The organism is Pseudoalteromonas sp. SCSIO 43201 (genome assembly GCF_023716725.1).
GTDB classification, from domain to species: domain Bacteria; phylum Pseudomonadota; class Gammaproteobacteria; order Enterobacterales; family Alteromonadaceae; genus Pseudoalteromonas; species Pseudoalteromonas peptidolytica.
The window spans coordinates 3650172-3707842 of the sequence record NZ_CP072683.1; the positions used below are offsets into that span (position 1 = coordinate 3650172).

Consider the following 57671-nt stretch of genomic DNA (forward strand, 5'->3'; position numbering starts at 1 on the left):
TCTCGTGCAGAGCCAACATGATAAGTCACATCTACATGCACTAATGGATCAGAGTGGTCTTCATGTAGAATAACGGTTAGGCCATTTTCTAATTCAAACTTTTCATATGCGATACCAATATCACCGCGTTCAATATGCTTTTGCTCAACAAATTCTGCACCTGCATATTTTTCGCTTTCAGACGATTGAAACTGACTACAGCCATTTAATGTTGCAGCCATAATTACTGCCATTGCTACTTTGTTTAAAAGCATAAGAAAATCCTTACATCAACTTTATTATTTTATCTGTTTAGAGGAGCTCGCAGGCTGTCCCCTGCTGTTGACGACAAGATTAACTATCTCTGCTCGGTGAGTCGCTTATGAAGTTATCATGAATTCATTTTTATTTTATTAGCAATATAATCAATAGTTTAAAATTATTATAGAAATATTCCACACGGGCTTTCGTTATTTCGAGGCTTTTTACAAGCAGTATCTGGGTGTAATGTTAGCGCAAGTGGCTAAGTAGTCTTTAGCAATCAGTGTCGATTAGTAATGCGTGAAGTGTGGGCAGTTACGATAGCTTACTTATACCAATTATCTTTATTAAGTGGTCTATGTTGAAGCGAGCAAATTTTGTCAATAACACCGCTTCGCGTCCCGCTCACACCGAGGTATCTACCTTCAGTAGGCAAGACAAAAATTTGTTTTGTCTAATCGAACAAGCATTAAGGCAAATTGGCATAAACCTGAGCCGAATATATATAAGGCCATAAAAAAGCCTGACTTCAATACAGTATCAAAGTCAGGCTTTTATTAGATTCTTTGTTGTCTACAGCTTCAGCGGTTGCTCCAAAAATGCCAGCACTTTTTGGTAGTACTTCAAGCGATGTTCTGGTTTGTAAAACCCATGACCCTCATCTTCCAGCAAGTAATATTGATGCGGTACTTTCGCTTCTTTTAAAGCATCAATGATAGACTCAGCCTGCTCGATAGGTGCCCGTTGGTCTTCACCACCATGAACAATAAGCACGGGAACTTTTAGCTTATCTGCGTTGTAACTTGGCGAAAACGCCTTTAGCTGTTTTTCATCAGTCCCGAGTACACGCTCTAAATATGCGACCCCTGAGCTGCGCTGAGCTACGTCACCTTCTTCAAACATCAGTGGTAAATCGTATACACCAACAACACCGACTGCGCATTGGAATAAGCCAGGTTCTAATATTGCGCTTTGCAATGCAGAATAACCGCCAAAACTTGCCCCCATAATACAGATCCGTTTGTCGTCTACGATGCCCTTTGCGATTAGATCTTTGGTTCCATCAATGATGTCGTATTGAATTTCTTTACCCCACTTCTGATAACCTAGTCTCTCAAATGCTTCGCCATAACCACCCGAGCCTCTAAAATTCACCTGCAACACTGCGATACCGCGACTTGCCAACATTTGCACTTCAGGATCAAATTGCCAGAAGTCCCTTGGGCCATGAGGGCCACCATGCGGCATAACTATCAGAGGCAAGTTCTTTTTCTCTTTTCCAAGTGGTGTAGTCAGATAACCATTAATGGTCAGTCCGTCACGGCTGGTAAATGCGATGGCTTCCATGTTGGACATTTTTGCAGGTGCTATCCATTGCCTAGCAGATGCCAGATAACGCATCTTATTCTCTTTGCTATTATATAAATAATAATCTCCAGGATTGGTATCGCTACTTGCAAATACCACGACTTGCTCGCCATCTCTGGTACTACTAACAATACGAATTTGATTACCTGGGATCGATGCCACCAATGATTTCAAACGCTGACTCCAGTTAGCATTATCATCAATAAATGCGTACGTCGGATAGCCTGGATCTAGTTCTATCGCAAAAGGAGATTTATCAAGCGGGTCAACCCACACCTTAGTTGGGTCAACTTCTTTATCTTGGAAAATATGTGTTAGCGCTTTACTTTCTAAGTTTAACTGATAAAACGCTTTCGGCTCACCATTTTTAGATGCTGATAGATAAACAGATTTACCCGTTTTATCAAACCCATGCATCCAAAAATCGTCTAACTCATCAGCAAGTTTTAGCTCAACCCAATCTGACTGTTTTGCTGTGCGAGTGTACACTGATGAGTACCCATCATCATCTTGTGTCACGACAGCACGAACTTCGCCATGATGATCTGTTAAGAAACTCCCCATTTTTCTTGGTGAGGCCGTAACTTTGCGTCTAACACCGGTATGAACATTCACTTCATACACTCGTGTTACCGGCTCTTTGGAACCACTCCAGGGGTAAGTCACAATCAACATCTTATCTTCGTCATTAACCAATGGGTCAAGAATATAAGATGTCCCGTAAAGGGGGGTTGCTTTACGCAGTCGCGACCCTGTTTGGCCTTCTCCTTGATACCCAACCAAGTATTTACCACGGCTGCCGTCTGCATTCACGCCAAATAATTCACCATGATATTCTGGGTGATCTTTCCAGCCACGGATGTACTGTTTTTCAAGCACCACTCTATTGTCATTAACCCACTCATATCGACCTATTTGCGCGTTGTCGTCAAACCGAACAGCATGGAGCAGCTTAAATTTATCTAGCTGCAAAAAGCCAAGTGTGTTTTTCCCCTCCCGCTTTGTAATGAAGCTCAGATATTCGCCATTGGGCGATATTTGTACATCAGAAAATTCACTGCCTTTACTAAAGTGTTCAAGTGGGACTACTGATTTTGCGAGCGCCTGTGTCGCGAGTAAACCAACAGCCAGTATCAGAAACTTTTTCATCCTAATTCACTACCTCCATTCAAAATTAAACGGGTACAGTGTAGCAATAGAGTGACCTGAGTAACAAACACTTACAAGCGTTAACCTAGTGAAAAGACCCCACTTTCAACATCACTAGCAGAATACAGCCCGGTATCTAACACCCAACCGGTAATTAAGCTTGCCGGAGTAACATCAAATGCCGGGTTGTATACCTCAGCATTATCCGGCGCCCATTGGCAGTGACCAAAACTGCCACTTACTCCCGTCACCTCTGCTCTTTCTCGTTGTTCAATTGGGATCTGTCCGCCACTTAAGCATCGGCTGTCTACCGTGGTAACTGGTGCCACAACATAAAAAGGGATCTGATGAAAATGTGCTAATACCGCGAGGTTATATGTACCTACTTTATTAGCAACATCACCATTAGCTGCGATGCGATCCGCACCAACGAAAATCTTATCTACTTTACCCGCAGCCATTAAACTCGCCGCCATATTGTCACAAATGAGTGTATATGGAATTTGCCATGCTTGTAACTCAAATGCCGTTAGCCTACCGCCTTGGAGTAAAGGTCTTGTTTCATCAACCCAGACGTGAATATTGCGATGTTGTTTTGCCGCATGGTGTATCACACCCAGCGCTGTTCCAACACCTGCGGTAGCCAATGCCCCAGTATTGCAATGCGTTAAAATATTATCACCAGCATTCACCAAAGTAGCGCCTATCGTTGCCATCCGATCGCACAGTGCTGCATCCTCTTCAAACAGCTGCTCTGCTGTTGTCACCAATTGTGTTTGCCAGTCAGGTTTATCCAGTACGCTACGTAATTTAGCCATTGCGTGCATTAAATTTACTGCTGTTGGGCGCGTTGCCTCTAGTGTATTAATGGCATGGGCGATCGTAACTTTATCTTCACCTTGCTCACTAAGATATGCAACTAATAGACTTGCCGCTAAGCCTATGAGCGGCGCACCACGAACCTTGAGTGTCAGGATCAAATCGCTCATGGTCGCGACATCTCGACACTCATGCCATACCTGCTGGTGTGGCAGTAAATATTGATCTAGTACTTTTACAACCCCGGCTTCAAATTTAAGGCTGCGTGCAATTAAAGTTTTCATAACATTGCGCTCTGTTAACACTACCCGAACATTTTACATCAAGATCTAAAGAAGTATAGACATCTAAACATTTAAAAATATAGAATGCTATAAACAAATATTATCAAGGTTCAAAAACATGTCAGGTTATGTTGCGTTTGATGCTGAAAAAGTGATTGATTATGTCACTCACTTGGGACACTTTTTTGCAGAAGGTGAAACCTTATCTTGCTATGAATTTGGTGATGGTAATTTAAATTTGGTATTTCGCGTCCAAGACACTCAGCGCAATAGCATCATTGTTAAACAAGCCTTACCATATGCTCGCTGTGTAGGAGAAAGCTGGCCATTAACATTGGACAGAGCAAGGATAGAAGCTAGCGTGCTACGACGCCACGGTGAGATTTGCCCAACTACCACTGCCAAAGTCTTACACCACAATTCAGAGTTGGCCGTAACCATATTAGAAGACTTGGGTCAGTTACACATTTTACGTGGTGAGCTAAATCAAGCGCATACTTTCCCACAGCTTAGCCAAGACATCGCAACATACTTGGCGAAAACCAGCTTCTACTTTTCTAGTTTTTACCTTGAACCTAGCGAGAAAAAAGCCTTAGTCACTGAGTTTACCAACCCAGAGTTATGTGCCATTACTGAAGATTTATTTTTTGATGACCCATACCGTGATACCGAGCGGAACCATTTTCCCAGCGCTTTACAAGCCTCAGTCAACACGCTGCGTCATAACAAAGCACTACTTATAGAAATTGCCAAACTCAAAGCACAATTCTTAAACGCCCCAGAAACCTTGCTTCATGGAGATGTTCATACCGGAAGTATCTTTGTAAGTGCTGAGCAAACTAAGCTTATCGATCCAGAATTTGGCTTTTTCGGCCCAATCGGATTTGATTTAGGCTCATTTATTGGCAACCTATTACTGAATTATTGCGCTCAACATGCACGGATTGAAGCACTGCCAAAGCGTCGCAATATGCAGGTATACTTACTGGATTGTATTGCCAGTACCTTGTCTGGCTTTTATGCAACTTGGCTAAAGCTGGCAAAAACGCAAACTCGTGATTTATCATTGCAAGCTGAAGGATATGCTGAGTATTTTCTAACAAAAGTTCTGCAAGATGCGGTTGGGTATTGTGGCTGTGAGTTGATCCGCCGCACTATCGGCCTTGCTCATGTCACAGATATAGATGACATTGAAGACGATACTGCGCGCCTTGAAGTACAAAAGCGAGCGCTACAGCTAGGCGAACAACTGATATTAAACGCCAATAAGTGTCACACCACTGAAGATGTTTATCAATTAATCATTAGCTTTGTGAATTAATCAAAAATCAGGCAGGGTCTAGCGCAAATGGCAGCCCAAAGCGTCTACTTTGGGCTGCTAAACATTTACTGCGCTTGACCCATAGTCGTTTCAATATATTTACCTATTTGCTCTTCTAAAACAAATAACGGAACGGATCCATGACGTAAGATTTGATGGTGAAATTCTCGAATATCGAATTGATCACCCAGTGCTTTTTCCGCCTTTCGGCGTAAACGTTTAATGGTTAGCTCACCTATTTTGTATGACAATGCCTGCCCTGGCCAAGAGATATAACGGTCTGTCTCTGTTTTAACATTATGTAATGATAGTGCCGTGTTGTCTTTCATAAAGTTTATCGCTTTTTCACGACTCCAGCCAAACATGTGCATACCAGTATCAACTACCAAGCGTGCGGCGCGCCACATTTCGTAAGTTAAACGGCCAAAGTCACTGTATGGGTCTTGATAAAAACCGGCTTCAATTCCCAAAAATTCAGCATATAGTCCCCACCCTTCACCAAATGCAGAAATATATTCGTTGCGGCGATATTCAGGAAGATAGTCTAATTCTGCATTTAATGCGATCTGAAGGTGATGCCCCGGCACAGCTTCATGCAGTGTCAGTGCCTCTAGCACATACAAAGGACGCTTATCCAAAGCATAGGTATTTACCCAGTAATAACCCGCATCAGTATCGCTGCGCGCACCTGAGTAACGCCCTGTTGTGTATTTTGGCGCAATACTCGCAGGAACTGGCGCTACGCCATATGGCTTACGCGGCAATGTATGAAAGAGCTTAGGTAACTGAGCATCCATCTTTTTTGCAATATACGCCGCTTCTTTTAATAACGCTTCTGGCGTTTTTGCATAAAATTGCGGATCTGTTCTTAAAAATTGAACAAAATCAGCAAAGCTACCTTTAAAGTCAACCCTGTTGATGATTTTTTCCATTTCAGCACGGATCCGGGCAACTTCTTTTAACCCCAACTCATGTATTTGCTGCGGTGACATATCTGTGGTTGTGTAGTATTTGGCTCGATTGGCATACAAGGCTTCACCATTTGGAGTGGCTGAAATACCTATTGTTGTTCTAGCAGCAGGCCGATATTCTCTAACAAAAAAGTCAAGGTAGTCTTGATAAGCACTTATCACATCTGCTTTGATGATATGCTTTGCGCGTTGCTGTAACGCACTAAATTCAGAGTCAGACAACCCTGCTTGATTGTGTTTAAAAGGCGCATAGAATTCAGATTTAGTCACTTCATCTACGATATATGCTTCAATAGAGCTTTCATAGCCTTCTAGCACCGCCTTTGGTTGTGTCAGACCAATTGCCATGCCCTGTTTCATCCAATGGATATTTTGCTGAAAATAGCGAGGAACTTGCTGCAAACGAGCAAGATATAGCTCATAACCGGAACGTTTTTTAACATTATGATTTGAAATCATAAAAGACAGCCCAGAATGGAAACCATATTCAGAAGTTAGTGGCATATAGTGACTGTTAAAATGATATTCATCGACACTATTTTGTATTTGATTACGCAATATGGTGATGTTTATCTGGTTTTCTTCACTGAGTTGCGTTTTATCAATATCATCTAATTGAGCGAGAAAATCGAGTCGTTGTTGATACTGTGTACTAAGCTGTTGCGCGCTTAAGTTTGGCAGCAAAAACTCAGCGTTGACGTCACCACGTCCATAGGCGTTGTTATCACTTCTAAACTTCATCACATCGCCTGCTAACTGAGTAAAATCAGCATTCTTATCAATACCTGTAATGGCACAACCAGACAAAGTAACAGACAGACATATGGCAATGCTTGAACGCTTAGCCCACAGTTTTATTTTTGGTGATAACACGCTAACTTCCTCGATACTTGTTATGTCTCAATACTTGCACTTTCGCTGCTAAAAAACTGCTGTTTTGAGTATTTGTTATGGTAGAACGAACTTATGAGCGTTCAAATTAGGAGAGTCAGGCCACAGATGCAACTTAATTCGACAAAACCACGAAGAACTAAGATCGGATACAAATCACTCAACCTAATAAAAATTGCTGATAAAATCAGCAAATCAACAAAAAAATGTAAATTTTCTATTTCGTAGACAAACTTTTTGCTTTTCAATTCGAACGATACAGATTAATGTAGCTCTAGTGCAATTAGGACAAGAGTGATACCGATGGAGTTGGTGGTTGTTCATTAACGTTTGATAATAAATTGTTGTGGTAAATGAAATGATGTTCCATGATCCCATGGCTGTTGCCCAAGAAAAAATGACACAGGTGTGCCTATTTTTAGAGCAGCATCATTTGCCGCCTACTCCTCTGAATTATCAGGTTGCATATACTTATATCAGTGCTACCAATAAGCCTCTTAATGAAACCCTAGCTAAAACCATCAAAAGCAATACTAAGATTGACTGTGTACTAATCGAGCAACTTTACTATCAATTTTTAGACCCTGGCCAAAAAGTGCAGTCTGAATTACTTGAAGGCGTAGATTCATTAGTTACTGAGCTCCATGAAAATACCGAGAGCTCACAGAAGCATATTATTCGCTTTGCACAGCAGGTGAGCCAATGTATTCATAATTTAGATGAACACAACATTCAAAAAAGTAAGCGTGCACTTTCTACACTTACTAAGCAAACCGAGCTATTGCTAAAACAACACAAGCTCTTTAAACAAGCGTTAATAAAAGCGCGCCAAGATTACGAACGAAACCAACAATTACTTTTAGACTTGCGCAAACACCACCTATTAGACCCACAAACAGGGCTATATAAACGCCATTATCTTCATCAAAAAGTGGCGCTGTGGCAATCACAGCAAAAGTCTGTGTGCGCGTTATCAATACAAGTTGATAATCTTGATGCGTTTTCTACTCGTTTTGGCGATGTAGTCAGCGAAGTTGTGCTTAATCGGGTTGCGAATAATATTAAGCGTTATGTGGTAGAAAGCGGCCTACCGGGGCGCACTGGAAAAAAAGAATTTACTATCATTCTCGCTGATGTTGACTTAGACACAGCCAGTGTAATCGCGGAAAAAGTACGCAAAGGCGTGGAGCGCCTAAAGTTTGTCAGCACCAAAGGCAAAATGCCACTGCCTAACCTCTCTTTGGCACTGGGAATTGCACAACTTGCACCTGAACATGACTTCAATATCTTGGCTAAACGTGCCAGTTTTGCCGCGCAAAAAGCTCAATCTCTAGGTCAGCACTGTTATATAAGCCACTAATACGACGCAAAGCGTGGATAGCAATGCCAAACTCTCGGTTTTTCCGTGATTTTAAAATACTTCCGTATTGAAGCTACAAACCTAGCAAACTCAACACAGGGAGCGCTAATCCTAGTTGCTAGCAAAACATTAATTATCCAAAGCCCAGGTCAAAGTACACTTATCTTTGTTTTTGTGAACATTATCAGCCTGACAAGGTAGATAAGAAATTGCACCTACAGCTACCTATCAAGTACACTAATGACACAGTTACCGTGTATTGATGGAATCCGCATGAAAGAATCACAAGACAACACCACCCACTTTGGATATAAAACAGTAGAAGCAGACAAAAAAGCTTCTATGGTTGCAGACGTGTTTCATTCTGTCGCAGCAAAATATGACATCATGAACGACCTGATGTCTTTTGGTATTCATCGCTTGTGGAAACGTCAAACCATCGCTTGTTCAGGTGTTCGGGCTGGCCACAAAGTCCTAGACTTAGCTGGCGGAACAGGCGACTTAACTGCCAAGTTTAGTGAGTTAGTTGGTGACAAGGGGCAAGTCATCTTAGGTGACATCAATGACTCGATGCTGAAAGTTGGCCGTGAAAAGCTGCGCGATCTCGGGTTGGTCAGTAACATAGAATACGTGCAAATGAATGCCGAAATGCTTCCTTTTGACGACAACACCTTTGATGTCATCACCATCGCATTTGGCTTACGTAATGTCACTGATAAAGATAAAGCGCTACGCTCTATGTATCGCATACTCAAACCAGGTGGCCGCTTACTGGTATTAGAGTTTTCCAAAACCGATAACGAAGCGCTGGCAAAACTCTATGATATGTACTCATTCACTCTACTGCCTGCGATGGGTAAGTTAGTAGCAAATGACAGCGAATCATATCGCTACCTTGCAGAGTCTATCCGTATGCACCCAGATCAAGACACGTTAAAGGCTATGATGGATGACGCTGGGTTTGAACAAACTGATTATCAAAACATGACCGGCGGTATTGTCGCACTTCATCGTGGTTTTAAATTTTAGGAGTCTCCGTGCTTGCATCGCTACTTGGCGCCGTAATTGAAGCGGCGCTAAATAAAGCCCTAACACTCTCATCTGAGTTGCAAGGTGCATTAAGTAAAGGACGTCACAAAATACTGAGTGTTGAGGTTCGCGATTTGCATCTGCATTTAGCTATCACCAATACCGGTGAGCACATTCATGTATTATGCCCTTTTGATGGCAACGCTGATTGCACCATTAGCGCAGACTGCGCTACGCTGCTTGAACTCACAGATCCAAGTAAGCTAACCGCACTAATACGTCAAGATAAACTCGATCTAGATGGCGATCTCGCTTTAGCACAATTGTATAGTAACGCTCTTGCGGCTCTGGATATTGATTGGGCGGAGCACCTTGCTCAGTATCTTGGTGATGCCCCCGCACAAATCATTGTGGATAGTATAAACACTATCCGCAAGCGAGCTCAGCAAGATGCACAAGTTGCTAAAGTGACGCTCAGTGAGCTGCTTCAGGATGAGCTCAAGGTATCTCCTCATCCACTCGAATTTGAACAGTTTAAGCAGCAAGTGCGTTCCGTGAATAGCCAGTTAGAGAGCGTCGCACAACGTATCAATACTTTACTTCAAAACTCCAAAGGAAATTAGCTTGTCTCTCCTTCGCTTGCATCAGATCACAAAAACGTTTTTAGATTATGGCCTAGACGAATTAATTCCTGCACACAAACAGCCTTGGTACGGCAAAGCTGCGCGAGCTAGCTTATTCTGGATGCGTAACAAGCACAAAGACAAACCTATTGGGACACGCCTTCGCCTTGCCTTACAGACACTTGGGCCGGTGTGGATCAAGTTTGGTCAAATGCTGTCAACTCGCCGCGACTTATTGCCGCCTGAAATAGCCCAAGAGCTGGCATTCCTTCAAGACCAAGTACAGCCTTTTGATCCGAAGCTTGCACAACAGCTAATTGAAGACGCTTTGGAGATCAGCGATATACACGAGCACTTTGTAGAGTTCGAAGCACAACCTCTCGCTTCTGCATCAATTGCACAAGTGCATGCAGCCAAGCTACATCACCAAGATGACGTCAAAGATGTCGTGATTAAGGTTATTCGTCCCGACATTGAGAAACAGATTCACGCTGATTTATCCCTGATGGAGCGCTTTGCCAAAGTGGTCGTCAATTTACTTAGTGAAGGAAAGCGACTTCGCCCAGTAGAGGTGGTACGAGAATATAAAAAAACCTTATTGGACGAGTTAGACTTAATGCGTGAGGGCGCCAACGCCATTCAGCTTAGACGTAACTTCGAAGATTCTGATTCTTTATACATTCCAGAAGTTTACAGCGATTACTCAAGACAAAATATCCTCGTAATGGAACGTATCTATGGCATTGCGGTTTCAGATACCGAAGCGCTTCTTGCCCAAGGTACAAACATGAAGCTGCTCGCAGAGCGTGGTGTCGAGGTCTTTTTCACTCAAGTATTCCGAGACAGTTTTTTTCACGCAGACATGCACCCTGGGAACATATTTGTCTCTCGCGAAAACCCACACAATCCAAAATATATTGGCATTGATTGCGGGATTGTTGGTACGTTAAATCGTGAAGATAAGCGTTATTTAGCCGAAAACTTTATCGCTTTTTTTAACCGTGATTACCGCCAAGTTGCACAGCTCCATGTAGATTCAGGCTGGGTACCCGCAGACACCTGTGTGGAAGAGTTTGAATTTGCCATTCGCACTGTTTGCGAGCCTATCTTTAATAAGCCACTTGCGGAGATCTCCTTTGGTCATGTACTGGTGAACTTATTTAATACTGCTAGACGCTTTAATATGGAAGTACAACCACAGCTAGTATTACTACAAAAAACGTTGCTTTACGTCGAAGGCCTTGGACGTCAACTTTACCCCCAGCTTGACTTATGGAAGACTGCTAAACCCTTCTTAGAAAACTGGGTTCAGGAACAGGTTGGTCCATTAGCAGTAGCGAAGAAACTCTACGCCAATCTGCCGTTTTGGGCAGAAAAAATGCCAGAACTACCTGATTTAATTTATCAAAGTCTCAAGCGCAGGCCACCTCAAGTTGTCACAAAAACAGCTGATACTGCAACTAAACCGCTATTATTAGGTTTAGTGGCAAGTAGCCTAACAGTGGTATCAGGACTGAGTTATATATCCGATAAGTATTTAGCAAGTGCTATTGTGGCAATAATCGCCTTGTTAGTATTTGTTACCGCTTGGCGTAAAACAGGGTGATTTTTTGCTCGCTAGGCGTATAATCATTATTCTTAAGCTGTAAGTATCAATGGAGTTAGTATGGGATTCGGTGGGATTAGTATTTGGCAATTACTTATTATTTTAGCCATCATTGTTTTGTTATTTGGAACTAAAAAGCTGCGTGGTATCGGCAGTGATTTAGGCGGCGCAATAAAGGGGTTTAAAAAGGCCGTCTCTGATGAAGATTCAGCGACAGAGTCTAAGCCAGAGGCTGAACCCGAAAAACTAAATAACACAACAACTCAACAAGCACAGCCTGCCTCAGAGAAAGAAAAGAATAAGGTGTAATTGAAATGGGTATGTGGGAGTTAGTGGTTGTACTTATCGTTGGTCTGATAGTACTTGGCCCTGAACGTCTTCCTGTCGCAATCCGCACTGTAGCTAGGTGGATCAAAACTGTGAAATCTTTCACCAACTCAGTAAAAGCTGAGGTGAGCGAAGAGCTTAGAGTGCACGAGCTACATAATAATTTAAAAAAAGCGGAACAAATGGGAATGCAAGACTTAGCCCCCGAGCTCAAACAGTCCGTTCAAGAGTTACGAGATGCTGCTGAATCAGTTAAGCACTCTTTTAAGCCAACTGACAACAACAATAAAAACTAATTCAATCTTACTATTGAGTAGTTGAGTCATTGCAAAGCTTGGGCTACCGCGGCCCAAGTTTCGTCCATCAGCTAGTCTAATTTGCATTTTACTTCTTACGAGTCAAGCTACATGACAGAATCAGCCCAAAGTGGATTTATCGCCCATTTAGTTGAGCTACGAAACCGCTTAATGAAAGCGCTAATGAGCGTTTTTATTATTTTTGTCGCATTGGTGTACTTTGCCAATGACATTTATGCCTTTGTTGCAGCTCCACTGGTGGAGAGTTTACCAAGCAACACCACCATGATTGCCACCGATGTAACTGCACCTTTCTTTGCGCCATTCAAGCTAACATTATTTGTTTCTTTATTTGCTGCAGTGCCATTTATTTTGCACCAAATATGGGGGTTTATTGCACCGGGCTTGTACCAGCACGAAAAGCGTATGCTGATCCCTATTTTGCTATCTAGCGTGCTACTTTTTTATGGTGGTATCGCATTTTGCTACTTCGTCGTTATGCCTATCATTCTAGGCTTTTTTACTAGCGTAGGCCCTGAAATGATGACGCTATCACCGGATATTAGCAGCTATTTGGGGTTTATTCTTAAGCTATTTTTTGCTTTTGGGATCGCCTTTGAAATTCCAGTAGCCATAATGCTTATTTGCTGGAGTGGTATGACAACAACCACGAGCCTAAAAGCAAAGCGACCCTATGTGGTCGTGGGCGCCTTCGTTATCGCCATGTTTTTAACCCCCCCAGATGTTCTATCTCAAACTTTGTTAGCATTACCCATGTTACTATTGTTTGAGGTCGGATTGATTTTAGCTAGATTTTACAGCACCAAACCACAACAACAGGAGTCAGAAGAATGAAAAAAACCATGATGCTGTTTGCAATGGGATTTTCTTCATTGTGTGCCGCTGAAACAATAAATACTCAAGCACTAAAAGCGTGTACCTTAATTGAAAATGATTTCAACCGCCTGATGTGTTACGACAACGTGATCGCGAATAAGCCCATTAGCAAGCCACAAGTTGCTAAAACATCGGCGCAGCCTACTGTGCAAGAGCAAGTTGAGTCTCTGGCTAATACAGCACCTACACCACAATCAGTAGAGGAAGGTTTTGGCTTAGAGCGCCGCGTCAAAGCCGCCAGCGAGGACATTGAAGAGATCACAGCCAAAGTCACTGAAATTACCGAAAAAGCGAGAAATAGAATGGTATTCACATTAGACAATGGCCAAGTGTGGAAACAAGTAAAATCAGAAACTTTCTTTGTCGATGCTGGTGACACAGTAATCATTGAGCGCGCATCTTTTGGTTCTTTCTTAATGAAAAAAGCGGGGCTTAATCGCACTACGCGCGTCAAACGAGTTAATTAATGAGCACCATGATTGATGCTGGAGTTAATTTAACCAGCTCACAATTTTCGGCCGATCTACCGTCCGTGATCGCCAGAGCTAAAAGTGCTGGGGTAAGTTCTATGCTGGCTATTGGTTGCGACCTGCAAAGTAGTAAAGAAAGTATAGAACTTGCCGAAAAACACCAATTGTTTTGTTCGGTGGGCGTACACCCTCATGATGCCAAAAATGCACCAGATAGCCTCTACGATGATCTGAGTGCGTTATTGACCAGTAGTAATCATGTTGTGGCCGTTGGTGAGTGTGGTCTTGATTTTAATCGCGACTTTTCACCCAGACCAATCCAGCAGTCAGTATGCTTAACACAACTGCACCTTGCACAGGCGGCCAACTTTCCCGTTTATCTGCATGAAAGAGAGGCCCACTCAGCGTTGATGCCATTGCTCAACGAAGTTAAGGTTGAAGGTGTACTACACTGTTTTACCGGTGATAAAACCGCGCTGAAAAACTATCTAGATTATGGACTAATGATTGGTATTACAGGCTGGATCTGTGATGAAAGAAGAGGCCAAGACCTGCAACAGTTACTACAATATATTCCTCTAGATCGGCTATTGATAGAAACGGATGCTCCCTATTTACTTCCGAGAACCATTACACCAAAGCCCAAGTCGCGGCGTAATGAGCCGATGTTTCTATCCTATGTGGCTGACCAAATCGCACATCTTAAACAGTGTTCAGCGCAAACCATCATGCAGGCCACGACTCAAAACTTTAAACAACTGTTTGTGAGGTAAAACCATTGCTACGCCTGATGCTGTCTTTACTCTTATTGTTATCAAGTTTTATTGCGTGCTCTGCGGTGACGATATCTGAATCGTTTGATGCCGCACATCGAGTCAAACTAGATTATACGCTGAGTAAATACGCATCATTAAATGAGCTGCTCTCAGAGCCAGTAGAGTGGCACCGAAGCGCCCGCCTGCCAACAGGACTTAGACCTAATAAAAAGTACCTTTGGCTTAAGATAGAGCTGCATAATGCAAGCAGCGCTGTGAAGCCAATACTGGTGAGCATTAACAATAATCTATTAGATGCTGTAACCGCTTATCACGTCAGGCCAAACCACCCTATTTTAACTGTAGACAGTGGCGATGCGCTGCCCTTAATAAAGCGCCCCTTAAAATACGAGGCATTGATTGTACCACTAGAATTACAGCCGCAAACACAGAGTCAATTATATCTACAGCTCAGTGATGAAGGGGTGATAAATGCGCCAATCACAATTTGGGAGCCCAACGCGTATCTCAAACACAAAAGTAAATTTAATTTAATTTTTGGTATTCTAGCAGGGTTCATCCTAGCACTAGCATTAACCAATGTTACTTTGTATAACGTGACCAGAAAGCGTTACTTCTTATACGCCACTGTATTTACTTCGCTGGTATGGCTGCTTAATGCCCACCTTTATGGGTTTGGATATCGATATTTTTATTCTTCTTGGCAATGGTTCCAACAATACGGTCAAGGCATAATGACTCTGTCACTAAGCCTATTACTATTACCTCAACTGCATTTCTGTTCGGGAAAACAGCTGCTATCTCATCCAACGCTTTCAGATAGCTGGGTGAAGCTTGTGGTTGTATTGTTGTTTATCGGCATAATTACGCTACCTGTTTCATTTTCAATTCTGCTGGCGTTGAGTGTCAGCTTAATAATCACAATCCTACTTACTTATAGTGTTGCGCGCCTTACTCATCCACGCAGAAATGCGCTACTTGCAGTGCTCTTGTGCCACTTTATTTTGGTTAGCTACCCACTCACGGTGGAAGTTGGCATTCAGTCAGGCAGTTTCTTACATCATGTTGGCTATTTCGGTATTTTTACCCTTGAAACAACACTACTTTGCTACCTTGTGGTTCATCTATACATTCATCAAAGAGATGAAAAACTCGCCAGCCAGCAGCGCCGCCTCGCACACACGCAAGCTGAAGATGCACTACTAAAAGAAAAACTAAAACTACAAGAGCAAGCACAATATGATTTGGAGTCCAGTATTGAATCACGCACTTTTGAGCTTCAGGTCACGTTACGCGAACTCGAAGATAAAAATCGCGAACTTGAGCGTATGAACATGGAAGATCCCTTAACTAAAGTAAAAAATCGCGGCTATTTTGATAAGCGCCTTCAAATGGAAGCGCGCCGTTCTAGACGAGAACAAACAGTACTGAGTCTGATCATTTTTGATATAGACCACTTTAAAAAAATTAACGACCAATATGGTCATTTAGCAGGTGATCAAGCCATTTGCGAATTCGCTAACTTGATTAAATCACATTTACGCCGACCACATGATGAAGTATTCCGTTATGGTGGAGAAGAGTTTATTTTGCTCCTACCCAACACATCAGAAGCGGGTGCCTGCGAAGTTGCAGAACGTGTAAGAATGGCAACCGCTGAGCTTGTTATTGAAATTGGTGAGCATCAGCTAACAATGACAACAAGTGCTGGTGTTTATAGTGCTATTGTTTCAGATCCACATAACCCACAACTTTATACTGATAATGCGGACAAAGCCTTATATCAAGCTAAACAGCAAGGCCGAAATCGTGTTATTACTTTTCAAACCAATCAGGAGAATTAACGTGGCTCAATCAGGACTTGATCTTTTCCCCCTTACTCGCATGCGCAGAATGCGTCGCGATGACTTTTCAAGACGTCTAATGAGCGAAAACACGCTGACAGTCAATGACTTGATTTATCCAGTTTTCGTATTGGATGGAGAATCAAAGCGCGAAGCTATTCCCTCTATGCCAGGTATCGAACGTTTATCAATTGACTTACTTGTTGAAGAAGCTAAACAACTCGTGGCGCTTGGTGTACCTGCCATTGCACTATTTCCTGTGACGCCAGCTGAACATAAATCTCTGCTTGCAGAGGAAGCTTATAACCCTGAAGGGATAGCGCAACGGGCAGTAAGAGCTATAAAGGCTGAATGTCCAGAGCTTGGTGTGATTACCGATGTTGCACTAGATCCGTTCACCGTCCACGGTCAAGATGGCATTTTAGATGACGATGGCTATGTAATGAACGAGGAGACCATTGAAGTACTGGTCAAACAGGCCTTATCCCATGCTGAAGCCGGCGCAGATGTGGTTGCCCCCTCCGATATGATGGATGGCCGAATTGGTGCTGTAAGAGAGGCGCTTGAGGAATGTGGTTTTATCCATACGCGTATTATGGCTTATTCAGCTAAATATGCTTCAAGTTATTACGGCCCCTTCCGCGATGCGATTGGATCAGCTGGTAATCTTAAAGGTGCCGACAAGAAAACCTATCAAATGGATCCTGCAAATTCAGACGAAGCACTCAGGGAGGTTGCCCTTGACCTACAAGAAGGTGCGGACATGGTTATGGTCAAACCAGGCATGCCATATCTTGATGTTGTTAGACGCGTAAAAGATGAGTTTGGAGTACCTACATTTGCTTACCAAGTCAGTGGCGAATATGCAATGCACAAAGCTGCAATTGATAACGGCTGGCTGGCAGAAAAACCAGTGGTGCTTGAGTCCCTTTTAGCATTTAAACGTGCAGGCGCAGATGGCATTTTAACTTACTTCGCAAAGCAAGCAGCTATTTGGTTAAACGAAAAATAATCTGCAATAAATAGGTGAGCACGTATCCCAACTAGCTTGGATAAGTGCTCATTTTGAACTTTGGAGTTTTATCAAGCATATCGCTGCCGCCAAAGTACCTATGTCCATATAGATAAGGCAAAGATTTGGTTACTTAGCTAACCTGAACTTCGGATAATGAATGCCGTTCTGAGTAGCCAATTGTAGCACCTGATTTACTCTCTAGATGAGCAAGAATTACGCTGAAGTGGTGTTACCTAGCGTAATTTTATATGTTGAGAATAGCAACACTCTTTGTAGATTATCAGTGTAATATTGTATCTGCTTTATTCAGCTCTTCGCGGGTCATCTTCCAGCTTAAAAAGCGTTTAACAGTACCGTTATCTAGGTAAACTTCAGGGATGCTCAACACTCCAAAAGAGCGTAATTTAATAGACTTGATATGCTCAGCATGGATATAGTGTGTTTTACCAAAGCAGCTATAACTAACACCTACTTTGTCAATATGTAAAAAGCGCTTTCCCGTTAGTGAGAAGGCAAGTGTTGTTAGCACAGACAGTAATAGTAACATGGTAACAATTTGAAGCATTGATGCAGGAATGCTAAATGTTGAAAAGACTACGTGACCTAGCCATATCAGTGATAATGAAATTACGTAAAAAAGCCAGTTAATTTCCAAATCTATGGTTCTCATTGAGTATCTCCTTTATTTACCCAACCAAACATTCCCACAGACAATGTCAATGCCATTATGGGGCTATGTTTATTCGACAAACCGTAATGATAAAGTGGCAATGTTCCTAAAGCAAGAACTTTAGAATTAATAAAATATGAATTAAAAGTGACGAGTTGTAGAGGGAATATTCCTAGTTTAACCTATTGAATTTAATAAATAAAAAAGGCCGCAGAAGGCGGCCTTTTCTGACAGAATAAGTAATTTATTACTTAGCTGCTTTTTTCTCTTTCTCAGCTGCGATTACCGCTTCAGCAACATTTGCTGGACACGGAGCGTAGTGTGAGAATTCCATAGAGAACTGACCACGACCAGACGTGATAGTACGTAGGTGACCGATATATCCGAACATTTCAGATAGTGGTACTTCACCCTTGATACGAACGCCCATTGCGCCAGCTTCTTGGTCTTTGATCATACCGCGACGACGGTTAAGGTCACCAATTACGTCACCTACGTTGTCTTCTGGCGTGAATACATCAACTTTCATGATTGGCTCAAGAAGTTGTGCACCCGCTTTAGGGATAGACTGACGGAATGCGCCTTTAGCAGCGATTTCGAATGCGATAGCTGATGAGTCAACTGCGTGGAAACCACCGTCGAATAGCTCGACTTCAACGTCTAGTACTGGGAAGCCAGCTAGAACACCTTCTTCCATCATTGACTTGAAGCCTTTTTCAACTGCTGGCCAGAATTCCTTAGGAACGTTACCACCAACAACTGAAGAAGAGAACGTGAAGCCTGAACCAACTTCACCTGGCTTGATACGGTAGTCGATTTTACCAAACTGACCAGAACCACCTGACTGCTTCTTGTGCGTGTAGCTATCTTCAACTTCTTGTGTGATAGTTTCACGGTAAGCAACCTGAGGCTGACCAACAATTAGCTCAACGCCGTAAGTACGCTTAAGGATGTCTACCTTGATGTCTAGGTGAAGCTCACCCATGCCTTTAAGGATAGTTTCACCTGAATCTTCGTCAGTCTCAACTTGGAATGACGGATCTTCTGCAACCATCTTACCGATAGCGATACCCATCTTCTCGTTACCACCTTTATCTTTAGGTGCAACAGCGATAGAGATTACTGGATCAGGGAAGATCATCGCTTCTAGAGTACATTCGTGCTTAGGATCACATAGCGTGTGACCAGTTTGAACGTTCTTCATACCTACAACAGCGATGATGTCACCCGCTTGTGCTTCAGTAAGTTCGTTACGCTCGTCTGCTTGCATCTCAACCATACGGCCGATACGCTCTGTTTTACCAGTTGCAGAGTTAAGGATCGTGTCACCTTTCTTCATGCGACCAGCGTAGATACGGATGAACGTAAGTGCACCGAAACGGTCGTCCATGATTTTGAACGCAAGCGCTTTAAGTGGCTCTTCTGCGTCAACTGTCGCAACGTCACCAGTAGGCTCACCTGTTTCAGGATCAGTTAGAGGCTGTGGATCAACTTCAGTTGGAGAAGGTAGGTAATCAACAACTGCGTCTAGTACTAGCTGCATACCTTTGTTCTTAAACGCAGAACCACAGTATGTAGGGAAGAATGCAAGATCGCGAGTACCTTTACGGATACATGCTTTGATTTGCTCAAGAGAAGGCATTTCACCTTCCATGTACGCTTCCATTAGGTCGTCATCTTGCTCAACAGCAGACTCAACTAGCATCTCATGGTACTCTTCAACTTTGTCTACCATGTCTGCTGGAACGTCTTGTACTTCGTAGTTCTCAGGAAGACCAGTTTCATCCCAAACGTATGCTTTCTTCTCAAGTACATCAACAACACCAGTAAATTGGTCTTCAATACCAATTGGTAGCGTCATTACTAGAGGGTTAGCGCCAAGTACTTTTTCAACCTGACCAACTACACGGTAAAAGTCTGCACCCATACGGTCTAGTTTGTTTACGAAGATTACACGTGCAACTTCTGATTCGTTCGCATAACGCCAGTTAGTTTCTGATTGCGGCTCAACACCACCAGAACCACAGAATACACCGATACCACCGTCAAGTACTTTAAGTGAACGGTATACTTCTACTGTGAAGTCAACGTGTCCAGGAGTATCGATAACGTTTAAACGGTGGCCTTTCCACTCACATGTTACCGCTGCTGATTGGATAGTAATACCACGCTCAGCTTCCTGCTCCATGAAGTCGGTAGTAGACTCACCGTCGTGTACTTCACCAGTTTTGTGGATTTTACCAGTAAGCTTTAGAATACGCTCAGTGGTGGTAGTTTTACCCGCATCAACGTGCGCGAAAATACCAATGTTTCTGTATTTCGATAAATCTGCCATTGTTTTACTCTATTTAAAGTAGAAAAATTATTCGGCGGGAGTATATCACCTCTTGTAGCGAACATCATCCTTGAAGTCGTTTAAAATGCAATCAATTCGCGAAAAAGTTTCTAATGCGAAATTTTCGAGGATGATTTACCTGTACTCACTTCTTAGAGCAGCATTTTTGGCGATGACATGACATATTGACACCTATGTTTTACATCGCTTAGCTTGAGGATCAGAGAAAGAATAAGCTAGTTTATACCAATTAGGCTTAATCCTTGCTCAATGTGAAGGCGTAAATCTGACGCTAACTGCGTTGATTTAGAACAGCTAAATAGCAAAATTTTTGCCTTGCCTAAATGGATGTAGGTACCTTAGCGGTAGCGGAGTTATCGACAAGATTTTCTTGCCTCAAAATAAACCACTTAATTAAGAAAATTGGTATTATCGTTTTATCAATTATTGCCTTATTAAACCAGAATGCTTTGAAAGTAGCTCAACTCTCATATCCGGCTAATTTGTATCCGATAGGTTACGTGAATTTACACATAAACTTATTGGCTGTTGGAAGTGATTCCGACGCTGTTAGCACGAAACACTAAAAAGACATTGGTTATTCAAAGCCTAAGTTAACTTGCCAGTCTGAAAATATAACCACTCTCCACTTTATATCCGCACGCTAATGACAACTAATAATAGCCATAAAAGAATGCAGGAGTTGAACAGAAATACAACGATATCTAGCAGCATGTGGTTTGTTTTTGAGTCTCGTATAGGAGAGCAAAAGTAAACATCAGGAAAAAAGAACAACCAAATCGGCACAATAAAAAAACATACACCTCTAAAAGTTTATATTTGATTGATTTACATACACTTAGATCTAAATAAGAATTATTTTCAAAAAGAGTGTTGACAGCAACCTAGATCTAATTGATAATCAATATCAACAAGAAGGGAGTGACGGCTCAACTTGTTAATACACTAGTTTCTTGACCCGAAACATGGCTGGTAACCATAACTACCTAGGATGTTAGCAGGCACTTGCATTGCTCCTCGTATTTAGACGCTAACTCCACTTTTTACTTGCTACATTGCTCATATCGGTGACGGTAGATATGAAATCAAAAAGCCCTTTTCAGGGCTTTTTTTATTTTAAGGCTATTTAAATGTAAGCTAATACTAATTATCTTTATTAAGTAGCCTATGTTGAGGCGAGAAAATCTTGTCGATAACCCGCTGCCGCCTCCAATTCTCGCCAAGGTACCTCCCCGCCATGTAGGCAAGGCAAAAATTTTGCTATTTAGCTGTTCTAAATCGAAATTCTTAACGCGGTTAGCGTCAGATTTACGCCTTCAAATTGAGCAAGGATTAAGTCTAATTGGTATAACAACCTGTCATGACATAAAAGACCGCCTAAAACAGCGACGACATCTGTAGTAGACCCCCAACAGTATTAAATGCACACTCTACACATCACAAAGATATTAATGAGAATTATTTTCAAAAAACTATTGACTCACCACCAAATCTAACTGATAATCAATATCAACAAGACGGAAGCGTGTTGTTTAGCCAACTTAGTTAGATGTGTTGATGGTATCAATTAACCATCCACCCGATGTACTCCTAATTTGGCAATAGTACTCTAGTTTGTTTCTCGACCCTGAAACACGGATTGCCAACGTTAATGGCTTGAATGAACTTAACTCGGTCGCCCCTAAAGCTGACTAAGTCCATTCTCACAATTTACTTGCTACATTGCTCATATCGGTGACGGTAGATATGAACTTAAAAAGCCCTGCTCAGGGCTTTTTTTATGCCCTAAATCCAAGATATTATAACCCTTCACTCTAGCTAACCTAATCCGCAGATAATTAATACCTGTATAGCAGCGCTAGCTGGGTTAAGTTCACTTTTAAGCAAGGCAAAAATTTTGCTATTTAGTTGTCATAAATAAAAAACTTTTAGCACAGTTAGCGTCAGATTTACGTCTTCAAAATGAGCAAATATCAAGACTGATTAATATAAGAGGATGCCTTATCCGAACCTCAGGTTTGTCACTCACTCCCCCAAAAAATCGATAATGAGAATTATTTGCAAAAAGATATTGACGTTTGAGTAAATCTAATTGATAATCAATCTCAAAAAGAGCTCATACTCTTGCTGATTCGACCCTGAATCGTGTTGTCGGTGATGCGCTACAACGCCCCTTGATGTGTGTCACTGGCAACCATTACTCGCTACATTGCTCATATCGGTGACGGTAGATATGAACTTAAAAAGCCCTGCTCAGGGCTTTTTTATTTCTCACTCACGCTTAATCCCTCGACTTCAAATTAAGCTGTAATAGCGTGTAATCGCTTTCTGTTAGCCAAACTCGTATCATGCTACTTTTCCAAAAATAACAATAATATGAACGCGAGACGCTATCGTTACAATATGTTGTTAAGTTTGCTACTGTTGGTAGGCTTCATCTTTACAAGCTGGATCAGTATTGAGCATGCAAAACAGTCTCTTTATCACGGGATTAGCGATGACGCTCTACCACTTACCAGTCACCTCGTCGATTTAGATTTACAAAAACGTTTGCAAGCACCAATCATTGTATCTCAGCAAATGGCGAACAATGTATTTATTAGACAGTGGCTGCAATCTGAGCGACGTAACTCAGATCTCATCTTCACTTACCTTGCTGACACCCGCGCACTGCACCAAGCCAGAACCAGTTTTTTAGTCGATGATAAACGCCTTACTTACTATCATGCGAATGGCTCAACAGAGCAATTAGATATTCGTGAAAAACAAAATGACTGGTACCGCGAGAGTCTTCACAGTGACTCCCCCTATTCTCTCAATGTAGACATTGACCCAAGGGATAATAGTGAAGCTATCGTCTACGTTAATCACAAAATAGAACTTGACGATGAGGTGCTAGGTATTGTCGGAGTGGGTGTGTTGTTGGCTGATTTACATCACTTAATCACGCAGTATGAAAATACTTATGAGCGTAAGTTCAACTTTATCGATCATAAAGGTAGAGTACTATTTTTTAATGATACTGTGTTGTCTGGCACCACCATTCATGACCATTTCCCATCACAAGCAACAACATTACTTAAACAATCTGAATATCAATTTATCATTGAGTCGCAAAGCCATACAAAATTTGTCCATTCGCGTTACTTGGATTCTATTGGATGGCATTTAATTGTTGAGCAGAAAGTTGATAAGTCCAACGGTATAGATGACATTCTTACTACGAATTTATGGGTCGGTAGTTTTGTTACGATATTTATACTGGTCGTTGCACACTTAACATTTAACCATTACCAAAAGCGCTTAGAGAAAATGGCTAAATACGACAAACTCACAGACACCTTTAATCGCCAAGCTTTCGAGCCACAGCTACAGCATCACCTTGCGAAATCCAGAAACCAATCAACCCCCGTTGTTATGCTGATGATGGATATTGACCATTTTAAGCAAGTTAACGACCAGCATGGTCATGTTGTCGGTGATAGAGTACTGCAATGTTTCGCAACAGCGTGTAAACGCCAAATAGAAAACAACGGCTTATTGTGTCGCTGGGGTGGTGAAGAGTTTATGGTTTTGCTGCCAAAAACGACGTTAGATGAAGGAATTGCGGTAGCTGAGAAAATTCATATCGCTCTGGAGAGAGCTGAGTGTGAGGTAAAAGTCACTGTCAGTATTGGCGTTGCACAATATCACATTGATGAATCGGAAGATGGTTTTATAAAGCGCGCTGATGCCGCGCTTTATCAAGCTAAACAAGGTCGAAATCAAACCAAATTCGCCGCTTAGCGGCGATTTTTTCGAGCCCTCGCGCGGCGCTGACGCTTCTCTTCTTCGCGAGCAGCCTTTTTGGCCTCTGCTTGAGCTCTCAATTCAGCGACCATTTGTTCTTCTGACTCACGCATTTCTGGTGTTTCCATGGTGATCCTGCCGATAACGGCATCGCGCAACTCATTAATGAGGATCTCTGACATTTTGTGAGTATCTACCTGATTTCCGCCCTTAACACAGCCTCGCTTACGACCCGCCATCTCGATAAATGTCCAATCACAATCAGGCAATTCATCTAGTTTGTAGCGCAGCTTCAATAGCTCAGGGTATGCAGTTAATAAGTACTCAGCAGTGTAACTTGCCACCTCTTCATAATTAATCGCGGTATCACGAATAGCGCCTGTCGCTGCCAGACGATAGCCTGAATTTTCATTTTCCACTTTTGGCCATAGCATCCCAGGCGTATCGTACAGCATAATACCGTCTTCAAGTTTAATTCGCTGTTGCGCTTTGGTTACTGCAGGTTCATTACCCGTTTTTGCAACAATTCGACCGGCAAGGGTATTGATAAGCGTTGACTTACCCACATTTGGAATACCCATTATCATCGCTTTTAGCTGCTTGTCTTGACCGACTTTATGGGGCGCAAGCTTTTTGCAAAGCGCATTAATGCGCTGCACTTCATTCGCCTTGTCATGACCAAACGCCAGCGCTTTTACGCCACTCTCACGCTCAAAGTACTCCATCCACTGCTTGGTTAATTCAGGGTCGGCCAGATCTGCTTTATTCATGATTTTGATAACAGGCTTATCACCACGTAACTGGCTCACCATCGGGTTTTCACTGCTATATGGAATACGGGCATCCAGCACTTCAATAATGACGTCCATCTGCGGCATGATTTCTTTGATCTCATTGCGCGCTTTATTCATATGTCCTGGGAACCACTGTATTGCCATTTTAACCACCTGTATTAATTAACTTTAAAAGCTCATATATTGAATACGTTGCGCTCAACTCACCGCCTTGATGTGCTATTTGCATCTGACAGCCGCAGCACTTCGGATCAACATAGGGTACTAAACGCTTTTAATACAGCAGCAGTACCTCATCACTAAAGCTCCTATTCTACTATAAAGTAGAAGAATTGGGGTAATGACGAGTTAATTCTGTATAACTCGTGATGTATACCAAAAGTGTTTATCAAAAAATGGTAATTACGAAGACGCGAGTGCAACTAAACTAAAGTAAAGCTCACTAGCTTTGATGGATTATTTCACTGGGTGTAATTATATACATTCATTATATGCTCCCTAGCACTAATTGAACATATATCGCGCTATAGTGCAGGTTTTAAGCATGTTAGTTTTATATACGATAATTATGAAGCGCTTATTTATCTACCTTGGGCGGTTGTCTGGAGATTAATACTCACGATGATTATTTGCTCTTCGAACACGACTCCCATGCAAGAAACCAAAGCCTCCTACCAGCTAGACACATTGCGTTCGAGTCGGCGACCTTTTTTACCGATTGACCAAGTAAGAAAAACTCAAGCATCGTAGGGATGATCGACTTACAAACGCTTTACGCTATGTTGTAATGATAAAATCACAACGTGAACTTCGACAGTAACGTTTCTTGCTCATGGGCATTTTTAGCAAGCTCTTCGCTGGCGCTGTACTGCTTGTCTGCAAAGCTACCAACTTCAACACTAATATCGTTGATATGTATTGTGTTTTTATTTATTTCTTCTATCACTACGCTTTGCTCTTCAATGGCGGTGGCGATTTGAATATTACGATCCATCAATTCTTTCACGGCTTCTGAGATTTCTTCCAGCATGTGCGTGGCTTGCTCTGTTTGCGACACACATTGCTGAGTTTTATCACGACTACTACCCATTGACTGCTGCACTTGTGTTGATGACACTTGGATTTGATCTATCATCGACTTAATTTCAGTCGTTGATTCCTGAGTCTTTGATGCTAAAGAGCGTACCTCATCTGCGACTACCGCAAACCCTCGCCCTTGCTCACCTGCCCGTGCAGCCTCAATTGCAGCATTTAATGCCAGCAAATTAGTCTGCTCTGCGATCCCGTTGATAACTGACAAAATATTTTCAATACTCTGGCTATACTCAGCAAGTTGAGTACTGAGCTCATAAGATGCAGTGATATCATCTGCTAGCGTATTAATTTGACCGCGAGCTTGGAAGAAAATCTCCCGACCCTCAGAAGTCTTTTCATTAACCGAAGTAATAGAACTTGCTGCCTGTTGTGCATTACCTGCTATCTCCGTTGAAGTAGTGCTCATTTCGTTCATTGCTGTTGCTAGATTTTCAATTAGGCTCACTTGTTTATCCAGCCGACTCGATGAATGTGTCGCCAGCTCTTTTGCTGCATCGCTACTTAGTACAACATCATCAGCACGTTCTTTGACCCGGCCCACTAACCCATGTAAAAAACCTAAAAACACATTAAACTGCTGTGCTACCACACCACATTCGTCTTCATTAACTATTCTCAAGCGCTGGGTTAAATCGCCTCCCCCACTTGCCATACCAGTGATTGCGGTTTCTAAATCATGAAGTGGCTTCAGTAGATGTATTGCCAGTGTTCTAACGCATACCACACCAATAAATACTGCCAAAACAGCAATAATCAATGAGTTCAGAGTAATTTCCGTTAATGTTTTATATGCTTTTGCTTTGTCGATAAGTACCGCAAGATACCAATCTGTTCCGTAGGTATTATCTAATGGATGTAAATAAAAAAGCCGGCTACCATCTTTTGTATCCACTTCTTGCAACTCACCGACGCCGGATAGACGCAAGTTTGAATACACCTGCTCCATCTTTTTCCCATTAAAATCAACATCATGATGTGAAATTACTCGACCTGCACGATCAACCAAAAAGGCATACCCAGTGTCGTCAAAGTTCACCAGATTGACACTACTTGCAATCGTTTTAAGACTTAGATCTCCACCTATCACTCCTTTGAAGCGGCCGGCAGCCATGATGGGCGATACCACAGACAGCAACAGCTCTCCCGTTGCCGCGTCAGTGTAAGGGCTGGTGTAGACTGTTTTATTTTGGTTTTTACCCAGCTGATACCAAGCGCGTTCTCTGAAGTCAACGCCTGGAGGGTTTTTGCGCGCAGGATTGTTAGACCTTAATCCCTCTTCGGTTGCTAACGTCCCAAAAGCAAGTAAAAATTCGCTTTTGAATACGGGGGTGTTCAAGGCTTGCTGGAAGTGCTCTTCACTAAAATTTTGTTCTATTTGGCTCTTTACCACATTAATCTGGTTAGCTTTGCCCGCGAGCCAGTTTTCAATACTAATTGCCAACAGTTTCGTACTGTCAGTTACGTAAGCATGCGTTTTAGCTTTTACTGATTCACTGACAAACCAATAAGTAGAGAGGGTCGTTACAGATATTATTAACAAGATCACAACGGCGGAAGCCACAGAAAACTTAGTCCGGATCTTCATATTTCAACAACCTGAATAAAAAGTACTCGAATATCGAAAGTGTTGTCTATAATTCGGTTATTAGCAACTGAGAGATGTAAAAACGATGAATTTTACTTTAGCAACCTCAACCGCACTAATAAGTATTGCTTGTTTGTTGACTCCGACAAAATTACAGGCTTCTGAGCAACCCGTCACTATGGCCGATATTCAAAACTTAGAGCGCCAGCTTGCTGATTTGAAAGCACGGTTTATGATACAAAAAAAAGTTACTCCGCCCGAACCTGCAGTAAAGCCACCTCCGGCACAACAGTCTTCCCAAGCGACTACGACTTTGCCAAAAACCACACTCCGTACCTACGCCACAATAAGACCAACATTTGGGTTGCTTAATGAAAATGACGAGAGCAATTGGGATGTTCGCGACGCACTGTCTCACGCAGGGGTTAAGGTCACCCATGAATTTATGCCTGGCTGGCAAGCTGAGCTTCATGGAGAATGGGGAATAGATCTGGCAAATGAAGGAAACTTCGGTAAATCTAGACGTGCCTATACCGCATTGGGTACGCCATTTGGACGCTTTGGAATTGGTAAACAACGACCTGCGCAGTATTTATTTATCGCTGAGTATGTTGATATTTTTAATCACGCAAGCAGTCCCTTTGCCTACGACCCTGAGAGTATTTTTTTCGTCGACAACCTTGTAACCTATCGCTATCACTTTGGCCCAGTGACGTTCATTGCGGCAGGGCAATTTAACGGCGACAAGGGCGACAACCAAAGCGACTTATTTAATACCGGATTAAGTTACGACCAAGCAGGGCTACATGCTGCTATTACCTATCAGCATAATGATGTATATGACAACGAACTGCATATCGGTGAAAACCGGTTGTGGTCTGGTGCACTTGCTTATCAATTCACGCCTGATTTATACGCTGCAGTGGCTTATCAAGATAAAGAGTATGAGCGCAATAGTTCTCTTGCTTCAAGGCAAGGGCATACCTTTGATGTTTCCTTAGCGTATCAACTATCAAAGCATTACAAGCTAAAAACTGGTTACTTTAATTTTGATGATGGTTACTACCAATTCGATCCGCTCAATCAAAGTTTTGACGGTTACAACATCACATTGGAGTGGCTTCCCACAGCACCACTGAGAGTTCACCTTGAATATTTGAATAAGTCTTATGATAATCAAGAAGATATGGATTCAATCTCTATTGGCTTTCGGTATGATTACAAACAAGAGTGGCAATTTGAATAACCAAGTCATCAAGTATTCAAGTGAGAGTGATACACTTAAGCCAAACCTCGGGGTATTCACGTTCTCAGGAGCAACATGCGTCACTCTCCCATTCCTTTAGAAAACGTCGTAACACAACAAATACAATGTGTTGTTGTGTTACACGGATTGTATATGTCAGGCTTTGTAATGAAGCCCCTTAGCGCACGTTTGGAAAGATCTGGCTATCGTATCTTAAACTTGAGTTACAACACCTTAACCCCCAATCTCGACAAGATTTGCAAGGCGATAGACGACTTTATTGGTAACCACCCAGCAGCGTTAGTTTGTCACTCGATGGGAGGCTTGGTCGCGCGTGCTTATTTAGAGCGCAATTCAGTGGCAAGTACACAGGTAAAAAAAGTGGTGACGTTGGGGACACCACACAAGGGTAGTGCCATTGCCAAACATATGCACGACAAAGGCCTAGAGTTACTGTTAAAAAACAGTGTGGAGTTTTTGTTGTCTCGTAACCAAGATTGGCCATTTAACGCCAAGCTTTACAGTATTGCCGGAGACTTGCCCATCGGGCTAATGCCATTGCTACAAAAAGGCAGTCAATCAGACGGCACTGTGCTGCTAGAAGAAACTAAACTCAATGGTATGGCTGAACATAAAGTATTTCACCTCAGCCACACCAGCCTAATTTATTCTCGCGCAGTCATGGATTATATATGCGATTTATTGAAAACCCCCTAGTGCTCTGCGCTTGCTGCCACTTTATATGCAATAAATGCAATCAACCCAACGACTAATGGAACCGGCGCAGCGATGTAACCAAAGGTATCAGAATTCGCAATACTTGCACCTGCCAAGTGACCAACCAGACCAACTACAAAAGCCACTAAAGCGATAACGACGACGACGATTTCCATTTTGTGTTCGGATGTTGTTTTGCCTTTCATACTCATTTCCTCAAGTAGTTAGACACGCTACTTTGTGTGCCTTGATGACCTGATTATGCGCTTCTACTTCGTTGATATTTTGACCTAAATCAATTTTAAAACCGCCAAAAGACCTAGCGGCTTTACGTTTTGTTTTGGATCAAATTTTATTCAACCTTGTCGATTTCAGGAAAAAGTTGGCAAACTTTATTCCCCAACGGTGGCGTCACTTTTTCGCTATTTGCTAACGATCTGATACAGGTCATCTTGTATTAATATTTGATGTGTTTTCATGATAACGATTGATTTTTTAGATTAAATGGTTTGATTTTAATCATTGGGCAATTCATCACGGTTGCGCCATACTGACTGTAAATCAACAAGGAGCATCGCATGACAAACATTAATTCTATCGGTTTAGACAAAGACAAAAGCCAAGCTTTAGTTACTGCTTTGAATACACTACTGAGTAGCTATCAAATTCAATACATGAATGCGCGAGGCTTTCATTGGAACATCAAAGGTCGTGAGTTCTTTGAACTACACCTAAAATTCGAAGAAATCTATACATTACTTCTGGAAAAAGTAGATGAAATTGCTGAACGTATTTTAACGATTGAAGGAAATCCACTACATGCGTTCTCAGATTACTTAGAAACCAGCAAAATTAGCGAAGCTAAAGGGATCAGCGACGGTACACAAGCGCTTGAGACTCTACTTAAAGGTTACACAACACTCATCGCCATGCAGCGTGAGATCTTAGCCCAAGCAGGTGATGCTGAAGACGAAGGAACCGCAGCACTCATGAGCGACTATATCAAAGAGCAAGAAAAGTTGGTTTGGATGCTAAAAGCGTATTTAAACTAGCCCATTTGCTTGAAAGAGCATTCATTCTTTAAATACGCCATTACCTAGCGGTATAACTGACTGCGACCAAACTCGCTTAGCCTTTGGGTAAAAGCGAGTTTGGCCGTGATACTATATGAGCAATTAAGCTTGGCTATGTGTGTCCAGCAAACTTATAAAAAATGCCATTTCTAAAGCACGTTCATGCAAGCTTTTAAATCGCCCAGAAGCTCCGCCATGCCCTGCTTCCATATCCGTTTTAAACAATAGCAAGTTACCGTCCGTTTTATATTCCCTAAGCTTGGCTACCCACTTCATCGGCTCCCAATACTGTACTTGTGAATCATGAAGGCCTGTAGTAACCAGAATATGAGGATAAGCTTTTGCCTCGATGTTGTCATAGGGTGAGTAAGCCAATATCGTCTGATAATCCGCTTGGAAGTTCGGGTTACCCCATTCGTCATATTCATTCGTGGTCAGGGGAATAGATTCATCCAACATGGTAGTTAACACATCTAAAAACGGCACATGACAGCCTAAGCCGAGATAGAGTTCTGGCGCTTGATTTGCAATTGCCCCCATCAATAAACCACCAGCGCTACCACCCGATGCAAATACCTTGTCTTTATCACCATAACCTTGCTCAACCAATGCCTTAGTTACGTCAATAAAGTCGTTGAAGGTATTTTGTTTATGCGCTTTTTTGCCTTGCTCATACCACTGGCGACCTAGCATTTCAGAGCCACGTATATGTGCAATCGCATAAACAAAACCTCTGTCTAACAAACTTAAAATCTGACTTGAAAAGTTCGGGTCTATCGTGATCCCATAAGAACCGTAGCCATATTGCAGCAAAGGGTTACTGCCATCTTGTTGAAACTTATCTTTACGATAAACCAAGGATACCGGGACTTTTACACCATCTCTAGCAGTAATATGTAGGCGCTCAGAGTGATAATACTCTGGTTTAAAATCACCTAGCACCTGTTGTTGTTTTTTTAATGTTTTTTTACCGCTTGTTAGGTTGCAATCATACACAGAGCTAGGCGTTGTCATGCTTGAGTAATGGATACGAACGCTGGTTGCACTGGGTTCAGGGTTACTTCCAATCGTTGCGTAATAACAAGCATCATCAAAGCTAAGATGATAACTCTGCCCCTGATAGTCATGTACAACAAAGCGAATTTGCCCTTGCTCGCGCTCGGTCAGAACAAAGTGGCTATTAAATAACTCCAGTCCCTCTAATAAGACATGCTCTCGATGTGCTACCACCTCTTCCCACTGCTCAATATCAACGATAGTTTGCTCGGTGGCACGCATTAAGCGAAAGTTTTTAGCCGCTTTATTTGTCAGGATATAATAAAACTCTCCCATCTTTTCAAGGCCATACTCATGACCCTCCACTCTTGGGAGTAGCGTTTTAAACTCTCCCATTGGGTCATTCGCGTCTAATATAAGCTGATCGCTGGTTTCTGTAGCAGCAAGATAAATGAAGATCGCACTGTCATCTCGGCTTTTACCTAGCCCCATATAAAATTGGCGGTCTTGCTCTTCAAATACTAAAATATCATCGCTTTGCGGTGTGCCCAGTACGTGACGATATACTTGGAATCCCAGTAATGTTTGCTCATCTTTTCTAACGTAAAACAGTGTCTTATTATCGTTAGCCCATACTACCTGACCTTCTGTGTTATGCAGTACATCAGGAAGTAGTGTATTGGTAGTAAGATCCAAAAACTTAATTGTATAGATGCGGCGACCATCAGTGTCTTCACTATAGGCTAGCAGCTGTTCATGTGGGCTTACGGTAATATCTCCGACATCATAAAACTCGTTGCCTTGCGCTAGTTGGTTGACATCAAGCAATAAGGTTTTGTCTGACAGATCTTCTTGCGACGCGCGATAGTGCTTGGCATATTCCTCATCACCATTCACTTCACTGACATACCAGTAACTGCCATCTTTTGAGGGCACTGAGCTATCATCTTTTACTATACGTCCTTTCATTTCTTCAAATAGCTGTGACTGTAATGTTTGGTGCGGTGCCATTAGTGCATCACAGTGGGCATTTTCCGCATTTAAATGCGCCAACACTTCGTCATTTTTACGCTCATCATCCCGCATCCAATAGTAGTTATCGATACGTTCATGATCATGATGTAGCAAAGATTTTGGTAACTTTTTGGCTAGAGGTTGTGTTTTATCCATCACCTAGTGTTCATCCTAAATTTCTATCATTTTTTGCCAGTGTAATATCAATCAGCTTAATTCTCCAAGCAATTCCAAGGCAGACATAAGGCGTAAACAAAAAGGCCGAGCTATATGGCTCGGCCTGTTGAATGACTAATAATGATACTAAATTACTGGATCTCAGCTTCGTCTAGTGGTTCATCATCTGTCAGTGGCTTACGTCTGATTTTTCCTTTTAGACGAGCACCCGCAGCTTGTACATCGGCCAAGATAAGATATAAAGCAGGTACTAACACCAGTGTTATCAGCGTTGCAAATAACACCGCGAACCCTAGTGAAACAGCCATTGGGATCACAAAACGCGCCTGCAAGCTTGTTTCAAAGATGATGGGCATCACACCAGCAAAGGTCGTGATGGATGTTAGGGTGATAGCCCTAAAGCGAGCACAGCCGGCCTCAACTACCGCCTCTTTGATCCGCACGCCTTCTGCACGAGCTTGGTTAATATAATCTGTCATTACCAAGGAGTCGTTAATAACAACCCCTGCGGCTGCAACCAAGCCAAACATCGACATGGTACTCATATCTAAGCCAAAGATTAAATGCCCCCACAGCGCACCGACTAAACTAAATGGGATAACCGACATTACGATCAGTGGCTGTGCGTAACTTTTCAGCGGCACAGCTAAGAGGATATATACCATCAGCATACCCGCGGCGAAGAAGAGGATTTGCTCACTGGTTTGCGCTTGGCGCTCTTCAACAGAGCCACCCAATTTGGTTTTCACACCAGGGAACTGTTTGAGCAGATCAGGTAAAATGTTGTCTTCAATATTCTTCACCACAGCATCAGGTTCGATCAGCTCTTCATCAATACTGCCGTAAACATAAACGGTTCTAAACCCATCTTCACGACGAATATAGTTGATCCCTGGCTTTTCAATAAATTCGACTACGTCACCAAGCATGACTTCTTTACCTTGTGCGGTGGTAATGATAGTGCGCTTAAGTGAAGCAAGTGCCCTACGGTCAAGCTCTGGGTAACGTACCATCACTTTAATTTCTTCACCGTCACGGATCACGCGCTGCGCCTCACCACCATAGAAGCTATTGCCTACTTGAATGGCAACATCTGAAAGTTGTAAGCCTAATTCATAGGCAACTGGCTTCAATGCTATTTGCACTTCCTTGCTTGCAGGGTCAATACTTGAGCTAATATCAAATAGCCCAGGCTGTTGTTGCAGCATGGCTATAAGCTGTCTGCCAGCCGCATTAAGCGTGTCTATATCAGAGCCGAGTAGGCGATAACCAAATTCGCCTTCGCCACCGCTTTGCTCACCAACACTATCGTATACAATGATTGATTTTACTGCGGTAATTTCTGGCATCGCCTCACGCCAACGACGTGCCAACTCAAAGGCTGTAAATGGTCTAAGATCCTCTTCAACTAATGTCGCAAGTACCGAGCCCTTAGTTCGACTTTGGTTCCAAGCGTATACGTCTTTGATAATGCCTTGGCCAAACTCTTGAACAATCTCTTTATCCACGTTACGTACCATCAACTCAATTGCCTGCATTGCTGCAATCGTTTGTTCATCCGATACATTATCGTTCATGGTGATTTCTATTTTCGGATAGTCTTCAGGCACTTTCGGGAACGGAATAAAGCGCACAAGGTTTGAAGTCACCAAACTTAAGCTGAACACCAACATCGCAACAAAGCTCAGCAGTACAGTCCAGCGCCACTCAACACAACGCTCAATAAAACGTTTATAAGGCCCATTTACAAAGGCAAAAAACTTTTTGTTAAACGCAGCGCGGCGGCTGTTGGCACGCATTGGCTTAATCTTAGTGTGGGCGATATGCGCAGGTAAGATCCACTTAGATTCTATTAAACTGAATATCAAACATAATATAATCACCCCTGAAATTGATTTAAAAAATGCGCTTTCAGGGCCTGAAGAAAACAGCATAGGCGCAAACACCGCAATCGTCGTCAATACGCCGAACGTTGCTGGAGTCGCTACGCGCTTAGCACCAATCACCACATTCTTTACACTGTGACCTTTGCGCTCGATCTCTGAATAGGCGGATTCTCCTATGACAATAGCATCGTCCACCACAATACCCAGTACCATAATAAAGGCAAACAAAGAGATAATATTGATACTGATCCCAAGGGCTGGCATAAACAAAAACGCCCCTAAGAAACACACAGGTAAACCAATCATCACCCAAAGGGCCAACTTGAAGCGCAAGAAAAGTGTCAACATGATGGCAACCAGCAGGGCACCTTGCAGCATATTGCTCTTCATCATTTCTAATCGTGCGTTAAGGTAGTACGTCATATCCACAATAGGTTCAAGACGTAGACCTGAAGGTAAGGTTTGGTTTTTTTCTTCTATGTATTTATGTACCGCTTGCGCGATTGGGATCATATTTTGGTCTTTAGTCGCTTTTACCGACAAGAACACGGCATTCTCACCATTTAATCGAAAGTAGTACTCGCCTTCGGTAAGACCATCTTTGATTTCTGCAATGTCTTGCAGGTAAATCTTCGCGCCATTATCGCCAACTTTAACGGGGATATTTCTAAATTCATTACCACGGTACATTTGGTTTTCCACACGCACCGCAATAATGCCGGAGTCTGTTCTAATTTGCCCAGCCGAAATGTTAGTTGAGTAACGACGTATAGCATTGCTCACATCACTGATAGTTAAGTTATAACGACGCAGCGCATCAGGATCCACTTCAATGCCAATCTCGTAGTTAGGTGTTGAGCGGTCAACTAGGGAAATAGTTGGGATCTCTAATAGCTCGTCCTCAATCTCTTTCGCTATTGGCTTAAGCGCATTTAATGGCAAATTACCAGCAAGGGCAACATTCACAACATCTTGACGAAACTCCACCAACTGTACTTGAGCGGGCTCCATAGATGCAGGGAACGTCGCAATACTGTTGACTCTAGAGCGAATTTTATCTTCAACCTCGGTGAGGTCTTCATCTTTGTAGATCTCTAGCTGCGCACTACCACTACCACGAGCAGCACGGTACACCCCTTTTTTAATTTCGGTAACGTCTTTTAATGCTTCCTCAATCTTAACTAGGATACCTTCCTCAATTTCTTGAGGAGAAGCGCCTGGATAAACCGCTGACACTGTCACATAGTTAATTTCGAAGTTGGGAAACATTTGCCTTTGAATAGTCATGTAACTGATAAAGCCCATTATCAGTATAAAAACCATCAACAAATTCGCTGCTACAGGGTTATTCGCAAAGTAAGCAATAATCCCGCGCTGCGGTGCTTTTTCTATATCACTCATGGTCGCTCCTTGCTGTTACAGCTTTTCCGGCTGACTACTACTTGGCTTTGCTGACTGATCCGTGCCTGCTACTTTTACTTCCATGCCCTTTTGCGGGTACTCTGGTGGTGTCATAACTACTTTGTCGTGACTCGTAATGCCATCACCAATCAAGAAAAACTTACCCTCTTCGCGGATCACCTGCACCTTTCGAGGCTCAAGTTGGTTGTCTTGATTAAGCAACCAAACGGATTGATTATTCACGATTTCTTGAGGTAGACGGTAGATTTGCTTTAATGTTTTACCTGCAAAGCTAACCTGTACATAAGTGCCGTACTTCACTGCTGGCTGACCAGTTGTTAGCCCATAAGGGTCTTCAATACGCACCACTAAGTTATTCATCCGTGTCTGCTGATCAACCGTGCCCAAGTCTCTGTCTATAACAGCTTCACGGCTAAAAGCATTAGCACCTCGCTGATAAACTGTTGCTGCCAGTCCAGATACACGCTCAGGTAAAAATACGGAATCAAACCCCGCGATCGGAATAATAACTTCCGCTGTTTCAATATTATTTAAAATGCCAACCGAGCTGCCCATAGAAACAAACTGGCCAAGGCCCACCTGCTTATTCACCACCAACGCATTATAAGGGGCAATAACTTCGCAATTTTCAAGATCTCTTCTAGCGCGTTGTAGTGCTGCTTTGGCTGATTTAACTGACGCCTTTGCACTCATCACTTGGGGCTTGCGTAAAAATAGGTCGGTATGTTTTTTGGTTGGAAATCGTCTCGCTTCATCTGCGGCAACATCCGCTTGCGCTTGCTCTTCTATTAACTGCGCTTCTGCTCGTGCCAATTCAGCTTCCGCTTGGAGTACCGCAGCCTCATAATTATCTTGCTCAATTCGCAATAGCACTTCGCCCTTTTGCACTATACCACCCTCGACAAAGCTCGGATGCCAGTATTCTACTTCTCCCGATACTTGGATAGACAGTTGAGTGCTTTCAAGCGGTTTGACTTCCCCATAGCTTTGTATCACCACTTGATGATCTTGCGCGGCTAAGGTTTCCACTTCAACAACAGGACGAGAATCAACTTCTTGTTTCTCAGGCTCACTTTTAGCAACCGCATTGACGACATTAAAGCCGACAACACCGGCTATAAGCACGGTAAAGGGTAGAATCCATTTTAGAGTTTTAGCTTGCATGACAGTACCTATTGATAATTTCCTGACCGTATAGTAACAAGTTTAGCGCGTTCTCGGATGTGACATTTGTAAGAATCTGTTACACCTTCCCCACTCGTCCTATCAATGCGCCTGAAACCTGGAGTATTGTTTATTTATTTCAAACAATTAGCATCAAGTTCCAAGTTACCTACAGCGCCAATATTTCGCATCACTATTGCAGATTTCATAACAAAAAGTTTCTGTTCTAGTTACAAACTACTGGGGTTCTTTGGGGTTTGCTTGTTGAGAAACATGATAAAGTTCAAGTATAAAAATAATACAACTGGTAAATACGCACGCAACTATCATATAGATCCATAGCTGCGCAGTTAAAATACCAAACGCGCGACCTATAGCTAAAGACAGTATGTATGCGCAGATCATCACTGGTATTATCAAATATGCACGCACTTTACATTGCTCAACTAAAATATCCCTGACTTTGGCTCCGACTAAACATTTAATCGAAAAAACAGGCGCACTAAGAATAGCTAAATACCCAATTAAGCCATACATACCCGCAACGACTTGAAACAGCATTACCACAGCTATCGCTAACCCTGCCCAAAAACTCAACATAGCGGATTTGTTCAGTTGCTGCATGCGCGCCTTTATGTCTACGAGTCTCAAGATAGACTGGCTTGGGTTATGTGCCTTATAAAGCTCAGTTATCGTGTTTAATTCCAGCGAAGCATTCGCTTTTGCGCGCACGATAATATTGCCGTTGATAAAGTTAAATGGCAGGTAGGCAAGTGGTTGCACTTGTAAACTATGACTGAAGGTATTCTCAACGATGCCGACTAGTTTTATCGGACGCTGATGCCTGTCGTATAGCGTCGTGCCAACATCATTGCTATTGAGCTCCAACATCTGTGCTAGCTTTTGGTTGATGATCACCTTTTGTCCAGTATCTGTTGTACTCAAGTCATCTTGATTAAACCCACCACCGGCAATAAAACGTTGACCCGTAGTGACAAAATAGTTTTCACCAATAAGCTGTAAATAAGCCGTTATCATATTAGTACCATCGTCACCGCGACTTAATGGCTCTAAAAATACAAATTCATGAGGAATGACCGCTGCTAGCGCTGCACTGTCTATATCTGGGTGATTATTTAACCCTGCTAAATTGATCTTTGCTTGGTTATATCTCGCTTGTATAGCGTCATCGCTCCGAGCATAGTCACTTTGCTGTAGCTCAACAAAATAAAGTGATTCAGCGTTAAAACCACTATGGGTAAGTAATTGACCACCAAAATAACTCAGCAGCCAAAATGCTAGCCCCATCGTAATGGCGCCAATGCCCATTTGTGTACCAAGTAAACTCTGGCCAACCCAGTTTGGTAATTGTTTGGTTTGTCCTTTGCCCGAGCCACTGAGTTGACTACGAATATCTCGAAATGAAACTTGCGATAATGCTAATGACACAAATACCCATGCACATAGCTGACTAAAAGCGATAACACTCAGAATGCTCCACCATGGTACAGATAACCATGTAACATGAGCCAAGCTCGCTTGTGTCCAAACGCGAAATAGTCCAAGTCCCCCTTGCGCTATCACCGCTGCAATCGCTGATGACAGTAAAAATATGAACGCGATATAACACCATTGTGCTCGCTTTAAGTCAGCGCGCTTGGCACCCATTGTGATCGCTAGCGCCAGTTGTGTTTGCTTTGATTTAAAATCCAAAAGGTATAGCGAAAAAGTATTCACTAAAGTAATCAACAATAACGCGACACTAGCAAACGTCAGCCAGTGCATTGTCGTTTTTAACTGGCCTTTGAGTTTATTCACCAATGGCTGTAAGGCAAATACAAGCTCAACCCGTCCTGGTAATCCTTGCTGAATTTGCGCCTGCTTAAATGCGCTTTGTAGGTTTGCCTGTTGCACAGCAAGGTGTAGCTCAACGTCCTTACTCTTTGGTACTCGACCAACAAGAAACACATCACTTCTTACTGCTAAATGATCCAGATCAGAGATACCTTCCCCTATGGCCAAAGCAAAAGGCAGAAAAACATCACTACCTTGATTAGACTGAAATAACTGAGGCTCTTGGTCATCACACGCGGCAACGCCTACAATAGTGAAATATCGCTCATCTAGTTGTAGTGTTTGACCAATCAGCGCATCACCGGATAAATGCTGCTGGGCAAAGCATTCGCTCACCACAGCTTCATTCAACGTTTCGCCTAATGTATCTGATTGAGAAAACCACCGCCCTCGTTTAAGTGACATATCAAATAAGGAGAAAAACTCTTGATGCACATAAGTGGTCGATACCTTGGGCTCAACGAGCGCTCCTCGAAGTAGCCCTTGGCTGTAAAATACCGCAGAGGCCTGTTCAAAAACCTGTTTATCCTGTGCCAATTGCCATGCGACGGGCGTAGACATCGCTTGCGCCATGACCACTTTTTGTTCGTCATCTACCATGTCTGAACGCAGCCACATCAGCTTGTCACTTTGCGGGTAGGGCAAAGGCTGATATGCGTGCCACGATAGCGCAACGCTCATCATTAACGCAGCAAAAGATAAGCTCAATAAGATGACCAAAACCACGTTAAGTTTGGCTCGACTGAGTTGTGCATGCCAATATTTCATTACACCTCCTTGGTCGCGGTAGACTGATCTATGAGCACACTTAAAGGCATGCGCAGCAAACGTTGCAACGAGGTAAGTAAGCACACACTAGATGTAATAACGATGCCAATCGAAGCGAGTATGAAGTCGACAACAGAAAAGGGCTGTTGAAAATACCAAGACAACAAAAAAACCCCAGCTAACGCGACACAAAGTGCAACACCGAGATGTTGTACATGGGTATACAGCACTTCTATTCGTAAGTCTTGAAATTTAGCCCCTACTACCATCTTTGTAGCGTAATAAGTAGACCTGAGCGACTGCCCATAGCGATAGACACCAGCTAAACCGACCACAACCAAAAGCAATACCAACGAAAATAGAAACAGTGCACCATAGGTTACTAATGTGTCAGTTAATAAATATTGCTCTCGCTGCTTAGCCAAAGACTTAAAGCTAAATATTTTTAAAGCTGGGTGTACTTGCGCTAGCAATGCTGAAAAGTGTGCTTTGTTCACCGGGATAGTAGTCTGTAATAGTATATTATTTTGGCCAAGTACCGCGTTGTAGACATGTGGTTGCAGTGGCTTTCCGGGTTCGACTAAATCGGCGACGATGCCAATAATTTCAAAAGCGGCGCTGTCATCTGTAATATTGAAACTGAGAAACTTTCCAAGTGCCTGCTCTTGTCCACCAAGTTGCTCTGCAAAGGTTTTATTAATGATGAGTTGTTGCTCACCGCTGCGCACCTCTTCACTATCAAAAAACCGCCCTTCTAATAATTCTAACGAGAAAAATTCGAAGTATTGGCTATCAATAACTCGCCCAACAGGGTGCACGCGTTCAAGCGTAGTCACCTCTTGGAGTGACCAAGTTCCTGAACCTAACTCTATAGGTGAGCGACTACGACTGACAGCTGTAACTTCAGGTAAATTGACTAATACCTCACTGGCTTGGTGCATTACCTGTTGGTATTCAGATGCGGACATACTGTCTGGCGCATACAATACCATTTCATACTTATTTTCTAAGTCCACCGCGTAGGACTGCTGTAAGTGACTCAATGCGGACAGCCCCACTTGCAAACAAAAGAAAATCAACATGACAGAAAGACTGAGCTGGCTGATGGCCATTAATGTTTGTACGCGCTTGCTGACTACCACAGCGCTTCCTTTACCACTTTGCTTTAGTACTTTCGCCAACCGCTGATAACGTATCGCAGACATACCACCACCTAGCAGCAAACCACTTGTTAGTAACGCAACCATGCACAGCGCCGCAACGCTTTGCCATGTTAGTGTTATCAGTTGTGCTTGTGGTAACAGACCAAGTAATTGTTGCTGTAGCAACTCACACAGAAAATAGCCCACAATTATGGCTATCACCACAGAGCCAAAACACAGCTTTAATAATGGCAGCCATTGTGACCATGCAATGTCTTTTACCTTGGCGCCAACAACAGCTTGAATAGCTAATTTTCGCTGGATCTGGCTGAGTCTAGCCAAATACAAATTACAAATATTCAGCAGTGCAATGGCGAGTAGACCGAGCGATGCGGCAAATATACCAACCAACAAAATAGGAGATTTACCAAGCATTATGGTTTTCAATGGTACCGCCCTGACTCCGATACTCCACCCCGCAAAGTATTCACTTTCACTCACCTTGCTTTGCCATAACGTATTCATTTCATTAGAAAGAGAAAGTGAAACCTCTTGGTGTGTTGTCGTGGGTGCCAACTTTCCCACCATTAAATTTAATGGGTAACGATTCCACCAATAAGGCTTAGCCTCTTCTGAGGTTAAATTGTATTGCCAAGGTAACCATACAGCTGTTCGGTGGGACAACATTTTTAAGTTAGGTTCTGTAAAATCCTGTGCCACCACACCTACAATGGTAAATTGTTGTTCATCAAGCTTGACGGTTGTATTGAGAATATTAGGGTCGCCGTTAAAGTGTGCCTGCCACGCTTCAAAACTCAACACCGCAACTGGATTGCTTTGGGTTGCAGGCTCCGTTATCGCGCGTCCTAATGCCAATGGCATATCAAAAATGTTAAACCACTCTGGTGATACATAAGCAGTTTCTACACGTGGCATGTGTGCATGCGAAGTTAATAACTGCTCACCGTAGTGTACCAATGCAAGTTGCTCAATTGACTCTGGTTTATGCTCGTATAAGTGCATCAAAGAGGGGTAGTTAAAAGCTTCGCTGCTTTCATCACCTTTTTCATCAAACATCGGATATTCCAGCTTAACGATGCGTTCAGAGTCTGGGTATGGCAACGGAGAAAAGTACAAACTATGTAACATAGCCATTGCCACTAACATAACCATAAACACACAGCTCAACGTGGTTATCACCCCAACATGATATATCCCTAACTGAGATAAATTTTTTAGTTTCATATCACCCTCGCTAGGCACTCTGATCTAAGGGCTGTGTTGATGCGACGGTACCTAACAGTTCACCGTCAAACAACTTCACCTGCTTAGGGGCCATATCGGCATAACGGGGATCGTGAGTCACCATACATATTGTGGTGCCCTGCTGGTGTAACTCAGCAATTAACTGCATCACTTGGTCGCCACTTTTTGAGTCCAAGTTACCTGTGGGTTCATCGACAAGTAAAATCGTTGGCTCAGTTACCAGCGCACGCGCTATCGCTACACGTTGTTGCTGGCCACCTGAAAGCTGATTTGGGGTATGCTGCGCTCGGTGTGACAAGCCAACTTTTTGCAAACAAGACTCAACGCTTTGTTTTATTTCTGACTTAGTGAGTTTCTTGCTCCGATACTTTAGTGGCAATGCCACATTGTCGAACACCGATATTTCATCAATGAGATTAAAAGACTGAAATACAAAGCCAATATGCTCATTACGTAGTTCAGCAGCCTGATCGAGTGTTAATGACGTCACATCGTGACCGCCGATGGAATATACTCCGCTGGTTGCGCGCTCAATTAACCCCATAATTGAAAGTAGCGTCGATTTGCCACATCCAGAAGGGCCAGAAATCGAAATAAAATCACCTTGGTCAACGACCAGTGAGATGTTTCTCAGTGCATGTGTTTGAAGTTCTTCAGTTTCGAATACTTTATTTATATTTTTTAGCACTATCATCATGATATTCCTAATTTAATGAGATCGTTTCACCTAAGCTAGCAAGGTGTGCTAGGTCAGAAATGATAAGTTCGCTTCCAGCTGAGACGCCAGAATCTATAACAATATATTTTCCTGTTGAAGTACCAAATTGGACTGGCACTGGGTGAGCGGTGTGTTTACCGTTTAGCTTGAACAGCGTGTGAGTTTGATTGTCTTTGGCATTAGCTGGTCGCTGCACATAAATTGCGTCTTTGATGTGCTTAATGGCAATGCTCGCTGAAATACTCAGCTGCGCACGCGCTTGTTTTGGCAAATTATTGGGCAAACTTACTTCGACTTCCACTGTGTTATCTGTCACCACAGGGTCAATGCGAATAACATTGCCCTTTACCCTATCGTTTTGCATTTTTACCGTGACGACTTGACCTGTTTCAATCCAGCGTACTTGCGATTGCGGGACAGATAACACAGCGACAAGCGATTGATTTGACCCGATAAGCGCCACCATATCACCAACATTGACTCGCTGCCCTAGCGCCAAAGGCATCCGCTCTATCATGCCAGAAGTACTTGCTCGAATAACAAGCTGCTTCTGTTTGTCCAATAGGTTTTGTAATTCCTGCTCACGAATGGCAATTTCTTCATTCGCTAACGCAAGCGCTGAAGTATGTAGCGCTTCCAGTTGCTGTGAACGCTTTTCTAGCATGGTGATCTCATGCTCTAAGGTGCTCAAGCTGGTTTGTGTTTGGGCAAACGTCAGTGCCGAAATAATCCCCTGCTGGGCCAAGTCTCGCTCCGCTCGGTGACGTAGTATCAAAGTTTTTAACGCTCCTTGTTTTTGCGTCAACAGAGTTTGTTCATTGAGCAATTCTCTTTGTTGTGAGAGCGCTAGCTGCTCATACCCTGTCTTTGATTGACGCAATGCTTGCATCGCTTGCTGTACTTGCAAATCAAGATCTGGACTAGTTAATTCAACAATGGCTTCGCCCGCCTCCACAACCGCACCAGCTTTATGGTAGAGCGCTTTTACAATGGCGGCAGTTTGTGCATTTAGTAAGTGCTGCTGCGCACTACGTAACTTCCCAAAGCTATCCACCGATAAATTCAGTGGCCCTTGTTGCACCTGTGCAATAAGCACCTCACTGCGCGCTATGCGATGTTTAGAGTCAAGCAACAGCCACACAACAAGACACATGATGATGCTCACCACAACGCTCGCGATGACATAAAATTTGGTTTTCTTAGGCTTTGCTGGTTTAACTAAATCCATTTTCCCTCCTTACAGACCATCTGTTAGGAGCGAAAACTGTGCCAAAAAATAATACCCATACATATCAAAAGCTTAAACCAAAACTATAACTCAAGGTTTAGTGTAATCTCCGATATCGTATCACCTATTTCGGAATCGGAGCGGATTTGTTGTGTTGATTACAGGGTGATTTATCTTTTGTTACATTCATTTGGACTGGAGTTTCTGACATCACAAAATGTTTTAGGTACACTCAAATTTTTATAATTTTTGGTCTAACAACATGAGAAAAACAGCATTGAGTATTGCGCTCGCTCTGACATTTGCCAGCGCGCCTAGCTTCGCTAAAAAAGACAAAAAAGAAGAAGAGAAAACCATCGCCTCGCTGATTGAAAACAAAACCAGTATCGATGCGTTATTTCCACTTTATCAAGACAACAAAACAGGTGAATACCTGATGCAGCTGAATGCGTCTCAGCTCAATACCCCATTTCTATATTTTGCACATACCGTTGATGGCGTCACAGATGCCGGTCACTACCGTGGTGGTTACCGCGAAACTAAGCTGATTGAGTTTAGAAGACATTTTGATCGCATTGATATCATCAGTAAAACTCCTCGTTTTGTCTTTGATCATAACTCAGCCATTGCTAATGCTAGTGATGCGAATATCAGTGAAGCAGTATTGGCGAGCATTAAGATTGAAAAAGCAGAAGACGATAAAATTTTATTTAAAGCTGACAAGCTATTTTTAAGCGAGTCTCTTCATAAAGTTTCTCCGTGGAAACGTGCTAACGATAAAAATGCCAGTAAACGGTTCGCACTAGGAAAGCTAGATGCGAAGAAATCACGGATCGTAAAACACCGTCCTTACAGTAATAATCTAGATATCGTCGTCGACTATGTATTTAGCAACCCAGAGCCTAAAGTCAGAGGCTCAAATGCCATTACTGACCCTCGTTTTGTGACATTAAAAGTTCAGCACAGTTTTGTTGCATTGCCAGAGAATGACTATCAACCGCGTTACGATGATGCCCGAATCGGATATTTCACCAATCAATTTGATGTGCAAACATCTCCAGATTGGACGCCTTACAAAGATGTGATCAAACGTTGGGATCTCGTGAAAAAAGACCCAAATGCAGCGCTTTCAGAACCAGTAGAGCCGATTGTATGGTGGATAGAAAATACCACACCACTTGAGTGGCGAGATACTGTTCGAGAAGGGGTATTGGCTTGGAATAGTGCGTTTGAAAAAGTTGGTTTTAAAAATGCTATTGTCGTAAAAGTACAACCTGATGACGCTGACTGGGATGCAGGAGACATCAATTATAATGTGTTGCGCTGGACTTCCTCTCCTCGCCCACCATTTGGCGGTTATGGACCTGCTACTGCACACCCACTAACAGGTCAAATTCTTGGTTCAGACATCATGTTAGAGTATGTATTCATGCGTAACCGCTGGATCTACGATTCTCTGTACTCACAGGGGCAAGCAAGCCAAAGCGCAGATCCCGAGCATCATGCCCTGCACTGCTCTTTGGGACATGAGATGCAAGGCCAATTAATGACAGCCAGCCTAGCAACAGGCGCAGACATTGAGCGTAAAGAAATGTTACGTCAAGGTCTAGTGCAACTGATCCTACATGAAGTTGGCCACACCTTAGGACTCAATCACAATATGAAGTCTTCGATTTTGTGGGGACCAAAAGAGATCCATGACGCATCAAAAACACAAGGGGTGTTAACGGGCTCGGTGATGGACTATGCACCAGCAAACATCGCGCCTGTGGGAATGAAACAAGGTGATATTTTCCAAACGAAACCAGGTCCATATGATAATTGGGCGATAGAGTTTGGTTATAGCCCTGCACTACAAGATGAAGCGCAAGAACAACTACGACTTGAAAAGATTCTATCTCGCTCTGGTGAACATGCCCTCGCTTTTGGTAATGATGCTGACGATATGCGTGCACCTGGACGTCATATAGACCCTCGAGTCATGATTGGGGATCTATCATCAGACCCAGTGACGTATGGTGTAGATCGTATGACACTGATCAACCAACTATTCACTGAGCTAAAAGATAAAGCGAGAGTCTCAGGCCAGTCACATCAGCAACTATTAACCTCAGCTAACATCTTGTTTAGCCAGTACAGCGGCCAAGCTCGAGTTATCTCTCGTCAAATTGGTGGGGTATATGTTGAACGTCAAGTAGTTGGTACTGAGAATGACACTAAGCCATTCATGCCAGTGCCACAAGCGCGTCAAAAAGCAGCAATGGCGGCGTTAAAAGACATGGTGTTTGCACCTAACGTGCTAAAAAACATGCAGCCATTATACAACTATATGCAGGCTCAGCGTCGCGGTTTTAATCACTACGGTAAGAACGAAGATCCAAAAGTGCATAAAATGGTACTAGGTATGCAAAAGTCAGTGCTTGATCAAGTGCTCCACGCAAACGTGTTACAGCGTATCAGTGACTCTGCCTACTACGGTAACCAGTATAGCCTTAACGAGTTTTTAAATGATCTTAGTGCTGCTATTTTTGTTGATGACAAGCATGCAACAACACTAAGCCGCAACCTACAAATTGAGTATGTAAATCGACTTATTAAAGTTGCAGGTCTCACGAAAGCGAGTAAGTACGACAATTTGGCAAAATCAGCTGCGCTGTATCAGTTGCAACTTATTTTGGACAAGGACACCTCATGGGGCGCTGATCAAGCGACGAAAGCACACAAAGCGTATCTTGATCGCTTAATCACTAAAGCGTTAGAAGTGTAATAGCGATTTAGAACGAAATGAGCGTGGCGATTGCTACGCTCTTATTTTGCTATTTAGTTGCTCTAAATAACCTGAGCTTCGGATAATTAATGCCTTTCTAGCAGCCAATTTTAACGCTAACTGGTATTACATCGCTCAAGCCAATGCTGGGCGAGAGCGATAATATTGGATGCAGCCAAGCTGAGCCGCATTAGTAAGTAAGATCATCACAAACATCATCACATGTGCCACGCTGACATGAGCAAGGCTCAACTCCGCCGCTAGTCCTATTCCACCAGCCAAGAATTGCAGAGAAAAATACCTTGCACTTAAATTAGAAACATCACCACTTTTTAGCGTTTTATATGTTTGTGGCATCACACGAATAGAGCTCATAACCAGGCCAAGATAAGTGAGCGCTTCAAATACCACCGATGCGGCCAAATTGGTAATCATTAATAATGTAAATGGCAACGCCGATGCACCCAGTAACAATGCAAGTTGATTACGCTGTTTGGTGCTTGCATTATAGCGAATAAAATAATATAAAATTAAAGCACTTAGTAATCCAGTGACCACAAAAGGCAGCACCATAAAGAAACGTTCAAAAAAGACGTTGTAAGCAATAAAGTAAGTGCTTTGCGCAACACCAAAGCTCATCATCAACAGCGATACACCTGACGCACTGCGATTTTTACGGATTTTCCCAATCAAAGGAATAAAGCTTAAAACCAAAACGAAAGAGGAAACGATCGGTAAATACTCGCTCAATGCAAACTCCAAATGTATAAAATGTTGCTAAGTTAAAGTGCTGTAAAACCTTTACTAAAAAACAGTAAAATAATGATTTTTAAGGTTTTATTTTTTGAAGGCGCGCATTTTAAGAGCTAACTTTTAAAATACAAGAATGATGGCGAGATCAGTATTGAGTGTGTTGGCAAGGTTAAAATACAGGCGTATAAAAATAAATACAGGGAACTCACAATGAAATGGCTATTTGTAGTACTTACCGCGATTGGACTGCTCGGGTGTAGCTCAACACCGACTTCTTCTACAGCTGATAAACCAAGTATGACGGTTGCCTCATTATTTAATCACACATTATTCACTCCTCAACCTGTAGTATCAGAGCAAGCTATCTTTTCACTGCCGCAGAGTGAAGTGCAAGCACTGTGGCAATATGTAGAAAAACACAAAAATAGTGACATCACCATAGATGAGTTACTCGGTAACTTTTTACAAAATAAGATTGGTGACTTTAGCTATGATGGCGCAACATTTATCGCCAAAGATGCCCTCTCACAACGCTCAGGAAACTGTATTTCGTTAGCAATTGTATCTCAAGCTTATGCCAATGTTTTAGGGATAAAAACCAGTTATGCTAAAGTTGATAGCTACCCTGTTTACCAAAAAAATAAAAGCTTTGTCCTGACCTCCAGCCATTTTAAAACCAAATTGATCACCCCAAGAGAGCAAGAAAACGATAGTATGATATTTTTTTCTTCGGGTACCATTATTGACTATTTTCCCAATCAAGACAGTGTGTTTTCTGGCAATGCAAACTATGCAGATCTGGTTGCGAAGTTTTATACCAACTTGGCTGTTTCAGCTTTATTAGCAGCAGACTATGACAAAGCTTACTCGCTACTGATGGCAGCACTTGAGTATGCACCCAATGATCCAGAAACAATTAACATTTCCGCGCTGTTACACAAACACGTAGGCGATAGAGTACGTGCAAAACAAATTTACGCCTACGCAGCACAGCAGCAACTTACTAGCACTAACCTACTTCTTAATTATTTAAACTATATACCTGCGGATCAAACCGCCTTGAGAGAATCTATTTTGGCACAACTCGAGCGCAGTCCTGCCTCTCCTTTTGACACACTAACTCTGGCTTCGAGTTATATTGATAAGCAAAACTATAGCAAGGCTAAAAAGCTCATTGAGCCACTGCTATTAAACTACCACTACCTGCCTGAGATCCATGCTGAGCTGGGTAAAATCGCTTATTTAGAAGGTAACCTTCAAGCGGCATTAGTATATTTTGATCAGGCAATTAATAAGTCCAGAGAAACATACAAAAAAACACTTTATAGCGCGAAACAAAACATGCTAACGCAACTGATGATGCAATAAAGCAATATTATCAATGCACAAGGTAAATTATTTGTATATTTTGTAAATAAAAACTTTACAATCCACACAGTCGTTTCTACTTTGGTGTATGGGTGTTTAAAAAACGCGCTAAATTTGTGCGCTATAGTGCACGTAGGTTATACCAGTTACCGTAATTACGTAGTCTATTTTGAGGCGAGAAACTCTTGTCGATAACACCGCTACCGCGTCCTGCTATCGGCAAGATAAAAATTTCGCTACTTAGTTGCTCTAAGTTAGAAATTTTTACGCAGTTAACTCCTTCAAACAGAGCAAGTATTAAGGCTAATTGGTATAAGACCAAATGGCTCGCAATGACCAATCACCCACTAAGCAATCTACGCTAATCACACTCAAAAGGAATAACAATGCAACGACAAATGATTACTGCCGTATTGGGTTTGGCCTCTGGTCTGGCAATGGCGCAGGCAATGGCGCAGGCACCATTAACAGAAAACCAAATGATGGAATACACCAGTAAGGTGAGTAAAGCAACTATTGGTAAGAAGTATGATCTACATTTACCACTCGTATCGCAGCAAAGTCCCAGCATAGCTAACGCTTCAGCTGCAATTGTCCAGACAGTCTCCCACCCTGGCGCCAGTTATATCAAGCTACACTTTAAAAACCTGAACCTTGAACAAGGTGGCAAACTCATTGTGCGTTCAGAAAACAATGCCGAATACTACGCTTACAGCCAAGACAATCTTCGTGCTGCCACCATCGACCCTACGATATCTGATGATGGCATAACACAATTTTCAGCGATGTCGGTGTCTGCTGATAAGGTCATCGTTGAGTATATCCCAGGTGCAGGTAAAACCGATAAAATCCCTGAGATCGATTTTTACTATCATGGTGTTGAAGGTCAAAACTATCTTGAGAGTGCAACCGATGTCACTACTCTATCTACCTGTGGTGCCATGGAGCGTAAAGATGTACAGTGCTGGGCGCAGTCACACCCAGTGGAGTTTGAGCGCTCACGTCCTGTGGCTAGGCTATTAATGAATGGTAGTGGCTTATGTACGGGTTGGCGTGTCGGGGCTGATAACCGCATGTTTACCAATAATCACTGTGTTGGCTCTGCATCAGAGCTGGCAAATACTGAGGTCTGGTTTAACTATCAAAACACAAGCTGTAATGGAAGCCAACGTGAAACGGTCGTTAAAGTGACGGGTAAAGACTTCCTAAAAACAGATTACACCCTAGACTATACGCTTTTCACCATTAATGATTTCGCCAAAGCACAGCCGTTTGGCTACTTTGGGCTTGATGTGCGCAACCCATCTCAAGGCGAACGTATTTATATCCCACAACACGGTTCTGGCAATCCAAAAGAGTTGTCAATTGAGTCAGACCAAGACAATAGCGGCCTTTGCTCTGTGAACCAAGCAAATGCCAATGGTAGGGGAGCGGGCACAGATATCGGCTATTATTGTGACACTATTGGTGGCTCTTCAGGCTCTCCAGTACTGGCAGCTGCAACTAACAATGTTGTCGCACTGCACCATTTAGGTGGCTGTACTAACAAAGGTGCCAAAATTAGCCTGATCTGGCCGCAAGTTTCTAGCCACTTCGGTGGTCAGATCCCGGTTGGGGATAATGGCACAACCGATCCCACACCAATCGCCTTGTTTACCTATAACTGTACTGACCTTTCGTGTAGTTTCGATGGTTCAAGTTCCAGCTCACCCGATGGTGCCATCACACAATATAGTTGGCAGTTTAGTGACGGTGCAACTGCATTAGGTGCGCAAGCATCACACAGTTTTACAGGTTCGGGTAGCTACAATGTTGAGCTCACGATAACGGACAATACTGGTGCAACGGCATCAACTAGTCAGCAAGTAACTGTGAGCCTACCAGGTGAAGAGCAAAAGCTTTTCAAAGGTGTGGCAAAAAGCAACTTGTCGGGAAGCAGCGGTAGTGAGATGTTTTTCTACTATGATGCACCGGCGGGGGTAAATACAGTGACCTTCAATATTAGTGGCGGAACAGGTGATGCAGACCTGTATGTCCTCAAAGGTCAAGAGCCAACTACCAGCAATTGGACTTGTCGACCTTACCGCTACGGTAACAATGAGTCTTGCAATTTAAATGAAGGGGCTGGTCGTTATTGGGTGATGATCCGTGGTTACAACGCATACTCAGGATTACAAATTGTCGCAGACCATAACTAATACCGTTAGTTACAATTGTAAACTGGTATAAATTGCAGTGTAAATCACATAGAGCGGGGTTTGCCCCCGCTTTTTTGACTACAACTCGTACCAAACTCCGAGCCAAACTCGGTTTTCATTTGCCATGTTATGCCCTTCTACGCGACCAATACCAGCACTAAAATACAGATCGGTTAAACCCGCAGGGGCAAAATTTGCGGCTCTGCCTAACACGGTTTTTGATAATGATGATTGCATTTTTATCCCGTAGCTTTGCCCAATAACGCTACTATCAACTTGATGCTGCTTATAGAATAATTTAGGTCTACCTTGCTGCCATGAGGTCGCAAATTCGTAACCCAAATAGCGACTACCTGTGGCAAACAAATAAGGTAACATTGGCTCACTTATGGCGTTCAAACCGTGACTAACTGAGGTACTTGTCAACTGACCACCGCCAAGTGAAATAGGGAGACTATTACTATAACGACTATCAACCGAAGCATAGAAAGGAATATGCCACGCTTTTGCGAATAAGTTTACTTGGTAATCAAAGCCATTTAGCTCTCCCAACCATTGACTAGCAGATACATGCAGCGCAGTACCATGTTGCTGTGCATCCCAAACCAAATTGCCGTTTGCCCCATAGCGGCTGCCGTTCCAAACAGTGTCACCCTGTTGTATCCGAATTACACCAAATTCAGGCGTTACATTATTGAGTATGTCACCAAAACGATAGCTAGATGTGAGCGCAAATTGCTTAAAGCGAGCTTCATTCCCCTTTCCTAATATTGCATTGGATTGCTTATCCGGTGCGAGATCTTGATACCCCGCATCTAGCGTTGTTTTCCAATTATGTTGATGGTATTCAAGCTGAGCAAACCCTCCCAATAACGCTCCATTATTAATGCTTTTCTCAATCCCCAACTGCCATGAAAGCTGCCTCAACACATCTTGTCCTTTTAATGCCACGCCAACACTGTCAAAGGCAGCGCTGTGTAGTGCACCGGATAAAGCAATGGAGTAAGACTGTTCAGATGCCGAATACGCCACGGCCTCGTGTGCTGTTTGATCTATTTTCGCAGGTGGTAGTTGATGTTTATGCTGCGCTTTTCGCTCAGCATTATCGACGGGCTCCGATACCCGAACGACTTGCCAACGCGGTGAAACAATTTGCGCCAATTTGACGCCATCAGGAGCCGCATAACTAACAAATACCTTTTGAGAGTGTACCAATACTTGCTTGAGTGGCTTTGCGTTTTTCGGTAAGGTTTCAAGTTTGCGGCTCGACAAATCATAACGCATCACTTTCATATGACCTTCAAGCCCTGAGATGAAATAGAGTTTATGTTCATCGCCTGACCAATGTAATGCCGTTAGATATTGGTGCTGCTTTGGTAGATAGACAATATCAATTAAATTGCCTGTAAGATCTTCAACTACCAGCTGCCAACGTTTATTTGGAGACACGCGCAAATAGGCTAATGTCGAGTTACTTTCAACTAATACAGGGAAATCATAGACATCACCAAGTTTTGCTGTAGTGATCGGAGTCAGCTCGCCAGAATCCAGCGCTATTTTCATTAATTGAGAATAGCCCTGACGCGATACCTCAGCGATGATAGTATTCGCATCAATAATACTAAAACGGCGAATACCAGTACCACGGGTTAGCTGCTTTAATACACCTGTATCACTTTGCCACAAGAACAAATCATTGACGAAGGTATGCTCTGAAGTTGGTGTTTTTGCGACAAAATAAATGTGCTTGTCATTGAGCCATTGTGGGTGATAGATCCCACCAAAGTTATGAGAATTAAATTGTGCAAGACGCTTTTTTGGAAAGACTTCCGGTTTAATATCCGGTACGTCTTCTGGATCAGCAGCCAAGATGGCTTGATTGCGCATGTTGAATTGCTCAGCAGCTTCGTCATTGTCTTTAGCTTCATAAATCCCTAGTGTCACTCGACGGTTATGGTCTTGCTCTACCACTAAGAACCGGCTTCGATCCGGCGAAAACACAATATCTCTGGCATCAAATGAAAACGTCTGCCACAACTGGCTTGCTGTTGGTGGCAGTGCCAATTCTTGCTGCATAGCTTGATAACTGTACTCAACAACAAAGCGTCGATATAACTGATTGGCAGATTTTCCAAACGCGCCTCGAAAAGCAGTTTCAAAATTACGAGACTCAAGCGCTTGCACTCTTGTCCATACCGCATCGAGAGTCTGCGCACCATAATTATCTTCCAACCATGCTAAAAAACGTACACCCACTAAATACGCCATAGAATTAGAAAGATAAGATTTATCACCATTGTTTAACGCACCATAAGTCGGCAATGCCCCCTGCTGCGCATAGTAGCGCACAACGCTCTCACTGTAGTTGTCGTACAGCCGTCCACGACCCGTTAGTCTTGACTCCAACAAAGTGGCATACCCTTCACTCACCCAGCGTGGTAGTACTGCATCCAGCAAGTCAGTAATATCGTGCCAATCACGCAGATGCTGACGCCACAGGTTGCGGCTCGGCTGAGAAAGGTGTACCAAATGGATATATTCATGCAAAATCAAAAGCTGTTGCCAGCTCGTGTTGTTTGCGATAAAGGAATCGGATTGGGGAGGCGTTGCCAGCAGTGCCATCATTGGTTTATCTGTGCTAGGTAACGCAAAGCCATTTGCCGCATTATCAGGGTCATAGATCACCACATCAGCGCGCTCATCCAATGCCCTCCCTTGCTGGGCTAGCACTTTCTCTCTTACAATTTCTAGTTCATTTGCCGCTGAATAGGCCCAGTGTTGCAATGAGCGGGGATAGTGGACATTAAAATTATCAGTTTTAATGGTTAGCCATTGAGCCTGTGCACCAAAATTTGCCACAGCGACTAATACGACGAGTAGAGCACGCATAACCTGTCCTAAAACGCTTAGATTATGACTAGCTTATCAAGATATTGAGAGAAAAAGTGTGATTTTTATACTTGTTAGTCGTTAAGTTTCGTTATTGTTGCTGTGGCTGTGCCAGCGTTATAAACAGGCTGAGTACACCCAGAGAAACAGCAAATACAAAAAATATCACTGTCGTACTTAGCCCAGCTTGCCACTTTGCAGCCGCAATCAAAGTTGCGCTTAACAGCACCGCACATTTCGCTTTGGTTTGCCCTTGAGGTTGACAAGACTTGGAGTAACTATTCGCGACAAACATAAATGCACAAGCCAATAGGTAGGTGAATAGCATATAAAAGCTCCTTGCTGAGATTTCGAAGACAACATTTATTATATGCTAATGATAATTATTATCAAATAGAAAAGATCATTTTTACTTGTCCACCTGTCTCTGTATTTTCACACACCAGTTGTCCATCATGTAGCTCCACTATATTACGGCTAAAAGTCAATCCAATGCCTTGGCCAGCAGCTTTGGTCGAATAAAATGGTGTAAGAATATTATCCAAATTAGCAAAACCAGGACCATTATCAAGCACTTCAATAACAGCCTGTTGCTGCTGGTAATACGCTTTTAACGTTAATTGTGCCTCTGTTGTGCATGCCTCAATGGCATTTTTGACTAGGTTAATCAATACTTGCTCAATCAGCGCTTTATCTAGTTGTAAGCTACTCACAGTACAATTTACTTCGATGTCAGTTGACTCAAACAAGGCTGCCACCGACGATAGCAACATCTTCACAGAGATCGGCTCTCGGGTTAACTCTGGCGTTTGTGTGACTTTTGCATATTGGCCAACGAATTGCCGTAGATGCTGGCAACGCTGACCGATCACACTCAGCGCCTGTTTATCTCTATCATTCTGTGCTTTAGCCAGTAACGTTTGCGCTAAAGAGCTCACCGGTGTCAAACTATTATGGATTTCATGGCTGATAACTCGGATCAGGTGCTGCCATGCGGCCAGCTCTTGCTGACGCAGAGCTTTGGTAATATCTAACGCCACCAATAAAGAAAACTGCTTACCCTCTTGAAAAAATTCACTGCTGTGTAGCTGCCATCGCGACTGTTTTGTGGGATCTCGAAACTGCCAATGCCCATCCTGCTGCATTAGTCCAAATTGAGTGACATTTACGCCTTTACATTCTTGCCATGGACGATGATAAAGTGACGAAAAAGCGCCATTGGCATACGCCAATTTCAAGTTATCATCAAACATTAAAATGGGCGTATTTAAGCTGTCAATTAGCTGATAAATAATAAATTGTTGGCTATGATAACGACGCTTTTGAGTATGAAGCTGAGTACTTAGTGCCAACAGCCGTTGCTCAAACTCAGCAACCACACCTGTTTTATAGTGGGGCTTCATTGTTTGAGTAAAGTCGCTCTGTGCTATGGCTTCTAGCTGCCAATTGGCACGTGTGATAATACGCCGACAATGGGATAACACCCGCAGTTGTAAAGCGCTTAACAAGATAAAGACACTCGATACTATCACCCCGACCCATACGATATGTAATGGAGACTGAATAAGTAATAGCAGCACAAGTATCGAGCAACTTAGGGTTAATACGGTGCAATACCAGTTGAGCCGCTGTTCGGCACTAGTTAGCAGTTTTAAGGCCATACTTTTCTAACCGCCTATAAAGCGAAGAAGCAGTTAACCCTAAGGCTTTAGCCGCAACGGCGACGTTTCCTTGAGCGCGCTGCATCGCTTGCTCTATCATATCGCGCTCGACTTGTTGTAAAGTCTGTCCAGAACCACTCGGCACGATTGAAGGCGCATGTTTAAACCGTAATTGGCAATCGCTTAGCGCAATATAACCACCTTCAGCCATCAACACTGCCCGCTCTATCACGTGACTCAATTCTCGAATATTACCCGGCCAAGTATGTTCTACCAATGCCGCCTTAGCTTCATCGCTTAATTGCCTTACAGGTTCACCATATTGCTGGCTGTACTTGGCAATAAAAAATTCAGCCAACGGTACGATATCCCCATGTCGTTCAGCCAGTGGTGGCACCTCAATCACTATGGTATTAATACGGTAAAATAAGTCTTCTCTAAACTCACCGGCGCTAACCATCTGCTCAAGATTGGCATTAGTTGCGCAAATGAGCCTGCAATCCGCTTGTTGAGTTTGACTACTTCCAACGACTTCAAAACTGCCATTTTCTAAAACGCGTAACAATTTGGCTTGCAACGGTAGTGGGATCGTCACTATTTCATCAAGAAATAATGTTCCACCTTGTGCCATCGTAAAGCGCCCTACCCGATGCTGTTTTGCATCAGTAAAGGCACCTTTACTGTGACCAAACATTTCACTCTCAAACAAAGATGCAGGTACAGCGCCCATGTTAACCTCCACCCAAGGTTTTTGAGCTCGCTCAGAGTGTTGATGTAACCAGTGAGCTAAATGGCTTTTTCCAGTTCCGCTAGGTCCTGTCAATAATACTCGTGCCTGTGTTTTCGCAACTTTTTCAAGCTGCTTATACAGCGAGCGCATCACGCTAGATTGCCACTGGAACTCTGAGGTAGTAGGCACCTGTGACATGATATTCGTTTGCTTTGCCGTGATGGTGAGTTGTTGTTGTATTGCTTGTAGTAATTGCTGGTTATCCCATGGTTTTTCGATGAAGTCACACGCACCAAGCTGCATTGCAGATACAGCCAAGGTCACATTCCCCCAACCGGTAATGCAGATCACCGGCAGCGTAATGTGCTGTGACTGTAACCACTGTAAAAAAGCAATACCTTCATTTCCCGAGGTGGTATCGCGAGCAAAATTCATATCTAACAGCGCAAGGGCAATCTTGTGTTTAGTAATGAGTGTTTTAGCAAGCTCAGGTGTGTCGGCTTCAATTACATTAAAACCCTGATCTTCCAAAAAAAATGCAGCACTTAGACGAACTTCAGCGTTGTCGTCAATAACCAAGATGGTCGGATTTTCCATAGCAGAGTTTTTATTCTTTTATTGCTTTTGCGGAGCGAAGTTACTCCGCAAAGATTTCATTTATGCCAATTTACTGAACCTGAGCTCAAAAGATGTAATATCACGCTAGCTCGCAGTTCTTTCTTGATACAAAGCAAATTTGTGCGTCAATAGCTAAACAAATTTAACGCTGTAGTAAGAGGTAACAGCTGCTAGAGTTCAAGTTATTATCCCGAATTCAGGTTGCTCAGTTATTTGCTTAGTTAAGTGAGCTACTTTTCACCGAGGAAACCTAGTCGGCATCACCACTATCACTACGACCTATACATCCTTATGCTATTTAGTTTGTACTAAATAACAACATTTAATGTCGTTAGTGTTTGATTTAGAAGCAAAGCACACACAAACACGCGTTATAACCAGCGCAGCACCGTGCCTAGTGTATGACTTTCTCCAGGTGCCAACTGTACAGCATCGTCCATA

The 57671-nt window shown here is 42.8% G+C and carries 41 protein-coding genes (2 of these 41 cut by a window edge); 19 read left to right on the forward strand and 22 right to left on the reverse strand.

Annotated elements, in window-relative coordinates; translation table 11 throughout:
• From J8Z24_RS15920 to mtnA, 3 genes are all read right to left on the reverse strand, one after another.
• A protein-coding gene (locus J8Z24_RS15920; protein WP_252094974.1) for a M16 family metallopeptidase crosses the window boundary here: on the reverse strand, positions 1-254 show its 5' end (the start). Its footprint begins 2596 nt before the window's first position; only the first 254 of its 2850 coding nucleotides appear in the window; the start codon lies at positions 252-254; its stop codon lies off the left edge, out of view.
• A gap of 559 nt (positions 255-813) precedes the next feature.
• Positions 814-2757 (reverse strand): alpha/beta hydrolase family protein, encoded by a 1944-nt coding sequence (locus J8Z24_RS15925; protein ID WP_252094975.1) that lies wholly within the window; start codon positions 2755-2757, stop codon positions 814-816.
• A gap of 80 nt (positions 2758-2837) precedes the next feature.
• Entirely contained in the window at positions 2838-3860 is a 1023-nt protein-coding gene (gene mtnA, locus J8Z24_RS15930) for an S-methyl-5-thioribose-1-phosphate isomerase (RefSeq protein WP_176033424.1), read from the reverse strand.
• A gap of 118 nt (positions 3861-3978) precedes the next feature.
• On the opposite strand from mtnA, the gene mtnK reads away from it, so the two are divergent.
• The gene (gene mtnK / locus J8Z24_RS15935) at positions 3979-5181 is read left to right on the forward strand and encodes an S-methyl-5-thioribose kinase (protein ID WP_252094976.1); all 1203 of its coding nucleotides are present in this window, start codon (positions 3979-3981) and stop codon (positions 5179-5181) included.
• A 65-nt stretch (positions 5182-5246) separates the two neighbouring features.
• On the opposite strand, the gene J8Z24_RS15940 is transcribed toward mtnK, so the two are convergent.
• Positions 5247-7025, reverse strand: a complete 1779-nt coding sequence (locus J8Z24_RS15940) for a DUF885 domain-containing protein (RefSeq protein ID WP_252094977.1) — start codon at positions 7023-7025, stop codon at positions 5247-5249.
• 376 nt (positions 7026-7401) lie between these two features.
• On the opposite strand from J8Z24_RS15940, the gene J8Z24_RS15945 reads away from it, so the two are divergent.
• The 11 genes from J8Z24_RS15945 to hemB all read left to right on the forward strand — a co-directional run bounded on the left by J8Z24_RS15945 (position 7402) and on the right by hemB (position 17283).
• A complete protein-coding gene (locus tag J8Z24_RS15945; RefSeq protein ID WP_147388951.1) occupies positions 7402-8403 on the forward strand; it encodes a GGDEF domain-containing protein in 1002 nt (333 codons plus the stop codon).
• A 273-nt stretch (positions 8404-8676) separates the two neighbouring features.
• Positions 8677-9432, forward strand: coding sequence for a bifunctional demethylmenaquinone methyltransferase/2-methoxy-6-polyprenyl-1,4-benzoquinol methylase UbiE (ubiE, locus tag J8Z24_RS15950; RefSeq protein WP_125250707.1), 756 nt, complete (start codon positions 8677-8679; stop codon positions 9430-9432).
• An 8-nt stretch (positions 9433-9440) separates the two neighbouring features.
• Positions 9441-10055, forward strand: coding sequence for a ubiquinone biosynthesis accessory factor UbiJ (locus tag J8Z24_RS15955; RefSeq protein ID WP_252094978.1), 615 nt, complete (start codon positions 9441-9443; stop codon positions 10053-10055).
• A gap of 1 nt (position 10056) precedes the next feature.
• Complete coding sequence (gene ubiB / locus J8Z24_RS15960; RefSeq protein ID WP_252094979.1) at positions 10057-11661, forward strand: ubiquinone biosynthesis regulatory protein kinase UbiB; 1605 nt, start codon at positions 10057-10059, stop codon at positions 11659-11661.
• Between the two features lie 60 nt (positions 11662-11721).
• Positions 11722-11970 carry a Sec-independent protein translocase subunit TatA gene (tatA, locus tag J8Z24_RS15965; RefSeq protein WP_125250710.1) on the forward strand — a complete coding sequence of 83 codons (249 nt, stop codon included), beginning with the start codon at positions 11722-11724 and terminating at the stop codon, positions 11968-11970.
• A gap of 5 nt (positions 11971-11975) precedes the next feature.
• Positions 11976-12284: a Sec-independent protein translocase protein TatB gene (gene tatB, locus J8Z24_RS15970; RefSeq protein ID WP_125250711.1), complete on the forward strand. Its 309-nt coding sequence runs from the start codon at positions 11976-11978 to the stop codon at positions 12282-12284.
• A 111-nt stretch (positions 12285-12395) separates the two neighbouring features.
• Positions 12396-13139: a twin-arginine translocase subunit TatC gene (gene tatC, locus J8Z24_RS15975; RefSeq protein ID WP_252094980.1), complete on the forward strand. Its 744-nt coding sequence runs from the start codon at positions 12396-12398 to the stop codon at positions 13137-13139.
• Entirely contained in the window at positions 13136-13648 is a 513-nt protein-coding gene (locus J8Z24_RS15980; RefSeq protein WP_252094981.1) for a hypothetical protein, read from the forward strand. Before tatC ends, J8Z24_RS15980 begins: the two co-directional genes overlap by 4 nt.
• Positions 13648-14424 (forward strand): TatD family hydrolase, encoded by a 777-nt coding sequence (locus J8Z24_RS15985; protein WP_252094982.1) that lies wholly within the window; start codon positions 13648-13650, stop codon positions 14422-14424. The genes J8Z24_RS15980 and J8Z24_RS15985 overlap by 1 nt, the downstream gene beginning before the upstream one ends.
• A 17-nt stretch (positions 14425-14441) precedes the next feature.
• On the forward strand, positions 14442-16271 hold the full coding sequence (locus J8Z24_RS15990) for a sensor domain-containing diguanylate cyclase (RefSeq protein WP_252094983.1): 1830 nt from the start codon (positions 14442-14444) through the stop codon (positions 16269-16271).
• Between the two features lies 1 nt (position 16272).
• Positions 16273-17283 carry a porphobilinogen synthase gene (gene hemB, locus J8Z24_RS15995; protein WP_125250716.1) on the forward strand — a complete coding sequence of 337 codons (1011 nt, stop codon included), beginning with the start codon at positions 16273-16275 and terminating at the stop codon, positions 17281-17283.
• Positions 17284-17566: 283 nt separating this feature from the next.
• Here hemB and J8Z24_RS16000 read toward each other — a convergent pair whose 3' ends face one another.
• Positions 17567-17956: a hypothetical protein gene (locus J8Z24_RS16000; protein ID WP_176033416.1), complete on the reverse strand. Its 390-nt coding sequence runs from the start codon at positions 17954-17956 to the stop codon at positions 17567-17569.
• Positions 17957-18203: 247 nt separating this feature from the next.
• The gene (fusA, locus tag J8Z24_RS16005) at positions 18204-20291 is read right to left on the reverse strand and encodes an elongation factor G (RefSeq protein WP_176033415.1); all 2088 of its coding nucleotides are present in this window, start codon (positions 20289-20291) and stop codon (positions 18204-18206) included.
• Between the two features lie 2397 nt (positions 20292-22688).
• Here fusA and J8Z24_RS16010 point away from each other — a divergent pair.
• On the forward strand, positions 22689-24098 hold the full coding sequence (locus J8Z24_RS16010) for a sensor domain-containing diguanylate cyclase (RefSeq protein ID WP_252094984.1): 1410 nt from the start codon (positions 22689-22691) through the stop codon (positions 24096-24098).
• Here J8Z24_RS16010 and ylqF read toward each other — a convergent pair.
• On the reverse strand, positions 24095-25039 hold the full coding sequence (ylqF, locus tag J8Z24_RS16015) for a ribosome biogenesis GTPase YlqF (RefSeq protein ID WP_128731421.1): 945 nt from the start codon (positions 25037-25039) through the stop codon (positions 24095-24097). The genes J8Z24_RS16010 and ylqF overlap by 4 nt on opposite strands.
• Before the next feature lie 652 nt (positions 25040-25691).
• Complete coding sequence (locus J8Z24_RS16020) at positions 25692-27575, reverse strand: methyl-accepting chemotaxis protein (RefSeq protein ID WP_176033413.1); 1884 nt, start codon at positions 27573-27575, stop codon at positions 25692-25694.
• An 85-nt stretch (positions 27576-27660) separates the two neighbouring features.
• Here J8Z24_RS16020 and J8Z24_RS16025 point away from each other — a divergent pair, with 85 nt between their 5' ends.
• Together J8Z24_RS16025 and J8Z24_RS16030 are read left to right on the forward strand one after the other, a co-directional pair.
• Positions 27661-28821, forward strand: a complete 1161-nt coding sequence (locus J8Z24_RS16025) for a porin (protein WP_176033412.1) — start codon at positions 27661-27663, stop codon at positions 28819-28821.
• Between the two features lie 75 nt (positions 28822-28896).
• The gene (locus tag J8Z24_RS16030; RefSeq protein WP_176033411.1) at positions 28897-29538 is read left to right on the forward strand and encodes an alpha/beta fold hydrolase; all 642 of its coding nucleotides are present in this window, start codon (positions 28897-28899) and stop codon (positions 29536-29538) included.
• Here J8Z24_RS16030 and J8Z24_RS16035 read toward each other — a convergent pair.
• Complete coding sequence (locus J8Z24_RS16035; protein WP_125250724.1) at positions 29535-29744, reverse strand: hypothetical protein; 210 nt, start codon at positions 29742-29744, stop codon at positions 29535-29537. The genes J8Z24_RS16030 and J8Z24_RS16035 overlap by 4 nt on opposite strands.
• Positions 29745-30116: 372 nt before the next feature.
• Between J8Z24_RS16035 and J8Z24_RS16040 the strand changes: the two genes are divergently transcribed.
• Positions 30117-30590, forward strand: coding sequence for a Dps family protein (locus tag J8Z24_RS16040; RefSeq protein WP_125250725.1), 474 nt, complete (start codon positions 30117-30119; stop codon positions 30588-30590).
• Positions 30591-30713: 123 nt separating this feature from the next.
• Here the strand turns inward: J8Z24_RS16040 and J8Z24_RS16045 are convergent, their stop codons facing one another.
• The 7 genes from J8Z24_RS16045 to J8Z24_RS16075 all read right to left on the reverse strand — a co-directional run bounded on the left by J8Z24_RS16045 (position 30714) and on the right by J8Z24_RS16075 (position 44246).
• Positions 30714-32777, reverse strand: coding sequence for a S9 family peptidase (locus tag J8Z24_RS16045; protein WP_176033410.1), 2064 nt, complete (start codon positions 32775-32777; stop codon positions 30714-30716).
• Between the two features lie 152 nt (positions 32778-32929).
• Positions 32930-36085, reverse strand: coding sequence for an efflux RND transporter permease subunit (locus tag J8Z24_RS16050; protein ID WP_176033409.1), 3156 nt, complete (start codon positions 36083-36085; stop codon positions 32930-32932).
• 15 nt (positions 36086-36100) lie between these two features.
• Positions 36101-37270: an efflux RND transporter periplasmic adaptor subunit gene (locus J8Z24_RS16055; protein WP_252094985.1), complete on the reverse strand. Its 1170-nt coding sequence runs from the start codon at positions 37268-37270 to the stop codon at positions 36101-36103.
• Between the two features lie 237 nt (positions 37271-37507).
• Entirely contained in the window at positions 37508-39892 is a 2385-nt protein-coding gene (locus tag J8Z24_RS16060; RefSeq protein WP_252094986.1) for an ABC transporter permease, read from the reverse strand.
• Positions 39892-42279: an ABC transporter permease gene (locus tag J8Z24_RS16065; protein WP_252094987.1), complete on the reverse strand. Its 2388-nt coding sequence runs from the start codon at positions 42277-42279 to the stop codon at positions 39892-39894. Before J8Z24_RS16065 ends, J8Z24_RS16060 begins: the two co-directional genes overlap by 1 nt.
• A 10-nt stretch (positions 42280-42289) precedes the next feature.
• On the reverse strand, positions 42290-42994 hold the full coding sequence (locus J8Z24_RS16070) for an ABC transporter ATP-binding protein (RefSeq protein ID WP_125250832.1): 705 nt from the start codon (positions 42992-42994) through the stop codon (positions 42290-42292).
• 10 nt (positions 42995-43004) lie between these two features.
• Positions 43005-44246: an efflux RND transporter periplasmic adaptor subunit gene (locus J8Z24_RS16075; RefSeq protein WP_252094988.1), complete on the reverse strand. Its 1242-nt coding sequence runs from the start codon at positions 44244-44246 to the stop codon at positions 43005-43007.
• A gap of 262 nt (positions 44247-44508) precedes the next feature.
• Between J8Z24_RS16075 and J8Z24_RS16080 the strand changes: the two genes are divergently transcribed.
• Entirely contained in the window at positions 44509-47013 is a 2505-nt protein-coding gene (locus J8Z24_RS16080; RefSeq protein WP_252094989.1) for a zinc-dependent metalloprotease, read from the forward strand.
• 135 nt (positions 47014-47148) lie between these two features.
• Here J8Z24_RS16080 and J8Z24_RS16085 read toward each other — a convergent pair whose 3' ends face one another.
• Positions 47149-47763, reverse strand: coding sequence for a PQ-loop repeat-containing protein (locus J8Z24_RS16085; protein ID WP_147388978.1), 615 nt, complete (start codon positions 47761-47763; stop codon positions 47149-47151).
• Between the two features lie 213 nt (positions 47764-47976).
• On the opposite strand from J8Z24_RS16085, the gene J8Z24_RS16090 reads away from it, so the two are divergent.
• Together J8Z24_RS16090 and J8Z24_RS16095 are read left to right on the forward strand one after the other, a co-directional pair.
• On the forward strand, positions 47977-49134 hold the full coding sequence (locus tag J8Z24_RS16090; protein WP_176033404.1) for a tetratricopeptide repeat protein: 1158 nt from the start codon (positions 47977-47979) through the stop codon (positions 49132-49134).
• Positions 49135-49520: 386 nt separating this feature from the next.
• Positions 49521-51332: a PKD domain-containing protein gene (locus J8Z24_RS16095; protein WP_252094990.1), complete on the forward strand. Its 1812-nt coding sequence runs from the start codon at positions 49521-49523 to the stop codon at positions 51330-51332.
• Between the two features lie 78 nt (positions 51333-51410).
• Here J8Z24_RS16095 and J8Z24_RS16100 read toward each other — a convergent pair whose 3' ends face one another.
• The 5 genes from J8Z24_RS16100 to J8Z24_RS16120 form a co-directional block, all read right to left on the reverse strand.
• A complete protein-coding gene (locus J8Z24_RS16100) occupies positions 51411-54221 on the reverse strand; it encodes a TolB family protein (protein WP_252094991.1) in 2811 nt (936 codons plus the stop codon).
• A gap of 91 nt (positions 54222-54312) precedes the next feature.
• Positions 54313-54549 carry a hypothetical protein gene (locus J8Z24_RS16105; RefSeq protein ID WP_125250737.1) on the reverse strand — a complete coding sequence of 79 codons (237 nt, stop codon included), beginning with the start codon at positions 54547-54549 and terminating at the stop codon, positions 54313-54315.
• A gap of 61 nt (positions 54550-54610) precedes the next feature.
• Positions 54611-55882 (reverse strand): sensor histidine kinase, encoded by a 1272-nt coding sequence (locus tag J8Z24_RS16110; RefSeq protein WP_147388975.1) that lies wholly within the window; start codon positions 55880-55882, stop codon positions 54611-54613.
• Positions 55860-57209: a sigma-54-dependent transcriptional regulator gene (locus J8Z24_RS16115; RefSeq protein WP_176033401.1), complete on the reverse strand. Its 1350-nt coding sequence runs from the start codon at positions 57207-57209 to the stop codon at positions 55860-55862. The genes J8Z24_RS16110 and J8Z24_RS16115 overlap by 23 nt, the downstream gene beginning before the upstream one ends.
• Positions 57210-57601: 392 nt before the next feature.
• Positions 57602-57671 carry the end of a D-hexose-6-phosphate mutarotase gene (locus J8Z24_RS16120; RefSeq protein ID WP_125250740.1) on the reverse strand. The gene runs 782 nt beyond the window's last position, so 70 of the gene's 852 nt are visible here — the last part of the coding sequence; its start codon lies off the right edge, out of view — the gene reads right to left on this strand; its stop codon occupies positions 57602-57604.

What these genes read in the sequence shown, in the direction of transcription:
- tatB (WP_125250711.1), top strand. Translation starts at nt 11,976, where the DNA reads ATGGGTATGTGGGAGTTAGTGGTTGTACTTATCGTTGGTCTGATAGTA.
- J8Z24_RS16060 (WP_252094986.1), bottom strand. Translation starts at nt 39,892, where the DNA reads ATGAAATATTGGCATGCACAACTCAGTCGAGCCAAACTTAACGTGGTT.
- J8Z24_RS16065 (WP_252094987.1), bottom strand. Translation starts at nt 42,279, where the DNA reads ATGAAACTAAAAAATTTATCTCAGTTAGGGATATATCATGTTGGGGTG.
- J8Z24_RS16050 (WP_176033409.1), bottom strand. Translation starts at nt 36,085, where the DNA reads ATGAGTGATATAGAAAAAGCACCGCAGCGCGGGATTATTGCTTACTTT.
- J8Z24_RS16080 (WP_252094989.1), top strand. Translation starts at nt 44,509, where the DNA reads ATGAGAAAAACAGCATTGAGTATTGCGCTCGCTCTGACATTTGCCAGC.
- J8Z24_RS16045 (WP_176033410.1), bottom strand. Translation starts at nt 32,777, where the DNA reads ATGGATAAAACACAACCTCTAGCCAAAAAGTTACCAAAATCTTTGCTA.
- J8Z24_RS16115 (WP_176033401.1), bottom strand. Translation starts at nt 57,209, where the DNA reads ATGGAAAATCCGACCATCTTGGTTATTGACGACAACGCTGAAGTTCGT.
- J8Z24_RS16020 (WP_176033413.1), bottom strand. Translation starts at nt 27,575, where the DNA reads ATGAAGATCCGGACTAAGTTTTCTGTGGCTTCCGCCGTTGTGATCTTG.
- J8Z24_RS15925 (WP_252094975.1), bottom strand. Translation starts at nt 2,757, where the DNA reads ATGAAAAAGTTTCTGATACTGGCTGTTGGTTTACTCGCGACACAGGCG.
- J8Z24_RS16090 (WP_176033404.1), top strand. Translation starts at nt 47,977, where the DNA reads ATGAAATGGCTATTTGTAGTACTTACCGCGATTGGACTGCTCGGGTGT.
- J8Z24_RS16105 (WP_125250737.1), bottom strand. Translation starts at nt 54,549, where the DNA reads ATGCTATTCACCTACCTATTGGCTTGTGCATTTATGTTTGTCGCGAAT.
- J8Z24_RS16095 (WP_252094990.1), top strand. Translation starts at nt 49,521, where the DNA reads ATGCAACGACAAATGATTACTGCCGTATTGGGTTTGGCCTCTGGTCTG.
- J8Z24_RS16055 (WP_252094985.1), bottom strand. Translation starts at nt 37,270, where the DNA reads ATGCAAGCTAAAACTCTAAAATGGATTCTACCCTTTACCGTGCTTATA.
- J8Z24_RS16070 (WP_125250832.1), bottom strand. Translation starts at nt 42,994, where the DNA reads ATGATAGTGCTAAAAAATATAAATAAAGTATTCGAAACTGAAGAACTT.
- J8Z24_RS15980 (WP_252094981.1), top strand. Translation starts at nt 13,136, where the DNA reads ATGAAAAAAACCATGATGCTGTTTGCAATGGGATTTTCTTCATTGTGT.
- ylqF (WP_128731421.1), bottom strand. Translation starts at nt 25,039, where the DNA reads ATGGCAATACAGTGGTTCCCAGGACATATGAATAAAGCGCGCAATGAG.
- fusA (WP_176033415.1), bottom strand. Translation starts at nt 20,291, where the DNA reads ATGGCAGATTTATCGAAATACAGAAACATTGGTATTTTCGCGCACGTT.
- J8Z24_RS16030 (WP_176033411.1), top strand. Translation starts at nt 28,897, where the DNA reads ATGCGTCACTCTCCCATTCCTTTAGAAAACGTCGTAACACAACAAATA.
- tatA (WP_125250710.1), top strand. Translation starts at nt 11,722, where the DNA reads ATGGGATTCGGTGGGATTAGTATTTGGCAATTACTTATTATTTTAGCC.
- J8Z24_RS15985 (WP_252094982.1), top strand. Translation starts at nt 13,648, where the DNA reads ATGAGCACCATGATTGATGCTGGAGTTAATTTAACCAGCTCACAATTT.
- J8Z24_RS16010 (WP_252094984.1), top strand. Translation starts at nt 22,689, where the DNA reads ATGAACGCGAGACGCTATCGTTACAATATGTTGTTAAGTTTGCTACTG.
- J8Z24_RS16000 (WP_176033416.1), bottom strand. Translation starts at nt 17,956, where the DNA reads ATGAGAACCATAGATTTGGAAATTAACTGGCTTTTTTACGTAATTTCA.
- J8Z24_RS15945 (WP_147388951.1), top strand. Translation starts at nt 7,402, where the DNA reads ATGATGTTCCATGATCCCATGGCTGTTGCCCAAGAAAAAATGACACAG.
- mtnK (WP_252094976.1), top strand. Translation starts at nt 3,979, where the DNA reads ATGTCAGGTTATGTTGCGTTTGATGCTGAAAAAGTGATTGATTATGTC.
- J8Z24_RS16035 (WP_125250724.1), bottom strand. Translation starts at nt 29,744, where the DNA reads ATGAAAGGCAAAACAACATCCGAACACAAAATGGAAATCGTCGTCGTC.
- J8Z24_RS16040 (WP_125250725.1), top strand. Translation starts at nt 30,117, where the DNA reads ATGACAAACATTAATTCTATCGGTTTAGACAAAGACAAAAGCCAAGCT.
- tatC (WP_252094980.1), top strand. Translation starts at nt 12,396, where the DNA reads ATGACAGAATCAGCCCAAAGTGGATTTATCGCCCATTTAGTTGAGCTA.
- mtnA (WP_176033424.1), bottom strand. Translation starts at nt 3,860, where the DNA reads ATGAAAACTTTAATTGCACGCAGCCTTAAATTTGAAGCCGGGGTTGTA.
- J8Z24_RS16100 (WP_252094991.1), bottom strand. Translation starts at nt 54,221, where the DNA reads ATGCGTGCTCTACTCGTCGTATTAGTCGCTGTGGCAAATTTTGGTGCA.
- J8Z24_RS15990 (WP_252094983.1), top strand. Translation starts at nt 14,442, where the DNA reads ATGCTGTCTTTACTCTTATTGTTATCAAGTTTTATTGCGTGCTCTGCG.
- J8Z24_RS16025 (WP_176033412.1), top strand. Translation starts at nt 27,661, where the DNA reads ATGAATTTTACTTTAGCAACCTCAACCGCACTAATAAGTATTGCTTGT.
- ubiE (WP_125250707.1), top strand. Translation starts at nt 8,677, where the DNA reads ATGAAAGAATCACAAGACAACACCACCCACTTTGGATATAAAACAGTA.
- J8Z24_RS16110 (WP_147388975.1), bottom strand. Translation starts at nt 55,882, where the DNA reads ATGGCCTTAAAACTGCTAACTAGTGCCGAACAGCGGCTCAACTGGTAT.
- J8Z24_RS16075 (WP_252094988.1), bottom strand. Translation starts at nt 44,246, where the DNA reads ATGGATTTAGTTAAACCAGCAAAGCCTAAGAAAACCAAATTTTATGTC.